The sequence below is a fragment of the Bacillus sp. FSL R7-0672 genome (genome assembly GCF_038601465.1).
Lineage (GTDB): Bacteria > Bacillota > Bacilli > Bacillales > Bacillaceae > Bacillus > Bacillus pumilus.
Genome location: NZ_CP152010.1, coordinates 3,511,312 through 3,568,982, shown reverse-complemented (window position 1 = coordinate 3,568,982; position 57,671 = coordinate 3,511,312). Strand labels below are relative to the sequence as shown.

Sequence of the window (57,671 nt, the reverse complement as noted above, 5' to 3'; positions counted from 1 at the left end):
TCCTTCAATGAGACTTCCGAAGATGATGTATATTGATCAGCCAGAACGTTTGGAAAAGACGATACAAGCCATTCCATCTGAAGTAAAAGACAAGTACATGATGGTGAAAAGTACAGATTTCTTCCTTGAGATCCTGCATCCTGAAGTCAGCAAAGGGAATGCCGTGAAGCTTCTAGCGAAAGAGCTGGGGATTGCTCGTGAAGAGGTCATGGCTATTGGTGACAATGGGAACGACGTATCGATGCTGGAATTTGCGGGCTGCGGCGTTGCCATGGGAAATGCCATTGATGATGTCAAAGCAGTAGCGGATGTTGTGACAAAATCCAATAATGAAGCCGGAGTAGCACATGTCCTGCATGAGTTAGTTTTAGGAAAATAAACAAAAAGCGGTCTACCACTGAGGTAGCCGCTTTTTTTATATGTGAGAGAAAAAGTAAACAAGCATCCGTCTGCTGCTCAAATTTGTCTTTTGCAGCATCGCCTTCACATGATCATGGACGGTATGGGTTGAAATAAATAAAGTACTGGCAATTTCCTTTGTAGACTGTCCTTTTAATAGGCAGTCGAGGACGTTCATCTCTCTTTCTGTCAGCTTGTATGTTTTTGCCGCATAAGGAAGAATATCATTGGTTTGGGCTCTCTTGATGTGAATCATGACAGCCTCTTCCTGACCGGCTGCCTGCGCTAATCGAAATGCTTGAAGAGAGAGGAACAGCCCCGTAGGCAATCTCGTCATGCTTGCCGCTGTTTGGTCGATGCCGCCGTATAAAAGTTTTGCCCCTAATGCTCTAAACGGGCGCGGCATAATCGCCCTGTCATGGATTTGTTCAAAGGCTTGAAACGTCTGAAGCCAATGAAGACCCGTCTCATTTCCATAAAGAAGGTTGTAATCGTGCGAGAGAATGAGGAAGCCTTGCTGCTCCGCCGCCGCGTCCTCTCCAGTATCTCTTTTCTTGAAAAGTTCATCTCTCAGCTTGGCTGCGAGTCTAGGCGTTTGTTCGATGACCGCTCTGATATCTTTTTCTTGAAAAGCTTCCTTGTCCTTTAGACGATAGAGGCTGGCAATACCCCAGCATTCTCCTTGAATCACAAGGGCTGCCCGCAATTCATCAGACCATCCTTTACGTAACAAAATGTCTTGGTAGCGCTCACTGTTGAGATATTCTCCGCTTTGGACCAGGCTCGCAGCATGAACAGGACCTTTGGCTAGAGACTCATGCTGATGCACGTCCTTTTTTAAGAACTCATTTTGAAACAGCTGGTCATGAATTTCTTCAATCGGTTCATCTGTGAAGGAACCTGTCGAGAGGAGAGTGGCTGGATCAATGGTCGTGATACAGGCGGCATCAAAATCAAGGACGGCAGCAAGCTCGTCCCGAATGTGTTGTCTCAGCTGCTGAAAATGAGTGGCTGGATTGGTCACATGATCTCCTCCTCAAAAATCCCCACTTTTAGGGATCGTGTTTTCTGGTGTCTCTTTTTACAATAAAGATGTCATACCGTTAGTGTACAGGAAACGATGTAAAGCGGAAAGGAACTGGAGGAGAAGGACATGAAAGGAAACAAGCATTGGCACGATCCCGTTGCTGAGTCATATGCAGCGACGATTGCCTATAAAGTACCCGGCTATCAGCTATTGCATGAGTTGACAATAGACGTATTAGAAACTGAATTAATGGGAACGGCTCCCCGCATCCTGACTGTTGGAGCGGGCGGGGGCGAAGAGATCATCAACATGCTTCAAAGAAAAGAAGACTGGCTCATCACAGGGATCGATCCGTCACCTTCTATGCTGGACATGGCGAAACGGCGAGTTACACAGCTTGAGATGGAGTCGCGTGTCACATGGCATGAGACCTCATTAGATAAGGTTTCTGCTGAACCTGTTTACGATGCAGGGGTGAGCTTGCTTGTCATTCATTTTATAGAAAAGCGCCAGCTCTTTTTAGAAGAGATTGCCCGCAGGCTTCAACCAGATGCGCCGTTTATTTTGGCATTTATACATGGAGAGATGAAGTCCCAAGCATTTCAACAGGAGCTTCACATGCTTTCTCTTTTCATGCAACGGCAAGGTCTAGAAAAAGAAGTGTTTACGTCCTTTAAAAACAGGCTGGGGAGCGCGACACACCCTGTTCCCGAGGAAGAGATAAAAGAGCATTTAATCAAAGCAGGATTTGAAGACATCAGACCTTATTTTCAGGCAGGAATGATTAAGGGGCTTGTTTGCAAGCGAGGCCGTAGAGAGGCGGATGAGAAATGAGATCACAGGTGATGGTGATAGGCGGCTATGGACATGTTGGACAGCAAATATGTCTTCAGTTAAGCGAAGTGTATCCAGGGCAAATTGTAGCGGCAGGCAGAAGCTATGAGAAGGCAGAGAAATTTTCACGCCAGACAAAAGGGAAAGTTCTTCCCTATCAATTAGATGTTAGTGAGCCGTTATTTTCGGACTGGATGGATCAAACAAAGCTGGTGATCATGTGCCTTGATCAAGAAGACCCGTCATTTGCTGAAACAGTTCTGCGGTCAGGTATTGATTATATCGATATCTCTGCGAAAGGGGCGTACATGGAACAGATGGCAAAGCTGGATCAGCAGTTCATCGGTGCAACGGCTTTACTCAGCGTTGGGCTTGCGCCTGGCCTTACGAATTTATTGGCAGCGAAAACAGTATCTATGCTCTCATCAGTGAATCAAATAGATATAGGGATTATGCTTGGATTGGGTGATCAGCATGGAAAAGCCGCCATTGAATGGACGCTTGACAATGTCCATACTGACTATGTGGTTACTGAGCATCATCAGCGTAAAAGAGTCAAAAGCTTTACTGGAGGCAAGCGTATAGATTTTGGTGTGCAACTTGGAAAGCGGCAAGCCTATCAGTTCCCCTTCTCTGATCAGCAGACATTGCCTTCGACGCTCAGCGTGCCTTCTGTGACAACAAGGCTTTGTTTTGATTCTCGCGCGGCAACGCGGGCGTTTGCCTTCACAAGGAGCCTTGGAATGACGTCCCTTCTCACTGTGCCGAAAATCAAGGAACGAGCCATTTCTATGATTCAATCTGCTCAAATGGGAACAGATCAATATGCAGTGAAAGTGGAGGCGACAGGAATGGAAGGGAACAAGATTCATCAAGCAGCGCTTGGAATAAAAGGGCATGATGAGTCTCAAGCAACAGCTCAAGTCGCCTCTGCTGCGGCACTGCTTTTATTGGGCAGGCGGTTTCAGACAGGTATGTTTCATATCGAACAATTATTTTCATTAGCATATGAGAATGGTGATTTTGCGTTGGTGGATCAAACAACGAAGGAAAAGCGTGTGTTAGCGCTGAAAGCCAGCCTTTTAACGGCATAAAAGAAGACTAGCAGGATGCTAGTCTTAGATTGTTGACAAAGTGCTAAAATGATGTTTATTTTAGCACTTTGTCTTCTTTTTTATGACGATGACACATCTCCTTTTTTCTTGATACTTGCTGTAATGAGCTGTGTCAATGTATCAGAGCCTTTTGTTGAAAGGTGAACACCATCAGGTTGAAAATAAGATGGCTGTCCGGTAGCGGCTGAATGCCAATCGACCAGGGTCACATTGGAATGTTGATCGGCCACTCGCTGAATGACTGCATTCACATCGCTTTCCCAAGACCTTGGGACTCTCGTGTTCACAAGGAAAATGTGCGCCTTTGAAAATTGCTGAATGAATGCTGTCAATGTGCCCTCAGTAAAATAGCCATTTGTGCCAAGTTCAATGATAACAGCGGCATCAGATTGATTAAATGAAGCATACTGAGGAGCGATGCTGACGGCTTCGTTCATTTGTCTGCCAACCTTTGCATCGATGGTGATTTGTGCATATGCCTTTTCAAGATTCGGTGCTATGTCCAGCATGACGGAATCACCAATAGCAAGAATTTGGTGGAACTGCTTCTGATCTGCTGCTTTCTTCTCGTGTTTTTCTTTCTTTTTTTTCGTTTTCGATTCCGTAGAGTCTCCTGCTTTTTTCGGTGCCGTCTTAATTTGTGTCACTTCCTTGGCATGTGGAGATGTATGGGATGAACTGGACATGCCAATGGTAAATAAGATTAAAAGAGCTGCAGTGATTCCAAGGAACACTTTATGAGACGTAGACCATTGTTTGAATCCCTTTTTCCAAATAGACCAAGAGGCAAAATATTGTGTGAAGCCAAGCCGGCGAATAGGCTGTTCGATGAAGCGGTAAGAGGCCTCTGCGATAAGTAAAATGGCAATGATCTGCAATGCGACACGCCCCATAGAAGGCTGTCCAATTTCAATGACAGGGGTGGTCAGCACGATGATGGGATAATGCCACAGGTAAATACCATAAGAACGCTTTCCAATCCAGACGAGCGGCTGATAGGAGAGCCATTTTCCCAATAGGCTTGCAGGGTGGCAGATGCATGCAATTAAAATCGCTGCATTAAGACAGAATAAAAGCATGCCGCCTTGATAGAGAAAGCCGTCAAATTCGTCCACTGCATAAACACATAGAAGAAAAACCGCAAAGGAACCAAAACCAGCGATATGTAAAATACGTCTGCCAACAGGAAGTAGTTTTTTGCTGGACAGTCTTTGCATGGGCCATACAAATGCTAGGCTGCACCCAATCAGAAGCGCAAATGCACGAGTATCTGTTCCATAATAAACCCTGCTTGGGTCCGTATCTGGTGAATAAAGAATTGCCATCCATAAGGCGGAGACAAGTGCAAGGCCAAAGGTGATCATTGGCAGATGGGATCTATTTTTCACCCATTTTAGCCCAGCAATCAATAGTACCGGCCAAATAATATAAAATTGCTCTTCTATCGCCAAAGACCACAAATTTTTCAGTGGAGATACAGCATTGAAGCTATCAAAATAAGAAAGCTGATGGAAAATGTACCACCAGTTACTGACATAAAAAAAGGACGATAAGGCATCGCCGCGAATGGACAATAGTGCATTCGAACCCGCAATCGCACACCAGCTGACGGTTAAGAAAATCATCACGTAAGCAGCTGGAAGAAGCCTTCTGATCCGGCCCATCCAAAATGGTAAAAGCTCTTGATAACCCAAATCCTGCTTATGTAACAAGATCGTCGTAATCAAGTAACCAGAGATCACAAAAAACAAATCAACGCCAAGAAACCCGCCGCTCGCAGGTCCAATATGTAAGTGATAAGCAATGACCGCCAATACAGCAACGGCTCTTAGCCCATCTAATCCTAATATATAACGTAAACGATTCTCCTTGCTGTTCATGAAAATGAATCCCCCATTTATGTCAAAACGCTTCTTTTTTGTTGTCACTCCAAAAGAACAACGATTCTTTTATTTTATATAAGATTAGACGAATCAGCATCACATTTTGTTGGCGAATTTCTGTCTTTTTTAAAAATTTTTATATAAAGAAAGAATTGAGGTCTGGAAGGCTGCCTTATTTTTATACTCAAAACCAAAATCCCTGTCATAATAAAAGAAGATGGAAAGGGGATGTGTGAAATGAGAACGATTGAAAATGATCAGTTATTGATTCAGATCAATGAGAGAGGTGCCGAGGTCAGAGAGGTGCTTCAAAAGGAAAGTGGACGTCAATATATGTGGTCTGGCGATCCTGCATACTGGGGCAGGGTGTCGCCTGTCTTATTCCCGATTGTTGGACGATTAAAGAATGACCAATACAAAATAGATGATCAGACCTATGAGCTCACGCAGCATGGATTCTTGCGTGATGTTGATTTTGATTTACATGAAGAAACGAAACATACAGTGACCTTTCAATATGAATCAAAAGGCCGCCACATCGAGCAGTATCCCTATGAATTTACCGCCCGTATTCGATACGAGCTGTCGGAAAATGGTCTGACGATTTCCTGGGAAATTGATTATGCCGGAGATGACACGATGTATTTCTCCATCGGAGGTCACCCCGCATTTCAAGTTCCGCTTGTTGAAGGAGAGCGCACAGCGGATTATACCCTGACATTGACGCCGTCTACTGAGCATCTTCCTGTCCAATATGAACTAAAAAATTCACTTATCAGGGAGAAAGAAAAAGGGATTCAGCTTGAAACGATTCAGCTTCGTCCAGAGCTTTTTCAGCATGATGCGATGATCTTTAGTCATATCAATCGAGTGTCATTGACGTCTCAGGCAGGTCACGGGGTTGAGGTTGATCTCACTGGTTTTCCGTTCGTTGGCATTTGGTCACCTTATCATCAAGAAAAAGGCACAATGGCCCCTTTTGTTTGTATTGAGCCTTGGTACGGTATTGCCGATGTTGAAGGGACGAATGGGCAGTACAAGGAAAAGTTTGGTATTCAAACTTTAGAGAAGAATGAGACCTTCCAAGCCGCCTATACGATTTTTTTCAAATGAACATTTGTGCATGATAAGTTGAACAATTTGTTATGATAGAAGAAAAAAGGAGGCGTACGAATGGATCGGGAGAAACAACAACTGAGTATTGAAGCGGCAAGGCTGTATTATTTATCGGATTACAGCCAGCAGGAAATTGCCAAACAGCTCGACCTGTCGAGACCAACTGTATCTCGGCTGCTTCAATATGCGAAGGAGAAGGGATACGTCCAGATAACGGTAATGGACCCGTTTGAAGACTTGAATGAGCTGTCTTCATTGCTCAAAGAAAAATATGACCTGCTCGAAGCTCATGTGGTGTTTTCGCCCAAAGATGATTATCCAACGATCACCGAATACTTGAGCCAATTTGGTGCCGAGTACTTGCAAGACACAGTGAAAGACGGTGATATTGTTGGTGTGAGCTGGGGAACCACCATGTATCAAATTGCTCAAAAGATGCAACCTAAACAGGTCAAAGGTGTAGAGGTTGTCCAGCTGAAGGGTGGGATTAGCCACTCCCATGTGAATACATATTCTGCGGAAACCATCCAGCTGTTTGCTGAGGCCTTTCAAACCGCACCACGCTATTTGCCGCTTCCTGTTGTGTTTGATAGTGCAGCTGTTAAAGAGATGGTCGAACAGGACAGACATATTCAGCGCATCATTGAAATGGGCAAACAGGCGAATATTGCTGTGTTCACTGTTGGAACGGTAAGAGATGAAGCCCTTTTGTTTAGACTTGGTTACTTCCGCGAAGAAGAAAAAGCACTGCTTAAGGCATCCAGTGTCGGAGACATCTGTTCGCGCTTTTATGATCAAGAAGGACGCATTTGCAGTGAAGCGATTAACAATCGCACAATCGGTGTGGAGCTTGATGATTTAAGAACAAAAGAACGCTCTATTCTTGTTGCTGGCGGACATCGCAAGGTTGCTTCTATCCACGGGGCACTTAGAGGGAAATATGCGAACGTATTGATCATTGATCAGCACACAGCAAGAGTTCTTTTAAATGTCACAAAATAAATGAACAAAATTTCATAACCATGTTTACAAATGTTCATCGGTCATATATGATGAAAGTATCATAATTAAAAGGAAGTGTGAAGCATGACGATAGCAAACCTTATTGATCATACAGCACTAAAACCAGATACAACTAAAGCTGCGATTTTGCAGTTACTTGAAGAAGCGAAGACTCATCAATTTGCATCCGTTTGTGTCAATCCAACATGGGTATCACTTGCAGCGAAAGAACTAGCAGGAACAGGCGTTGATGTATGTACTGTCATCGGTTTCCCGTTAGGCGCAAATACAACGGCGGTCAAGGCATTCGAAACAAAGAATGCGATTGAAAACGGAGCAACAGAAGTGGATACGGTCATCAATATTGCGGCACTGAAAGACGGCGAATTTGATGCAGTTGAGCAAGATATTCGTGCAGTTGTAGACGAAGCAAAAGGGAAGGCACTTGTGAAAGTCATTATTGAAGCGTGCTTACTCACAGATGAAGAGAAAGTCAAAGCTTGTGAGCTTTCAGTGAAAGCTGGCGCTGATTTTGTGAAAACATCGACTGGATTTAGCACAGGCGGTGCAACTGCTGAGGACATCGCATTAATGCGTAAAACAGTAGGACCTGACATCGGTGTGAAAGCATCAGGCGGAGTGAGAACAAAAGAAGATGTTGAGGCAATGCTAGCTGCAGGCGCTACCCGAATTGGTGCGAGTGCAGGGGTGTCTATTATCAAAGGGGATCAATCAGCTCCTTCGAAAGACTATTAATTCATACGATCCTATGGTAGGATAACATTCGTGACTCATAAATGGTGAAAAAGTCATATGCGGAAGGATCTCACTTTTGGGAATTTCTTCCGCACTTTGTTTACGAAATAGGGTTTGTTCCATACAATCGCATTAATGTAAACGAATTCATTCGAGGAGGAAAAACATGAAATACGTGATTGGTATCATCGGTTTGCTGGTGATTCTCGCCATTGCATGGCTGGCTAGTAACGGGAAAAAACGAGTAAAATTCCGTCCAGTAATTGTCATGATTGTACTGCAATTTATTTTAGGTTATATTCTGCTCAATACAGGTGTTGGGAACTTCCTAGTCGGAGGTTTTGCAAAAGGATTCCAAATGCTTCTAGGCTATGCCGGTGAAGGAATCAACTTCGTATTTGGCGGGTTAATGAATGATAAGGCGTCAACTTTCTTCATCAATGTCTTACTGCCGATCGTTTTTATTTCGGCATTGATCGGTATCTTGCAGCATTGGCGTATCCTCCCGCTTATCGTACGCGGAATCGGGTATTTGCTTAGTAAAGTAAATGGAATGGGGAAACTAGAATCCTACAACGCAGTAGCGTCTGCGATTTTAGGTCAATCAGAAGTCTTTATTTCCATTAAGAAACAGCTCGGATTACTACCTAAGCAACGTCTTTATACATTGTGTGCATCCGCGATGTCGACAGTATCAATGTCTATTGTCGGTGCGTACATGCAAATGATTAAACCAGAGTATGTTGTAACAGCACTCGTGTTGAACCTATTTGGTGGGTTTATTATTGCGTCTATCATCAACCCTTATGAAGTGGCTAAGGACGAAGACATGATTGAAATTGTAGAAGAAGAAAAGCAATCCTTCTTTGAAATGCTTGGCGAATATATTATGGATGGTTTCAAAGTAGCGATTGTTGTCGCTGCGATGTTGATTGGTTTCGTTGCATTAATTGCGATGATTAATGGAATCTTTACAGCTGTCATCGGTGTTTCTTTCCAAGATGTACTTGGTTATGTATTTGCCCCATTTGCTTTCCTTATCGGTGTACCTTGGAGCGAAGCTGTACAAGCAGGAAGCATTATGGCAACCAAAATGGTATCTAACGAATTTGTGGCAATGCTTGCTCTAACTGGAGAAGGTTTGCATTTCACTGCTCGTACAGAAGCGATCATTTCTGTATTCCTTGTATCATTTGCGAACTTCTCTTCTATCGGTATCATTGCTGGAGCAGTCAAAGGCTTAAACGAAAAACAAGGGAACGTTGTCGCACGCTTTGGATTAAAGCTTCTATTTGGTGCAACACTTGTCAGCTTCTTAACAGCAGGTATTGTCGGTTTGATTTACTAATTTAAAAAAAGGAATGGTGAAAACAATGAGAATGGTAGATATCATTGCAAAAAAACGTGACGGAAAAGAATTATCTTCAGAGGAAATTTCTTTCTTTGTCAAAGAATATACGGACGGAACAATTCCTGACTACCAAGCAAGTGCCTTGGCTATGGCAATTTTCTTCCAAGATATGACGGATCAAGAACGTGCAGACTTAACGCTCGCTATGGCGAACTCGGGAGACACGATTGACCTCTCTGCCATTGAGGGTATTAAAGTAGACAAGCACTCAACAGGCGGTGTAGGCGATACAACAACGCTTGTACTCGCTCCTCTTGTGGCTGCACTTGATGTACCTGTTGCGAAAATGTCTGGCCGCGGCCTTGGACATACAGGCGGTACAGTGGACAAGCTTGAAGCGGTAAAAGGCTTCCACGTAGAAATTACAAAAGACGAATTCATCGAGCTTGTGAACCGTCATAAAGTAGCGGTCATTGGTCAATCAGGCAACCTGACACCAGCGGATAAAAAGCTTTATGCCCTTCGTGATGTGACAGGAACCGTTAACTCCATCCCGCTCATTGCAAGCTCTATTATGAGTAAGAAAATTGCTGCTGGCGCAGATGCGATCGTATTAGATGTGAAAACAGGTGCAGGTGCTTTCATGAAAACACCTGAAGACTCTGAGAAGCTTGCAAAAGCCATGGTCCGCATCGGAAACAACGTTGGCAGACAAACGATGGCTGTCATCTCTGATATGTCTCAACCGTTAGGATTAGCGATTGGAAATTCCCTTGAAGTGAAAGAAGCGATTGATACGCTTAAAGGCGAAGGCCCTGAAGACTTAAACGAGCTTGTGCTCACTTTAGGAAGTCAAATGGTCGTTCTTGCGAAAAAAGCAGAAACGCTTGATGAAGCAAGAGAAAAGCTAATTGAAGTCATGAAAAACGGCAAAGCACTTGAGAAATTCAAAGAATTCTTAGAAAATCAAGGTGGAGACGGCTCGATTGTAGATCAGCCGGAAAAACTGCCGCAAGCCCCTTACCAAATCGACGTTCCTGCAAAAGAAGCAGGTGTGGTTGCTGAAATCGTCGCAGACGAGATCGGTGTTGCAGCGATGATTCTTGGAGCAGGACGTGCGACAAAAGAGGACGAGATCGACCTATCTGTCGGCATCATGCTGAACAAAAAAGTCGGCGATCGTGTTGAAAAAGGAGATTCACTCGTGACACTTCATGCAAATCGTGAAGACGTTGCAAATGTCGTGGAGAAAATTTATGATAACATCCGCATCGCAGATCATGCCGATGCACCAACTCTCATTCACACTGTGATCACAGAATAAAGAAAAAAGGACAAAAGTGCTTCGCCGCTTTTGTCCTTTTTTTGTTCATTTCTTTTTCTATTGAGATAAAAAATTTTACTTTATGAAACAAACCTCTTGCAATCATTAAATAATGGGTGTATATTAGTTGACGAGTCAATGATTGATATATCAACTAATTGATCTGAATAGAAAAGAGGGGATGGCATTGACTGCATTTTGCTCTGAAGAAGCAGAGGTATTATACCGTTTGCAGTGTGTGAACCGTATGATGGGCGTGAAGTTCGAAGCATGCACGGGCATCAGCCAATCAAGACTAGAGTTGCTATCACTGTTATTCCAAGCAGACGAAATCAGCCAGTCAGATTTGCAGAAAAAAGTAAATATTGATAGTGCGGCTGTGACGCGTCACTTAAAACAGTTAGAAACAAAAGGAATGGTCACGCGCAGAAGAAAGCCAGAAGATAATCGAGTCACACTTGTTCGTCTGACAGAAGAAGGCAGAATAAGAATCGAAGCTTCTAAAAAAGAAAAAGAACGATTTATCTCAGAAATGCTTGAAAACGTAAGTGACGAAGAACGAAAGCTTCTCACTGATGTGCTCAACCGAATACAACAAAACATCGAAAAGATTCAAACAACCTAAAGGAGTGTTTCAACATGGCTACAACATTAAAAACAAACGATTTTATGGAAATTATGAAAGGACGCCGCTCCATTCGTAACTATGACCCAGCTGTGAAAATCAGCAAAGAAGAAATGGCAGAGATTTTAGAAGAAGCAACAACTGCACCATCATCAGTGAATGCACAACCTTGGCGCTTCATGGTCATTGACAGCCCAGAAGGAAAAGAAAAGCTTGCACCACTTGCAAAATTCAACCAAACTCAAGTGTCAACATCAGCAGCTGTCATTGCTGTATTTGCAGATATGAAAAGCAATGAATACTTAGATGAAATTTATTCAAAAGCAGTGGAGCATGGCTACATGCCACAAGAAGTGAAAGAAAGACAAATTGCTGCACTAACTGCACACTTTGAGGTACTTCCAGAGCATGTCAACCGCGAAACAATCTTAATTGACGGTGGAATTGTGTCTATGCAGCTTATGCTTGCAGCACGTGCACACGGCTATGATACAAATCCAATTGGCGGATTTGATAAAGAAGTCATCGCTGAAACATTTGGCTGGGATAAAGAACGTTATGTACCAGTGATGCTGTTATCAATTGGGAAAGCTACTGACGAAGGTTATGCTTCTTACCGCTTACCGATTGAACGCATTACAGAGTGGAAATAATATCTTTTAAAAAGGAGACGATTAGATGATTATTATTCATGCAGGGATGACCATTCATCCAGAAAAAGAAATCGTATTTCTAGAAGAAATCAAAGCATTAATGAAAGCTTCACAAGCGGAAGAAGGCAATGTATCCTACAAGCTGTTCAAGGATACAGATAAGGAAAATACCTTCTTAATGGTAGAAGTGTGGAAAGATGACGCTGCGGTTCAGAGCCATAATGCGAGTGCACATTTCCAAGCTTTCGTAGCGAAGGCAAAAGAATTCTTAGCCGCTCCACTTGACGTTGTTGCCTTTCAAGGCCAGCAACTTTCATAGTAAAACAACAAACACCCTAGGCGTTCAGGACTGGACCCTATAAAGGGAGACAAATAAAAACACCTTTAAGTTGAAAATCGGGTATAGAATACCTGAAATCAATTTGGAGGTGTTTTTCTATGGGTTCAAGAGTTAGTTATTCGCTTGAAGTGAAGATGAAATCAATTAAGGAGGTAAAATAATCAAGTCAAAATATTTCATCTAATCATTCAGGTGCTCCCATCTAAAATGAGAACACACTGAATGGTCAATCATATTTATGACATCACGGCCACTGTTGTTCGCCTTTCATGACTTTAGCACTCAATTCTAAGTCTCCAGTGTTCGTAAAGTTCGGATACTCTTTCTTCATTTCAGCAATCAATTGAGCTGAATTGTCTGCCCTCTTAGCTGCTGCTTCAAATTTTGTAATATAGTCACGGGTAAACACAACTGCTGATGTATCTTCAGCACTCTTACCTAGATAATGACCTGGAATCACACGTTCCGGCTTCAGATCAAGAATATGATTTAGAATTTCACGCCATTGATCACGACTTTTTTGAGATTGATTGTCTGCTGTCCAAACATATTCATTCTCATAAACAGGTACTCCACCTAGAACTGTTTTTTTCGATGGAACCCAAAGAAAAGTGTGAGATGGGTCTGGTCCGTCAAGTCCAATGATGTTGATGTTTTTTCCATCAACGGTCAGTTTATCTCCCTTTAAAACATCTGGAATAATCTGTGCTGTTGGTGCATTTTTCTTCAATATTGGATTCCAGTAATCATTTTTGGCCTGAATCGTTTTTTTAATTCCCTTAACAGTTTCAGGCGTTGCCACAATTTTCACATCAGGGAATGCTTCACGAATGGCAGAGAGACCAAAGTAATAATCTGGGTCTTTATGACTGACATAAACAGTTGTCAGTTTCTTTCCTGTATCGCGAATCATTTTTACTAACTTCTCTGCATTATCCTTTTCAAACTGGGCATCGACAAGAATGACTTCTTTCGGTCCTTCAATCAAGCTAGAAGTGACAGCAAAAACTCCTTTATCACCAGGGTTGAATGTTGTGATTTTAAGATTTACAGCTTGTTTGTCCGCTGTGTTTTTGTTATCGGTTGCTGTATTTTTTGTATCTTCATTGCTAGCACATGCGCTTAGCAATAACACGAAACAAAGACCTAAAGTAAATCCTATGACTGATTTTAATTTAAACATTAGATGATTCTCCTTTTTCATTTTTTACGAAGACCCTATATGTTATTAATGACTAAAAACACAGGTCTTATGTATGAGTGTAGCCAACACATAAATAAATATTTCTTTAGCGAATTAATTGGATATTGTTCAATCATTAACCTCCCCGAAACAAAGTGAATATTTGATTCATGCTGGATAGCCTTAGAAAAAAGATGTAACGAACTCAGTTACACCCAGATGAGATGTAACCATTATAGTTACACCTTTTGGTTGATGTCAATAGAAAAAAATTTGAGAGTTTCAACAAAATTCACCCTAATCTGCCTTTTTAACGATCTGTTTTACATGTAGAAAATCAATTGAAACGGGATTCTTCTACGACAAATCCATAAAAAAGAGTGACCGATATTACGTATTTGCCATTTGGTCAAAAAATGTTTTATCTACCCACCATAAAAGATTTAGTCACTTATACGATTGGTTAATCAAGGAGCAGTCTCACTTCATATGCTGAACAAAACGACATTAAGGAAAAAGGCATTGTCATGAGCGTGTCCCATAAGGGTATGCCCGCTGATAATGCTCGATCGAATTCTTCCACTCCAGTTTGAAATTAGAAAGTCACCGAAAAAGTTTCGGCAACTGGCTGTTTCATTAAGGTGTTTTGATCCATGTATCAAAAACGGGTGTCAGTCCCCCGTTCATCACCCGGGGTTCTTTTATTTTCGACACCTTGTTCCGCCCCATTTCATTCCCGTATTGTGCATTTTCCACAAAGTTTCTGAAAATAAAATGTTTTTCGACTTAAGTATATTGGAATATGCTAGAATGAGATATTATTTATTACCAAATTAGGGAGGAACCAAAATGAAAAAAGGGAAATGGACGAGCATAGCACTAACAGCTGTCCTCGGTTTAGGCACATTGACAGCTTTCAGCACCCCTCTATCAGCCCACACTACAGAAAAGTCAACATCCTCAGACGGCGGTCATTATTCAGGTATTCCATTCGATGCAAGTGTTGTGAATGAAGACCGTCTCATCAAAGCCTTGAAAAAACAAGGAAAGATCAAAAAGAATGCCAATGAAGCAGAAACCCAAAAAGCATTAAAGAAATATCTAAAGAAAAAAGAAGAATCTGCTATGAAACAAAGTGCAAGCACCTTAACAGAAGAGCCTGAATTTCTGAAAGAATACAAACAAGAGGTACATAACAAATTAGCCAAAAAGAAAAAGTTAAAGAAGCATAAAGGAAAAGAAGGCAATCATGTAAAACCGGTCAAAAAGGAAAAGTATAAAGGCGATGTTCGCAATGATAAGGTATTGGTTTTATTAGTAGATTTTAAAGATTATAAGCATAATAGTATTAAAAAAGAAGAGACTGATATGTACTATGACAAGTACGATCAGCAGCACTATCAAGACATGCTTTTCGGAAAAAATGGCTACATCGGTCCAGATGGGAAACGAAAAGTATCCATGAAGCAATATTATGAGAAACAGTCTGGCGGCAGTTACACGATCAGTGGAACGGTTGCTGGCTGGTATACAGCGAAGCATGAAGCAGCCTATTATGGCGGGAACGTACCTGATGAATCAGGCAGTGACGGCAGACCGCGTGAATTGGTGAAAGAAGCACTCGAAGCAGCAGCAAAGGACCCGAACATTGATCTTGGTGAATATGATCAATGGGACCGCTATGATATGGATGGGGACGGCGTTTATAACGAACCAGACGGCATCATTGACCATTTGATGGTCGTTCATGCTGGCGTAGGTGAAGAAGCTGGCGGCGGACAGCTTGGCTCTAATGCAATTTGGTCGCACCGCTGGTCACTTGGTGATGTATTTGAAATTCCAAACACTGAATCTGAAGTCGGACAAGGCGGGAAATTAGGCGCGTTAGATTACACGATTGAGCCTGAAGATGGCGCGGCAGGCGTATTTACACATGAATTCGGACATGATCTCGGTCTTCCTGATGAGTACGATACACAGTACACAGGTGGAGGCGAGCCCGTATCCTACTGGTCCATCATGTCAAGCGGAAGCTGGGCAGGTAAAGTCCCTGGAACGGAACCAACAGGCTTTAGTCCATATGCGAAAGAAATGCTTCAAAACTTACATGGCGGTAACTGGCTTACTGGACAAACTATTGATGGTAAAACATTAAAGAAAAGCAAAACAGTGCTGATTGATGAAGCAGCAACAAAAGGAACGAACCATGATGCGGTTCGAGTGGATTTACCAGATAAAGAGATTGTGGTCACAAAACCTGCTCAAGGACAAAATGCGTACTTTAGCGGAACGGGTGACAATTTAAATGCGACCATGACGACAACAGGTATCGATTTGTCGAAAGGGAGCAAAGCAGAGCTGACATTTAAAGCATGGTACGATATCGAAGAGGATTATGATTATGCGTATGTAGAAGTTCGTGAAACAGGAACCGATCAGTGGAAGACCATTGCTGGTAACATCACGAACGATCGAAATGAAGCTGGAGCGAACGAAGGCAATGGAATTGACGGAAAATCAGACGGATGGGTAGATGCAGCCTTTGATCTTTCTGCTTATGCAGGGAAGAAAATTGACCTGCAATTCCGCTATACAACCGATGCAGGCTATTCACTGCCAGGCTTATTTGTAGATGATTTAAACATCACTGCAGATGGAACGAAAGTATGGTCAGATGATGCCGAGGGCACGTCTACTTTCACCTTTAACGGATTCTCGAAATCGAATGGAAAACAATATGCAGCACAATACTATTTACTAGAGTGGCGCTCATATGCTGACGTCGATAAAGGGTTAAAGCATATCAAACGCGGGGCAAGCCTCATGAGCTATAATAACGGTTTGGTCGTGTGGTATGTCGATCAATCCTACGGTGATAACTGGGTAGGAAAACACCCAGGGAACGGTTTCCTTGGGGTAGTAGATGCGGATCAGCAAGTATTGAAGTGGAGTGACGGCTCCATTGCAGCCACAGGTTTCCAAGTACATGATGCAGCATTTTCTTTGAATCCAAGTACGAAGCTCAATATTGATTATACAGCGACAACTGGCTTAACGTTGGTAGATCGCTATATTCGCCCGACTCGTACATTTAGTGATAAAAAGAATTATGTGAATCCAAATAATCCAGATGCAGGGCGTGATGTCCCAACATACGGTCTATCCTTTAAAGTTGTTGGACAAAGTAAGGATCGTTCTGTTGGAAAGGTATTAATTTCTAAAAGTAACTAAACAGAAAGCCGGATTCTACCATTGAATCCGGCTTTTTGATATGGTAATAAACTGTTTTTGATGAAAAGGACGGTTTTTTGGTCGAATGTCTGTTCTTTTTTATTTTGATATCCGAATGAAATCATTATATAATAGAGATTGGAAGGTTTTTCTTTCATACATGGTTCTTTTTAGCTGTTAAAACAAAGGAAAGGATGAGCGTTACCAATGAGTTGTGTCACTGCTAAGCAATTAAAGGTGATAAGAGGGACGATGCAGACTTTTTGCAGCCATTTCGAGTATGATGGTCACGGTAAGCTTCATATCAATACCATCATGGCTTTTATTAAAAAGGAGTTTGGTGTGAGAAAAATGAAAGACATTCCACAAAGCCGCTTTACTGAAGCGCTTGAATTAATACAAGACTTTGATTTATACACGGATAAAATAGAGATTCGTGATCGTCTATCAGAAAGGAATTAACTAAATTGAATATTTTAGCAATAATACTAGTAGGAATTGTCGCATTAGAACACCTTGTCATTATGTTATTAGAAATGTTTTTTATGGAATCAAAGATGGCAAAGAGATCCTTTAAGCTGCCAGAACACTTGCAAAAGGATCCAAATGTAAAAGTGATGTTTGCCAATCAAGGGCTTTATAACGGGTTTTTAGCTGCAGGACTGATTTGGGGGCTCATTCTTGGATCGAATACTGTTGGATATATGATTCAGCTATTTTTCATTCTTTGCGTGATCATCGCTGCGGTATTTGGCGGTGTGACCTCTAATAAATCAATCATCGTCAAGCAAGGAGTACCAGCGCTTCTTGCATTAATTGCGCTTATCCTGGCAATTTAACCGTAAATAAAGTCGCCCGAGTAAAGGGCGGCTTTTATCTTTTTCGAAGACCCATTAGACGAATAATGGATGTCAGACATAGTGCAACGGCAACAGCCAAAATAATTTTTCCATACATGACCCCTGTTAAGTTCATCAAAAAGACGGCCAATATGATACAGAGCGTGATGATGATCATCACAATCGAATAGGTTTTCATCTCTTTTCCACTCCTTTAAAAGTCCCCTCACATCCGTGAGGTCTATCCATCTTACCTCATATGATATCACTCAATGACAATTTTACATGAAATTCCCTACCAATAGAATGTCACATATTGATTAGATTTGATGACATGCCATATTTTTTAGAAAATCGGGTATACCATAAAGAGTTGCACCGAAGTTCAATTGCTTGATATTTAATTGCGCAAAATATAAAATGGAAACATGTTAAATCGAAAGGATGATCAAGATGAGTAAGAAAGTGTTATTAGTATCGACAAGCAGTTCAGAAATGAACGGACATCCAACAGGCTTATGGCTAGAAGAGTTGGCAGAGCCATTTCATATTTTTAAAGAAAATGAACTAGACGTTCAAATTGTCTCTATTCAAGGTGGAACTGTCCCTATTGATAAAAATTCAATTCCAGAAGGTGTTCCAGCGCAATATGAAGATGTATATGAATTACTTCAAGACACAAAGGCGCTTACAGATGTGAACCCAGCTGATTATGATGGCATCTTCTTTGCGGGAGGACACGGCCCAATGATCGATTTTGCGTCTAATCAACTGGTAGCCGATGCAATCTTAGCTATTTCAAACAAAAATGGTGCAGTCGGAGCTGTTTGTCACGGCGTTTCAGCATTCATTGATGTGAAGGATCAAGATGGCAAATCATTTATCGAAGGTAAAAAAATCACAGGCTTCACAAACGAAGAAGAGGAAGCTGTTCAGCTGACATCAAAAGTTCCATTTTTATTGGAAACAAAACTTCGTGAGCAAGGGGCAGCGTTTGAAAAAGGAGATGCCTTTGCACCATACGCTGTAGTTGACGGACAAATCATTACTGGACAAAACCCAGGTTCTAGTGCAGAAACAGCACGCCTGTTTGTTAAAACCATTTCATAAAGTGATCAAAAAACCAGCCGTAGCAAATACGGCTGGTTTTTTGTCATAAAGATTTCCTAAAAAAGACCATAACAACGAATGAAATAATGGTAAAATATTCACAGGGTATAAAACCCAATTGAGGAAAAAGGGGATGTTCCTGTGAGAGCATTTTATGGAAAAATCACTGCAGCGTTATTATCCATTCTACTCGTCACAACAGGTTTATTTTCACCAGTATTAAAAGCAGAAGAAGCACCGAAATCAGATGGGAAATTGTCACCACTGACGGAAAAAGCCATTCAGCAAGTGCAAGACTCGATTTTGAAACAGGATGAAGGAACCGCTATCCAAAAGAAGCAACTGAAAAAATCTTTTAAAGTAGATAAGAAAAATGGAATCAGTATCAAACGAAAAGCCGCTAAAGATGGTAAGATGCGTACATCTTCCGTTCGCTCCATTGATGGACTAGCCATCAACCAATCGGTTGTCTTATCAGAGGACGACCCAGTCGATTTATGGTTGTTAAGTACGACTTCACCTCAGGCACTCATCAGCCGAATTACCTCTTCAAATCCCGATTATTTCTTACAATTATTTGTTGTTGATTATGAAACTGGACAAGCTTATCCGACGGACTTGATTCAGCCAGCAGGCAGTCTCCTTGGTTTGACCAATTTACCAGCAGGTGACTACGCATTCGGTATCACAAGCGGTGGAAATTTCGGAGACTCTTACACGTTACAAGTGAATGCAAAAAACCCACCCAATTTCACAGGGGCTGTTTCCCTCTCTTCTACCCTGCAATACTTTGTAGCTGAGTATGCGAATGGGGATGTTTTCGCTAATGGTACAAAAGTGTATAACAAACAATCTAAGACCGCCGATTATAAATGGGAGCGTGTATTTTATTTCTCCTATGACGGAAAATATGATCAGAGAACCCATTCTGTTGAAAGTGTGAAAGTGAAAAGTATTTCGGCACCAGTATCGTACTCTTCTCCTTATGCGAGTTCATCTGAGGCCATTCTCGTCTACTTAGATGTGGAGACGTTATTTATGTATCATGAATCATCGTTTGCTAGCGGACAATACTACCATAGTAGCTTTGTTGATACACTTGGAAAGACAACGCCAAGGCGTTTAGATATTGATGATATGACAAATTACGGCGATCATATTTTAGCTGTTGATTTGAAAACAGGAAAACCAATTGATTTCTTCAGTGTCCTTAATTTTTACTATGCTGCAGGGATCGAAAAGCTGCCTACGATCAGAACGTTGAATTAAGAAAGGCGGTTGACAGCAAATCTACACATGTGTAGAGTAAAGATAATTAAATGACAAAAGTCCACTAGGGGAGTCATATATGACTGAGACAAGAGAAAATCTTGGACCCTTTGAACCTGATCTAGTTTGTACTAGCGGAGGGAAGTGGAGCTGGACCTCGTCTTATTCATGATTGAATCGATAAGAAGGCCGCTCCATTTGGGGTGGCTTTTTCATTTATTCTACTGAAGAAGAGGAGGCTTTTTTTATGACGTTTTCAGCGCAATTAAGAGAAGAAACAGAACCATTATTTGAAGCCATTTATCAGCATCCGTTTGTTAGAGGACTGGCAACAGGAAAGCTGGAAAAGGAACAGATCATTCATTACGTCAAACAAGATGCAGAATATTTACAAGCTTTTATTAAAATTTATGCAGCGGCTCTTAGCAGATGTACAGACAAAGAAGATATTGCCTTTTTCCATCAGCAGATTGCGTTTGTACTAGATAGTGAGACACACCCACATCAAAATCTTTGCCGAGTGGCAGGTGTATCATATGATGAGCTCCAAGGTGCCCTGCTTGCTCCGAGTGCTCATCACTATATTCATCACATGCTACAAGTCGCCAAGGAAGGTACGCTTGGAGAAATCATCGCTGTCCTGCTTCCATGCCCTTGGACATATTGGGAAATTGGGAAACGAATGCTCACAGATGTGCAGCCTGACCCGTCACATCCGTTTTATGAGTGGATCACATTTTATGGAGGGTTAACCGACTCTATTACAGTGGAGCTTTGCAAGCGGCTCGATCAGCTGGCGGAAGCAGCAAGTGAGAAGGAAAAGGAAAAAATGAAACAGCACTTTATCTTAAGCTGTCAGCTTGAGTACAAGTTTTGGGATATGGCGTTTACGGTGGAAGAGTGGCCAGTTCCATTGGAGGTGCATTCATCATGACATGGAAGATGAAAGAAGTTGTCCTTGCTGTCATTTTATCCGTTGCATGTGGTGTCATCTATTTAGGATGGTCCACACTTTACTTACCCATTACAGCACTTGTTGGCCCAGCAGGAGGCAACATCATGTTTGGTATTTGGGTGATTGCCAGTCCAATCGTCGCGTATATCATTCAAAAGCCGGGAGCTGCCCTGATTGCAGAAACAGCCGCTGCCGCTGTGGAATTACTGACAGGCAGCCACTTCGGTCTTTCAGCCCTGCTGATTGGTGTATGCCAAGGGCTTGGGGCAGAAATCGCCTTTGCTCTTTTTGGTTATAAACGGTATCGCATGTGGACACTGATGCTGTCAGGTGCCTTTGCAGCTGTTGGAGCAATGGCATACAGCCTCGTTGCGAATGGCTTTGGTTATTACACACCTCAAGTTTTACTCATCACACTGATGACTCAAATCATCAGCGGAATGATACTGGGCGGATGTTTAGCGAAAGTAGTGGTGGACGCATTATCTAAAACCGGTGTACTGAATCAATATGCCATCATGAAAGAAAAACGAAACAAAGGTGAACAGCATGAATTCATTTCTCGCGTGCAATAATCTCACTGTCCGTTTTTATGAACAGCCTCAGCCCGTTTTGCATCAAATCTCTCTTTCCATTCAAAAAGGAGAAAAGGTGCTTATTTTAGGACCAAGCGGTAGCGGTAAATCCACGCTCATCTCCGTTCTGGCTGGCATCATTCCAGAACATTTAGAAGCGGACATGCAGGGCGAAGTGATATTGCAAAGACATACAGGCGTCATGTTTCAGGACCCTGATTCCCAGTTTTGTATGCATCGCGTCAATGAAGAAATTGCCTTTAGCTTAGAGAACCGTTCTGTCCCTCGTGACGAGATGGATCGCATCATTCAGCAGCTCATGCAAAAAGTTCAACTTGATGTCGATCCGAATACAGACATCCACACATTATCTGGCGGCATGAAGCAGCGATTGGCGCTTGCTTGTTTACTAGCGTTAGAGCCAGATGTGCTGTTCTTTGATGAACCGACCGCACAGCTTGATCCAGCAGGCAGAATGGAGATATTTCAGCTTCTACAGCAGCTTGCAGCTGATCAGCGACAAACCATGATTTTTGTAGAGCATGTGCTAGATGGTGTCATTGAATGGATGGACCGGGTGATTTTATTAAATGATCAAGGCAGCATCTTAGCAGATGGGTCTCCAAAAGATGTGCTCACGACTTATGAAATAGAAATGAAAGAGGCAGGAATTTGGAGGCCGAAATTATTTCCCGAGAAATGGTCTACGATCCTTCAAGATCCATTTCATCCAATGAGTCACAAGCTTATGCAAACCTTTAAAGCAAGAAAGAAGCAGAATGAAAAAGTGCCGTCGACTAAGCGGGAGACCATCATTCGTTCAGAAGATCTTCAATTAAGCTACGGGAAAAAGAGGATTATGAGTGATCTTCAGCTTGATATCAAAGCAGGGGATTGGGTGGCGATCATTGGGGAAAATGGAAGCGGGAAAAGCACATGTCTCAAACATTTGGTTCGTTTAGAGCCAACGAAAAAAGGCCACATTTTTTTAAAAGAGACACTCCTTAAAAAGTGGTCAGACCGAGAACTATATGAAAAGGCAGGCTTTGTGTTTCAAAACCCGGAGCTTCAATTCATACAAGATACAGTGTTTGATGAAATTGCATTTGGTGGAAGGCAGCGTAATTGGCCAGAATCCGTTGTGCAAGAAAAAACAGTTCAGCTATTGAAAGAGTTCGGTTTAGAAAAGCATGCAAAAGCTCATCCTTTCACTTTAAGCCTAGGTCAAAAAAGAAGATTAAGTGTGGCTACAATGCTCCTTTTTGATCAGGATGTCCTATTGTTAGACGAGCCGACTTTCGGGCAGGATGAAAGAACAGCGAAGGAATTAATCAGGCGCTTAAAAGAGCGTCAACGCCAAGGCACCACTATTTTGATGGTCACACATGATATGGACCTTGTCGATGAGTGTGCCGATCAAGTGCTTCTTTTTCATCAAGGAAAGCATGTGTATGATGGCACGCCTTATGATTTGTTTTCAAATCAGGAACTTGTCGATGTTTATCAGCTGAGAGCCCCGTTGCATTATCGCTATGTGGCTGAAAGAAAGGACGTGCTGACGATTGCAAAGTAATCATTCCTTTCTTTCCACTGTGAATCCAGTCATCAAATTACTCACTCATCTACTTGCGATGTGTTGTCTCATGGCGATATCTGATCCTAAAACAACCTTCATCATCTGGCTGTTTGCACTTGGTATTGGACTTGTTTTAGGCGGATGGAATTTGAAGTATCTTTTCACAAGACTTGTCCCTTATCTGCTCTTTTTTATTCTCGTGTTTTGGATGATGGCGGCCTTTGGCAAGGGGGATCATACTGTTTGGAAATGGGCATGGTTCCATATGACAGAGGAGAGTTTAAGAAATGGACTCACCATCGCTCTCAGAATGCTTGGCTTTGTGACATTCGGTCTCCTGTTTACGTCCACAACAGATTTGACAGCATTTATGATGAGTCTCATTCATCAGTGCAAAATGTCGCCAAAATGGGCGTATGGGATGCTTGCTGGCTTCCGGTTTATTCCGTTATTTCAAAGTGAATTAAAGCAAATGAAGGCGGCACATAAAATTAGAGGCTATAAGCAAAAAAACAGTTGGAAAGCCTTTATGCGTTATGCACTTCCTCTTTTTACACAGGGCGTACGAAAATCAGAACGGTTGGCCATTGCGATGGAAGCAAGAGGCTTCACGGGTGAGAGAGAGCGGACGTATTATCATGTCATCAGCACTTCGTGGATCGACTATATGTATCTTTTGCTCATCGGTATCAGTATCTTGATATGCATGTCCTTTTTTTAAAAACACCCACATTCTCTTGATAGAATGTGGGCTTTTTATATGTCTTAGGTCATTTGATTGATATTAGTGCACATTACAGGCTGTAATAGACCTTATAACGAACCGATAAAGAGGATGTACTGAGAAAAAGAGAGGATGAACGTGAGCGAATGTCACAGAGAATTGATAACATAATAGACGCTTTACCAATCATTGGACTAGCTATGAGAGAGCAACTAACCTTTTCTGTTTTAGGGAAAGAGAAGGTTCTTTATTATCAGCAACATGGGAACATTGACTTAGGATTTAAAGCTGGTGATACAGTGGCTGATGGATTTCAAAACTTTTCGATGTTGAAAAATGGGAGAGAGCCATCGTTTATCCAAATTCCGAAAGAAGTATACGGAATTCCAATGGATATTGTAGCCGTTCCAATTAAAGATGAGACGGGTCAGGTAGTCGCTGCTTTCTGCGTGGCCTATGATCAGACCAATCAACAACGATTAGATGACATTATGACGGAGAGCAACGAAGCTTCCGAAAAACTAGTCGCAATGGTACAGCAAGTTGCTGCGCATTCAGAGGAACTTCAAGCGACAAGTGAACAAATTCTACAAAACACGAAAACCACTGTAGAAAATTCCTCTAAAATCAATCAAGTGTCCAATCTTATCAAAGGTATCTCTGATCAAACGAACTTACTTGGACTCAACGCATCAATTGAGGCTGCAAGAGTAGGTGAAGCAGGAGCAGGCTTCGGAGTGGTCGCAACGGAAGTGAGAAAGCTGTCAACTCATGCAAAACAAGCAACGACTGATATTGAAACCGCGCTAAAAGATGTGCAGGGATCGATTAAAGGAATGGAAGAAGAAATAGCACAAATTGTCGCTTCTTCTGAGCATCAAGCTGAGCTTGTAAGCACGTTCACAAAAGTTATTGAAGGTCTTCATGAAACAAATGAAACGATGAAAGCATTGGCAGAAGACTTAGTGAATTATCAAGTGAAATAAAAAATAGATCGACTAAAACCTCCAGATCAATCGGAGGTTTTTTTCGTTTTAAGGTGGGGAAGTTGTTAGGATATTGACCGATTGATCACTGACAGGCAGTGTACACTTCTGTATGATAGAAAAAGAGATACTACCCTGGTCAGTAGACCTATTCATAAGGAGGAAGACCATCGTGACACAATCAGCGAAGCTGCAAGAAATCATAGCACCTTACCGTAAAATGTTAGATCAAACTGAACAGCCAATGATTCAATTACAGATGAAACAAGGAAAAACAGGACCTTACGACAGCAAAATTGTAGGTGATCCTTACTTCCCCAAAAACGACGAATATCCAGTTGATGGCGCAGGACACCCTATGAAGCTTTTGGCACAAATTAATTTTGGCCAGCTACCGAAGCTGAAGGATTATCCAGAAACAGGACTTCTGCAAATTTTTATTTCTGTGCATGATGATCTTTATGGGATGAATATTGACCATAAAACAGAGCAAAAAGATTTTCGGATCAAATTTATTGAGGAACCTTTTTTGGCAGAAGAAGAGTTGTTGACTGATTTTTCTTTTGTGAAAATTCCTGATGATTTTTATTTTCCTGTGACGAAGGAAGGCGCCATTACAGGTGAACGATCAAGTGAAACGATTAGTGTAGAAGATTTCCGCTTTGAGAAAATCACAGGTAAGCGAAGCTGGGACCTATTCGAAGGTGTAGAAGGTATTGATGGAGATGAAGCGGATGCCTTGCTAGATGAATTTTATGAGACAGAGAGTGGTTTTGGTCACAAATTGGGTGGATATCCAGGCTTTACACAAGAGGATCCGCGTACCTATGAAGACCAAGAGCATACCGTTCTACTATTACAAATCGACTCAGATGATGAAGTGGATATGTTGTGGGGAGACTGCGGAATCGCCAACTTTTTTATCAAACCAGAAGACCTCAAACGAAAAAATTTCGAGAATGTCGTCTATAATTGGGATTGCTCCTGATTTTGTAAAAAACACTCTTTAAACACTCTTGATAGAGTGTTTTTGTGTATGTTTTTAGACTTTTTGCCCCTATTTCGTCATGTTTGAGAGGTAATATGTCATTCTTTCTAGTTGACCGTATCAAAAAAAAATGTAAAATCATCTTAAAGTCCTCTTTTTTGATAATAATAATAAAATGACATATCAATCAACAATAAATGCTCGAAAAAGCGGAATGTACTGGGGGGTATCAATTGATCATTTCGAAAGTAATCAATAATAATGTGGTCAGTGCGTATGATGACGAGCAGCATGAGCTGGTCATTATGGGCAGAGGGATCGCTTTTCAAAAGAAAAGTGGAGACCCGATTGACGAAGAACGTATTGAAAAAGTATTTTCCATTCAAAATAAAGATATATCAGAAAAATTCAAAACCCTGCTTTATGATATTCCAATCGAGTATATGCAAGTGTGTGAGGCGATTATTGATCATGCGAGAACAACCCTTAATAAAAATTTGAATGACAGCATCTATGTGACACTGACAGATCATATCACCTTTGCTATTGAACGTCATCAAAAAGGAATGGACATCAAAAATGCCTTGCTCTGGGAAATCAAGCGGTTGTACAAAGATGAGTTTATGTGTGGTGTAGAAGCGATTCGGATTATTCAGGACAAGCTCAACATTCATCTTCCTGAGGATGAAGCCGGTTTTATTGCGATGCACATTGTCAATGCAGAGCTCAATGAAGAAATGCCGAACGTGATTCAAATTACCAAACTCATTCAAGATATTTTAAATATCGTCAAGTATCACTTTCAAATTGATTTAGACGAGGAATCATTAAATTATTTCCGTTTTGTCACGCATTTAAAGTTTTTTGGGCAGCGTCTGTTTAACGAAACACAAATGGAAAATCAAAATGAATTTCTGTATGAAGTGGTAAAAGAAAAAAACACAGCAGCTTTCCAATGCGCCGAAAAAATTAATGATTATGTTCAAAAAGAATACAACCGAAGTCTCATAGAAGATGAGATGTTATACTTAACTTTGCATATCGACAGAGTGATAAAAAGAAAATAAATTTAAAAAGAAAGCGTTGACATTACTAAAATAACATGATAATTTATAACTATAAACTAAATAACCCACAATCTTTTAGGATTGTTACTGGTCAAGCAGGCAAAACCTAAATCATTGTCCCTATCTTTGATAAGGCATGATTTAGGTTTTTTTATATCTAAAGACATATAAAATTAAATAAAGATCAATCGCTATGAAGGATTGTTACTGGTTAAGCAGGCAAAACCTAAATATCGATTAATGTCTGAATCGCTATTTTTCGGACATTAATGGATGTTTAGGTTTTTTCTATATCAAGATGTAATCAACGATTGGAGGGTAATACAATGAACCACAAACAAACAGCAAAAGAAGTTTTAGAGCTTGTCGGCGGTGAAAAGAATGTTAAGCAAGTCACGCATTGTATGACAAGACTTCGCTTCAACTTATACGATGAAGGCAAAGCGGATAAGGAGAAGCTGCAATCAACAGACGGCGTCATGGGTGTGAATCAAAGCGGAGGTCAATATCATGTCATTATTGGCAATGATGTTTCAAATGTCTATCAAGCGATGATTGCTGACTCAGGACTGTCAACAGATGTAAAGTCAGGCGGTACAGAAGAAGCATCAAAACAAAATGTGATATCTAAGCTTTTCGATTTTATCTCTGGTGTCTTCACACCGATTCTTCCAGCCATTGCTGGTGCCGGTATGATCAAAGGGATCTTGGCACTCATGCTTACGTTCCAGTGGATATCGGATAAAAGCAGCACATATGCAATTTTAACAGCTATCGGCGACGGAGCCTTTTACTTCTTACCGATTCTGCTTGCTGTAAGCGTCGCTAAAAAAATTGGCACAAATCAGTATATCGCCGCTGCCATTGCAGCCGCCGCACTGCACCCGCAGTTAACGGCTTTACTAGGCGCAGGAAATACAGAATTTTTAGGCTTGCCAGTGGTTGCCGTTGTGTACTCTTCATCGGTGATTCCAATTCTACTTACCATCTGGCTCGGCTCATATGTTGAAAAATTCGCAGAAAAATACAGCCCGAAATCATTAAAGATCATCCTTGTTCCAACGGTCACACTTCTCGTCGTTGTACCAATTATGCTCATCGCGGTAGGACCGCTTGGTGGGATTATCGGAAATGGCCTTTCAGGTGGAATTGATTTATTGTTCAAACATGCAGGTATTTTGGCCGGACTCTTGATCGGCGGCTTCATGTCACCATTGATCATTACGGGCATGCACTATGCACTACTTCCAATCATGATCAACAATATTACATTAAACGGCTTTGACTTCATTATGCCAATGATGTTTGTTGCAAATATGGCACAAGCTGGTGCAGCATTCGGTGTCTTCTTAAGATCAAAAAACAAAACATTCAAATCGTTGGCGATGTCTACAAGTATCACTGCATTAATGGGTATTACTGAACCTGCTATGTATGGGGTGAACATGCGATTGAAAAAACCGTTCTTTGCAGCCCTCATTGGTGCAGCAGCAGGCGGCGTGTTCATGTCGATCTTTAAAGTAAAATCATATGTGGTGTCTGGATCAGCAGGTCTCCCAGGTCTCCCAACATTCATTGGTCCAACATTTGTCTACTCCATCATTGGATTAGTCATCGGCTTTGTTGTAGCAACCATCATGACACTTGTTCTAGGATTCAAAGATGTACCAGTGAAAGATGATACAAAAGCAGACAAACCAGAAGAAAAGAAAGACACAGTAGCACTTCAAAATGAAGTGGTACAAAGCCCGCTTGAAGGTGAACTAAAGCCGCTAAATCAAGTAAATGATGCAACATTCTCTAATGAAATCATGGGTAAAGGTGCAGCCATTGTTCCAACAGTTGGGCGTGTTGTAGCACCGTTCAACGGCAAGGTTGAAACCATTTTCCACACAAAACATGCTATTGGCTTGAAGAGTGAACAAGGTACAGAACTTCTCATTCATGTCGGGATTGACACGGTAAAACTTGACGGAAAGTATTTCACAAGTCATGTGCAGTCTGGTGATTTTGTTCAAGCAGGAGATGTGCTCGTTGAATTTGATATCGAGGGCATTCAGCAAGAAGGCTATGATGTCACCACACCAATTATCGTCACTAACACAAACGATTTTGCACAAGTTGATGCGAAAACAGAAGGCGCGATTTCAGTACAAGAGACACTGCTCACAGTCAGTGTAGAAGAAAAAGAGGAGGGCATTCAACATGAACAAGTTAGAAAAAACATTTCCTAAAGGTTTCTTATGGGGCGGCGCTGTTGCGGGCAACCAAATTGAAGGTGCTTATAATAAAGATGGAAAAGGCTTATCGACAGCTGATGTATCACCGCACGGTATTATGCATCCATTCGATGAATCAATGAAAGACTTGAACTTATATCATGATGCGATTGACTTCTATCATCGCTATAAAGAAGATATTGCACTCTTTGCAGAAATGGGATTCAAATGCTTCAGACTCTCTATTTCTTGGCCGCGTATTTTCCCAAATGGCGACGATGCGAAACCAAATGAAGCAGGCCTTGCTTTTTATGACAAAGTATTCGATGAACTGCATAAGCATGGAATTGAACCAGTTGTCACAATTTCTCATTATGAAATGCCGCTTGCACTTGTGAAAAACTACGGCGGTTGGAGAAACCGTAAGCTTGTCGATCTTTATGAAACATATGCGAAAACGTTGTTTACTCACTATAAAGACAAAGTGAAATATTGGATGACCTTTAATGAAATCAACGTCGTGTTACATGCGCCTTTCACTGGCGGCGGACTTGTATTTGAAGAGGGTGATGACGAGAAAAGCATTCAATATCAAGCAGCGCATCACCAATTTGTTGCAAGTGCTTTAGCTGTCAAAGCAGGACACGAAATCATTCCTGATGCGAAAATCGGCTGTATGATTGCAGCGATGACAACTTATCCGTACAGCTCAAGACCAGAAGATATGTTTGCTGCAATGGATCAGGACCGTAAAACATTGTTCTTCTCAGATGTACAGGCAAGAGGCTACTACCCAGGTTACATGAAACGATACTTCCGCGAAAATGGTATTCATATTGAGATCCAAGATGGTGATGAAGACATCCTAAGAAACCATACAGTGGACTATATTGGCTTCAGCTATTACATGAGCTTTGTGACAAGTACAGATCCAGAGGTTCTTGGACAAGTGACTGGTGGTAACCTATTTGAAGGCGTGAAAAACCCTTATCTAGAAGCAAGTGATTGGGGATGGCAAATTGATCCAAAAGGACTTCGTACAACACTAAACCAGCTATATGACCGCTACCAAAAACCATTGTTTATCGTAGAAAATGGACTAGGAGCTGTCGATCAAGTAGAAGAAGACGGGTCCATTCAAGACGATTACCGAATTGATTACCTCAGAAGCCATTTGCTAGAGGCGAGAGAAGCCATTGCAGACGGAGTAGACTTGATGGGTTATACAAGCTGGGGCCCAATTGACCTTGTCAGCGCATCAACAGCTGAAATGAAAAAACGATACGGCTTCATTTATGTCGACCGTGATAACGAAGGAAAAGGAACATTAGATAGAAAGAAAAAGAAAAGCTTCGATTGGTATAAACAAGTGATTGCGACAAATGGTAATCATTTAGATGCATAAAAGAAAAAAGACAAACCGTTCATACTGCGGTTTGTCTTTTTTTCGTCAAGGGGACTATGAAGTCCACACTTGATCTGCAATCTCAATCACATGACGAAGTTTTTCCCATTGCTGTTCTTCTGTTAACAGATTGCCTTCCTCCGTTGAGGCGAACCCGCATTGCGGACTCAAGCAAATCTGGTTAATGTCGACGTATTGAGCAGCTTCCTCGATTCGTTTTTTAATCTGTTCAGCCGGCTCAAGCTCACCATACTTTGAAGTCACAAGACCAAGTACGATTTGAAGATTTGGATTTTTCACATAGCGAAGGGGCTCAAATCCGCCAGAACGATCATCATCGAATTCTAAAAAGAGACCATCCAGATCTAAGCCGGCAAAAATCGTTTCTGCCGCTGCTTCATAACCGCCTTCAGCTGCCCACGTCGATTTAAAGTTACCACGGCAAATGTGCATAGTGATCACCAAATCCTCTGGACGATCGGCAACGGCTTCATTGATTGTTTTTGCAAACGACTCACGAAGTTCATCTTCCTCGCGGCCAAAGGCTTTGATTTGTTCCTGACCTTTTTCAGAAAAGAACACTGCCCATGCGGTATCATCTAGCTGTAAGTAGCGACAGCCTGCATCATAAAAAGCTCGGATGGCTTTCTTATAGGCCTGTGCCACATCATGGTGGAAATCATCTAAGCTGTCATACACACCTTCATCAAGCTTTCCACGGAAAAAGAGCATATTCGGACTTGGGATCGTCATTTTAGCCGTATGCTCACCAGCGATGCTGTGAAGGAATCGATAATCCTCCAGCATTGGATGATCTGTAAAATCGATTTTACCTGTGACCTTGATGCCCCGTGCTTTTGTCGTCGTATTGTGGAATTGAATACCTTGATCTGCTTCAAATCCTTCGACCCCATCTAATCCCTCAAGAAAGTCAAAATGCCACCAAGCACGTCTGAACTCTCCATCTGTGACAACCTCTAATCCAATTTCCTTTTGCTTCTCCACAATACGAGTGATTTCTTCATTCTCAATTTGTCGGAGCTGCTCTGCTGTCAGTGTGCCGTCTGCTTTTTGCTTGCGTGCTTCCTTGATACGTTCTGAACGAAGTAAACTGCCTACTTGATCTGCGCGAAATGGCGGTTTCGTTGTTTTCTTTCCAATGGTTTGTACTTGTGTCATGCTGAATCCCTTCTTTCTACAGGTTAAAAATCAAATAAAAAAGCTCTTCCTTGGATAAGGAAGAGCATCATATACTGAGAGAACTCTGCCTTATCTTCAAACAAGCATCTGCTTGCTTAAGGAATTAGCACCATTCTGTTCCGAGGAACAGCGGTTGCCGGGTTTCACAGGGCCAGTCCCTCCACCACTCTTAATAAGGTTACCTTTTGATTCAATTTTCTTAATAAACATAATTATTCAACTTTTCCGAGAGAAAGTCAATGGTTTTTACAGTTAATTTTCTACATGAACAAATCAGCGACGAGAACACCCGCTAGTCCGACAAGTGAAAGAACGGTCACCATCAATGTCCACGTTTTAAAGGTTTGGGCCATGGACAGGTTAAAGTATTCTTTGTAAATCCAGAAACCCGCATCATTCACGTGAGAGAACGTAATACTGCCGGCACCTGTTGCGATCACCATTAATTCTGGGCTCACACCTGTCAGTCCAATCAAAGGAGCAGAAATGCCAGCCGCTGTGAGACCGGCGACGGTGGCTGATCCTAAAGATACACGAAGGACCGCAGCAATCAACCAAGTGAGAAGCAGAGGAGAAAGTGTGCTTCCTTGCATGATTCCTGCAATGTATTGATCAACCCCGCTATCAATGAGCACCTGTTTAAAGGCGCCGCCACCTGCAATAATTAATAAAATCATTGCAATAGAACCGATAGAATCTGTGATTGATTTCATCACATCCTGCATGCTCTTGCCTCTGCCAAGTCCAAACGTGTAGATAGCAAGAAGCACGGAGATTAACAGTGCAATCGCCGGTTCGCCTAAAAACTCAGCGGTTGGCAGTAATGGGGAGGATGGGAAGAAAATTTCTAAAACTGCTCTGAATGTCATGAGCAATACAGGCAAAACAGCGGTGAAAATGCTAATGCCGAAGCTTGGCATTTCCTCTTCTGTAAATTCCTTTGGATTAAATAAGTTCTTTGGAATATGTGCGTGTAACTGATCTTTTTTAAATAGTTTCGTAAAGAGAAGTCCACCTACTAAAACTGCAGGAATCGCTAAAATAATCCCAACTAATAAGGTTTGTCCCATGTTTGCTTGAAAGACATTTGCAATGGCAGTCGGCCCTGGGTGAGGAGGGAGGAAGCCATGTGTGGTGATAAGTGCAGCGACGAGCGGCATACCCACATAAAGCACAGGAAGTCTTGCAGCTTGTGCGATCGTAAAAACTAGTGGAATCAAGATAATGAATCCGGTTTCATAAAATAGAGCAATTCCGATCACAAATCCAGTCAGCATCGTTGCCCATTGAATTTTTCCAATACCGAATCGGTCAATGAGTGTCATCGCAATACGCTGAGCTCCGCCAGAATCAGCCATCAATTTACCAAGCATCGCCCCAAAACCGAGAACGAGTGCGAGGTGACCGAGCGTACTGCCGAGTCCTTTTTCGACGGAAGCAATCGCTTCAAGTGGTGACATTCCTTCTAAAACAGCAACAATTAAAGAAACAATAATCAAAGATATGAAAGCGTTTAACTTAAAGACAACCATGAGTAAAAGCAATAATAAAACGCCAAGTCCGATAAACACTAACGACATGATCTTTCCTCCTTTGTGGTGCATAAGGGAGTGCAAAACACCCCCTATGCTTTATCCTTCAAGTATGTCTACAGCTTCTTTTAACGTATCCCTTGAACCAACATTTCCCGGGAAAATCACATAAGACATGAAAGGGAATTTACTATCTTCACCTGTTTGCCAAACGGGAATGCCTGGTCTGATCTGCCCTGCCACAGTTGCGCGTTTCACGTGAAGTCCTCTAGTTCCAATATCGCTGGAGGTAATGCCACCTTTGGCAATGAGATACTTAGGGCGAATTGTGAGACGCTGGACAATGCTTGTCACAGCATCACTAATTTTTACAGAGAGCTTTAATTCTTCCTCCTGACGATCATCCCCAAGGTCAAGCCGTTCTCTTCTTGTATAAACAGCCACAGATTGACCAGATGCTAATAATGCCTCAGTTTGCTGAATCACGCGGTCAATTTCTTGTTGAAATGCTTCAGGCGCCAGCACGAGATGTGTATTAAACTCAATAAAAGCTACCTCTTTATTCTGTTGAAGCGCTTTTAATTGATCTGTTGTCTTCTTCACATGAGAACCAATCATAATGAGACCACCGTGCGGGCTTTGTTCTTGTATCAAGTCATGTCTTGTTAATAAGGCACGATCCCCTATACCGCCAAGAACTTTTGTAAGTGCCGCCGCACTTCTGAACATGAGTTGCTTTCCTGCTTGAATGGCCTCAATGAGAGCGGTGACAAAGACTTTGACATCGTCATAGTCCATAGCGTTTACAACCACCTTTTTAAAATCGGTCACACTCATGAGCTGTTTTTTTATTTGATCAATCCGTAAAGCCCGTAGATCATCTAACGAAATGTAGGTGGTGTTCTCTTTCGTGAACGATCCGTTTGACTTTTCTTCAATCCATTCTCCGAGATGAGATGACTGAAAGCCGAATGTGCGATCTCGTGCAAATTCTGTGTCACCAGCAGGAATTAATTCGTGTCCATCTTGGACGTAATGAATATTGTTGATCGTCAAGCGTCCACCTTCTTGGAAAAAAGGAAGAAGGATTTCTCCATTGAATTGGCGGGAGCTTTGCTGTTCAATCGTGGTTCTGAGTACGTCAGTTTCCAGCGGAAAGTGTCCACGAAGAGTGGAATCTCCTCGGCTGACAATAATGAAATCCTGATCAACCCGTTCCGCTACCTTCACAATTATTGAAGCGATTGTTTCATGCACAGCAGCCGTTTCCTTCTCTGTCATACTGCGAGAATTGGTCAAAATAAAGAACATTCGGCTGTCTTCAAGAAAACCGGCTTCAATGCTTTCTTCTGACCAATCGGTGAAGACAGAGACGCCATGTACGGTTTGAATCCCTGTTGGATCATCATCTAATACAATGACTTTATGATGAAAGCTGTTCAGTGCTTGTTCGTATGCTGATTGAATGATCTTTGAATCCGCTTTCGGAAGGGCATTCAGTATGTCAGTGCTTTTCTTCATGACCATTTCATCCTTTCTTCACTTCGACATGAGCCATTTTTTCGTAATATTGAACGATGCCGCCATGGTCAAGTCCAGATTTTCCGTCCGCTTTGAGAGCGTGGAAGATTTCGAGCAGTTGGCTAGAGAGCGGGAGAGGAACGCCGATATCATGAGCAGTTTCCATCACATTGGTTAAATCTTTTAAGTTGATGTCGATCCGTCCGCCTGGTTCAAAGTTTCGTTCTAAGATGAGAGGGACCTTTGCATCGAGAACAGCACTTCCTGCCAGCCCGCCGCGAATGGCTTCATACATTTTGTCAATGGCAATGCCTGATTTAGCGGCAAGAACGAGCGCCTCGGACATAGCGGCAATATTTAAGTTGACGATGATTTGATTGGCGAGCTTCGCTGTTGTTCCGCTTCCATTTGTCCCAACTAATACAACCTCTGTGCCCATCGCAAGCAGGACATCCCTCACTTGCTCAAAGATGACTTCTTCGCCGCCAGCCATGATGGCAAGTGTTCCGTCTATTGCCTTCGGTTCTCCGCCGCTGACAGGTGCGTCGATAAATTCCACCTGATGCTGTTTTGTAAGAGCAGCTAAAGCTCTAGAAGTAACAGGGGAAATTGAGCTCATATCTACGACAACAGTGCCAGGTTTAGCTGTAGTTAAAATGCCATGATCACCTGAAACAACTGCCTCTACATGCTCTCCTTTAGGAAGCATTGTGATGATGATATCGCTTTTAGAAGCGGCATCAGCTGCTGAAACAGCACCTTTTGCTCCAGCTTCTTGTAACGCTCGAATCGCTTCCTCATTTAGATCGAAAACAGTCACAGTATGACCGGCTTTTAATAGATTGAGTGCCATAGGTTTTCCCATAATACCTAATCCAATGAATCCAATTTTCTTTGTCACATTGAACGCCTCCTATATAGAAAACCCTTACAAAAAGCGCTTTCTTTTTCTTTTGTTAGTATATATACTATCTATTTGTTTTAATAGTAGAAAATAAACTATTGTTCATTTAATGTACATGACGTGATAGGAACATGTCAACGGAAAATATGAGAAAAGTCACAAAAAAAGACCGGAATCAGCTCCGGCCTTTTGCGTTCATGTTTTATTTTTAGCTACGGCTAATCGAGATCGTTTCACGTTTTCAATGGCATTTGACCCTAGTTCTAAAACAGCTGCAACGTATAGTACATCAATGATCACAAGCTGGTTAATACGGGAGATCATGGAGTCAGATCGATAGGTTGTCTCCCTAGAAGAACTGAGCAGATGAAAGTCAGATCGCTTTGCGAGCTCTGATTTCGGATAGCTCGTGATAGAGGCAACCTTTGCTCCCTTTTCTTTAGCAAATTGCACGGCATCAAGAATTTCTCTACTCTCTCCTGAATGGGAGATCGCAACGATAAAATCGTGTTCCGTGGCGTGAGTAGCAATCATGTTCATCATATGCGGATCACTGCATAGACTCACTTCAAAACCAAGCTGGAGGAACTTATGATAAGCATCTCCTGCAATAAAACTGGACGCACCTGCTCCAAAGAAGACGGTTTTATGTGCCTGTTTCATTTGTTCGATAAATTGTGTCACGGCTTGATCTTCTAAAATATGCTTCATATCCTGAATCGAGTTTGTTGTTAACTCTATGACCTTATGTTTAATGTCAGCTACACTATCGGATGCCTCGATCTCACCGTAAATGGATTGAGGCGTATTGGTCGCAATATCCTGTGCGACATGGACACGAAACACTTGGTACGATTCATAGCCAATTTTTCGTAAAAACCGAAAGATCGTCGTTTCACTAGTATTGCATTCAGCAGCGAGTGCACTAATGGAATGAAGCACAACTTTCTGAGGATTTTCTAAAATGTAATTGGCAATCTTTTTTTGGGTCGGAGACAAACTATGAAACGTTGTCCGAATGTGACTAAAAATATTCTCTTCTATGATAAACACCACACTTCATCTAGCATTCTACATTAAGCATACAGGAACTTATGAAAACGGTAAACAAACCCGATATGGAAAAAGGAAGAATAATATGGAAATAATGCTTTTTTTGGTTCTTTTGTCATGGTATACTCAATTGGTAATAGACAAAAATGGGGGTTTTTACTATGACGATGAAAAAAGGTCTAACAATCAGCCTGCTCATTTTCTCACTGATTGTTTCGTTGTTTGCGCCAGTTGGATCTGCGGATGCCAAACAAGCAAAAAAAGCGAAAGTAAGCACACACTATTATAAAAAGAAAAAAACATTCAAATATGCACAGGTGAAAAACCTAAGCAAGGCGCATATGAAAACCATCAATCGTGATTTAAAAGAAGACATCGCCTTCTCTTATTCTACTTACTTATTCTTAAAGGACGAAGCGAAAAAGGAAGGCTATGGGAAAATCACGTACGAAAGATCGTTTAAAACGAAATTTAACAATGGGAAGAAGCTCAGTATCTTAAACTATGATTACATGAATGATGGTGGAATGCATGGGGATACGATGGTTTCCAGCATGAACTATGTGTTAACGAAGAAAAAGACAAAGCAGCTGTTCTTGACAGACGTTGTGAAAACAAAGAAAAAGCGTACGAAAGTAAGAGATTATATTTATAACTACACAAAGAAACATAAAAGCAAATTCTATGCGAACCTGAAAAAAAGAGACATTGAAATCAACTACAACACGCAGTATTACTTCACGAAAAAGGGAATTGCTGTTGTTTTTCAGCCATATGAGATTTCACCTTACTATGTAGGAATTCCGATGATTCAAGTTCCTGCGAAGGTATATAAATAAAAAGAAAAACGACCACTGAGTCTGGTCGTTTTTTGTTATGTACTCACACAAAAGAGCCCCATATGAGGCTCTTTTTCAGATTTATACTTGTTTAGGTGCATCGTTTAGTGGATGACGGCGTTTTCCGTTGTAGTGGCGGCGCATACGAAAGATTTCAAACTCCGAAAGCTCTGCGCTTTTTCGTTTTGGTGTGCGGTTATCTTTTTTGAAAGAGAATAGTAAGTAGCAGCAAAGTGAAGCGATAATCAATAAAATCATCATATGACATTCCTCCAATTCATCCTATTCTTTAAGTGTAGACAGGGTGAGTGATGTTTATAACTGAAAATAAGCAGCAGAATCGGTTTAGTTCTTAATGTCTAGATGATCTGCTAATTTAGGTCTAAAATACTGGTTGTTTGTAACTATTATATTTCCAGTTATTGCACTCGTCAAGAAGAATTTTTCAGGGTTGTCTCTATTAGTACGAATAAGTGTCATAAAAGTTTCAGAAAATTGTAAACTTTTATTAAAAAACCGTTCCCGAACAGGAACGGTTGTAAACATATCTATGCTTTTTCTTCAAATAAACGGGCGATTTCAACGATGACTTCTGTTGCTTTCACCATGTTCTCGACAGAAATAAATTCATATTTACCGTGGAAGTTTTCCCCGCCAGTAAAGATGTTTGGTGTTGGAAGACCTTTATATGAAAGCTGGGAGCCATCTGTACCGCCGCGGATCGGTTCGATCACAGGTGTCACTGAGCGGTTTTCCATTGCTTCATGGGCAATATCCACAATATGTTTCACCGGCTCAATTTTTTCTCTCATATTATAATATTGATCTTGAATTTTGAGATTGATGCTGTTTTCTCCGTAAATGGCTTTTAAGTCATTTGCTATTTTTTCAAATAGTGCTTTGCGTTCGTTAAATTTGTCTTTATCAAAATCACGAATAATATATTGCAGCTCTGCTTCTTCGACTTCTCCTACAAACTTCGTGAGATGGAAAAATCCTTCGTAGCCTTCTGTGTATTCCGGAGATTCATCAGAAGGAAGCTTGTTGTGGAAGAGCATCCCAATCTTCGCAGCGCTGACCATTTTGTCCTTTGCTGTCCCAGGGTGGACGTTGTTTCCTTTAATGGATACTTTCGCACCTGCTGCGTTGAAGCTTTCATATTGCAGCTCCCCGAGCGGTCCTCCGTCAATTGTATACGCATAGGAAGCGCCAAAGGCATCAACATCAAATTTGTGCGGCCCTCTGCCAATCTCTTCATCTGGTGTAAAGGCGACGCGAATTTTTCCATGCTTGATTTCTGGATTTTCAATTAAGTAATGCATAGCGGTCATAATTTCTGCGATACCTGCTTTGTTATCTGCACCAAGCAAGGTTGTGCCATCTGTTGTGATCAGCGTATGTCCTTGATATTTTTGTAAATTTGGAAACTGTGATGGAGATAAAACGATATGTAGATCTTCATTTAAGGTGATGTCGCCGCCTTGATAGTCTTCATGAAGCTGCGGTTTCACATTCTTGCCGGTGAAGTCAGTAGCTGTGTCGATGTGAGCCAGGAAGCCAATGGTCGGGACGTCTTTGTCTGTGTTAGATGGGATCGTTCCCATGACATAGCCGTTTTCATCCATTGTTACTTCTTGAATCCCGATGGATTTCATTTCTTCAACTAGCTGTCTCGCTAAGTTCAACTGTCCTTCAGTCGATGGGCAGCTTTCCTTATCTGCATCCGACTGCGTATCTACCTTCACATAACTTGTGAATCGCTGAATCATTTCTTCTTTCATGTATACGTCACTCCTTTTGTAGAATACGTTCATTTTATCACGTCTTGAATGCGCTTCATAACAAGAAAGGTTTTCTCTGGTAATTAGAGAGGAAAAAGACCTACTTTCATTTGGTGATGTGTTGAATGGTTCTTTAGGGTGATTTTTTCGGGTGTCTTTTTATTTATAATGAGGACATATAAAATCATCCATTTGTACGTTAAATTGGGAGAAAGGGGTGCGAAAGTTGGATTCTAGTCAAACGCTGGCACTCGCTCAAAAGTTTCAGGAAGCAGCTGTTGAGATTCGGCAGTCAAAGCAGCTGCTGGAGAATCGGCTCAAGGCAGTAGGATCAGGCTGGCAGGGAGAAGCAAGGAATAAATTTGATCAAAGCTTTGAGGAAACAACGGCACGCTATGATCAATTCGAAAAGGACTTGCTTGAAACAAGTCAGGAACTGCGCGATGCAGCGGTCAAAATCGAGGAACGGAAAGCTGAAATAGCCAGAATGGAAGAGCTTGAGCGAAAGAGACGAGAAGAACGGAGAGAAAGAAACCGAGAAGGGAGATGATGTGATGGCACGTGACATAGTGGTTGATCCAGATCAGCTGACAGGGCTTGCGAATGATGTTGTAGGCGAACTTTCTGTCATTGAAACGAAGCACCGCGATTTACATAGTGAACTGGATGGTCTCATTTTAGGCTGTGATCCTCGGTATAGAAGCTGTTTTTCAGGCGTTGGGGATGCATGGGGAGCAGGACAAGCATTGATCAGTAAATTGAGCAGTGATGATATTGCGATTCGTCATGCAACAGATAAGATGGTCGAAGCAGACGATATTTTACGGAAAATGTACAGCATTTATGATCAATATGGGACGCTCACGAGCTTAGCTGGTATTGTGATGATGCAGGCGAAATACTACGGGCTTGGGATGACGACCTTCATTAAAGACAATGGCCGGTATGCCGCGCAGCATTCAAAGCTTCTGCTTGATCTGACCAGCCGGGTAGAAGGAACGAGATTTGACCGGCTAGCAAGGATTTGGCTGAGTAAAAAAGAATTATTAAAACGATCGAACTGGTCGATGGCTGATCTGGTCCATAAGAAATTCACAAAATTTTATCCTGATGATACGGTTGCATTCACGAACAGTGTCCGTGATTTTACAAAAGGAAGTATCAATTGGAAGGACACGGCTGGAATCAAGTCTGTTCTGAAAAATGGGGCAAGATTTGCGAAAGGAAATGCCATCATTGCAACGGTAGTCACTGGTGCAACGGAAACAGTCGGCTGTGGATTGAAAATTGCCGAGAACTATGCAGAATTCGGTGATCAGCCAGAAGTCCTTAAGCGTGAAAATGCTAAGGCTGTTGGAAATGCAGTGAACAATACGGTCTTTATCGCTGGCGGGTCTGTCGCAGGTGCCGTTGTCGGAGGAGCTCTTGGAAGCTTTGCAGGACCGATTGGAACCGTCGTTGGAGGAGCCATTGGTTCCGCAGTCGGTGGATTTATAGGAGAAAAAGTCGCCAAGCTGACATCAGGCTTTGCTGAGCAGGTTGCAGTGAAATTAAAGGACCCAATTCATGCGGTTGTGGATAAAGGGAAACAAGTATTCGAGCTGGCGGGTCAAGGTTTGAAAGCAGTTAATGACACCATTGATCAGGCAAATCAGGTGATACATAAAGGGATAGAAAAAACAAAAGAAACCGCAGATTCGCTCATAAAAGGTGCAGGCGATTTCTTTAAGGGTGCATTTTCTTTTGGATAAGGAGAGATCAAGTTGGATCAGCTAAGTCTAAGTATTGAGGAACTCATCTTTAGTTTTTACAGTGAAGGCTATTTTGAACAAGGTATGTCCTTAAAGGAAGCCTATTATCCTGATGTAGAGGACGAGCGTCTAGGGTTTTTATTTGAAATTGCATGCCGCTCTTTGCTCGCAAAAGGTGTACTTGAATTTCGAAACAGACAATATCGATATAAAGCGGAATACCGTCATTTCATCCAGGCGATGAATGATGCATCTCACACCGTCAAGGCATCTCGATTTGGGGATGAAGATGAAGAAGTCAGTACCTCCTTTCACACGACACAGATGGGCGTATATGCGCACCATACGCTGTATGATCAACAAGTCCATCAGATTCAAAAACTGAAAGATGACCAGCAGGCAGAGGAGCAAGTGACTGCCTTTTTCAACATACAAATGAGTGATCACCCTGCACCTGTCGTCACCCTGCAAGCAGAGGAATTTGAAAAGCTATTAGAGCAAGCAAGTGAGGCGAAGAATGAGTGGCCTTCCTTCCTTCATCGAGCAGAGAACGAAGAACTCGTGCAGGCATTTGTTTCTGATGTACAGACGAGAAAAGGAAAGATGGACTCCCTGATGAAGGTCGTCTACGATAAAAATAATACGCCTGATGTGGAATCCATGTTATTTATTATTCCGGGTGAGAAACAGTCGTGGCTTGTGTCGGGAATAAAAGAAAATGAATTTCGCGTGGAGACGGCTCATAGAGACGGATTACGTTCTATATTCTAATGGAGAAAAGGAGAATGACGCTTGAATCCAAGTGAAGTAATAGAAGTGAGAAGCAGGACCTTTTTAAGGGTATGGGCATTCTTAGCAACGGGCGGCTTCGGTATCATCGGTATTTGGTTGTTTTCAGAAGCTCTTACATTTGAATCGAATTATACATTGTTTTTATTTTTAGGCGGACTATTAGGCATTGTCTATGGCTTGATCTCTTTTTTGATGATTCTGCCGGCTTTTACGAAGAGGGGAAATGTGATTTTTTGCATTCAGCGCGGGGAGAATGGTGCTGTGCTGTATCGAGAGCGGACGATCCCTTTTCAAGACATTCAATCCATTGATATGCGCAGGCATCGGTACAGTGTAAGGGGATTTCTCTTCATGGATGTGCTTATTCGGAAAATGGATGGGAAATTGTTCAAGATTCCAGCGTACAGTATTTTAGATGAAGAAGTATTCGAGCAAACCGTCAAACAAGAGATCTATCCATATTTAAATCAAGCAGCCCAAGAGAACTGGAGACAGCAGCATGGTCAGGTCGAAGAGCAGATCGACTAGGAGACATTTTCCATAATTCCGAAGGATGAGGCGCTACTTTTTCGGAAAAATCGTGTATGATGTCAGTAAAGACTGAACACTCGGAGAGGTGATGAGAGATGGATAAAGAGATGGTAATCGACCTCGTCACAGAACAAATGGCACGAATTCGAAAAGAAAAGAATTATACGCAGGACCGCATGACTGAGGTACTTGGTCTATCGAAACGGCATTTGCAGCAGGTTGAAAAAAATAGGCTGCGCCTCAACTGGACGCAAACTGCGGCCGTATGTGCATTATTCAGGGATAGTGACATTTTAAAAGGGACACTTGGGGATGATCCGCTTGAGATTCTGGAAGTCGTGGCACATGATGAATTGCATCTATCGGTGGAACGTACGATCGGCGGAAAGATTTGGTGGCGGACGTCTATCAAAAAAGGCACATTTCGTCTTCAGCAAAATGTGCTCAGTCAGCATTACCGCATCTTAGATGATGAGAATTATCGCTATTATAGTTCGTTTAATAAAGAAGAAGCGAAGCGGCGCTTAGAGGAATTAAGTCAGCTGTCTTCTCCTTATTCATAAGCAGCTGAAAAAGAAAAGAGAGGCACCCAATTGATAGGGGCCTCTCTTTTCTTTGTTTTATACTTTTAGGGTGTTTTTCGCCCGAATAAAGGCAACAAGCTGTTTGATTTCTTCATCATTTAGGGGAACACCGTCTACAAGAATGGTTCCTACTTTTGCTTCCGTCAGTTCAATTTTGATATCAGAGATTTTACGTTGTATCTCTGGCTCGTCCGTTCTACCAAGTAAAAAATCAATGGACGTATCATACAAATCAGCCAGGCGCTTCACTGCTTCAAGCGAAGGTCGTCGGTACCCAGATTCGTAACCGGCATAGGTGCTTTTGGCGATACCTAGGCGATCTGCCGTATGCTGGAGAGACCATTTTTTCTTTTTTCTAAGAGTGGTTAAACGATCGAGTATCATTACATGAACGCTCCTTTATATACAACAACAGTATATCATATTTTGTGATGGAATGTACGCGTTATGCGTAATAATTTCTTGATTAATTCGCGTTATGTGACTATAATGGCAATGAAGGTACGCGTAAAGCGTATATTATAGAATAGCACAAGCTGGCTTATAATATGTGTGACAAACGAAGTAATTTTACTGAAAGAGGTGGACCTGTTGAAGAAATTATTGCTTTTAACCACTGGTGGGACGATTGCATCTGTAGAGAGTGAAAATGGTTTGGCTCCAGGTGTTAAAGCTGAGGACCTTTTAAGCTATTTAAACGAAATTAATGCAGAGTACACAATGGACACAAAGTCCCTAATGAGTATAGATAGTACAAATATGCAGCCTGAATACTGGGTGGATATCGCAACAGCCATTTATGAAAATTATGATCAATATGACGGCTTTGTCGTCACGCATGGAACCGATACAATGGCCTATACATCAGCAGCTCTGTCTTATATGCTGCAAAATCCGGATAAGCCGATCGTGATTACAGGTTCACAAATTCCGATTACGTTTAAGAAAACAGATGCGAAGAAAAACATCACCGATGCCATTCGCTTTGCATGTGACGGCGTAGGCGGCGTGTATGTTGTCTTTGATGGCAGAGTCATTCAAGGAACACGTGCAATCAAACTAAGAACGAAAAGCTACGATGCATTTGAAAGTATTAACTATCCATATATTGCATCGATTGAAAACCATCAAATTGAATACAATAGCAAAGTAAAAAGATCGTCAATGAAACCGCTTAAATTAGATGCATCCTTAAACACTGACGTTTGTCTCTTGAAATTGCACCCAGGTCTAAAGCCTGAATTCTTAGATGCAATCAAAGGTGTATACAAAGGAGTCGTCATCGAAAGCTACGGTAGCGGCGGAATTCCTTTCGAAGGAAGAAACCTATTAGAGAAAATCAACGAATTGCTCGAAGAAGGCATTTCAGTTGTCATCACAACTCAGTGTCTTGAAGAAGGAGAAGACATGAGCGTGTATGAAGTAGGACGCAAAATCAATCAAGAACTAGTGGCACGTTCACGAAACATGAACACAGAGGCCATCGTGCCGAAACTCATGTGGGCACTAGGTAAAACAACAGACCCAAGAGAAGTGAAAAAGATTATGGAAACGCCAATCGCAGAAGATTTAGTGATTTAACTATTCTATAGAAAGCAGGTCATATCAGATGGTTCAAGCAACTTATCGCTATGAGAAGGATTTTCTTGGAGAAAAAGAAATTCCGGCAGACGTGTATTATGGGGTTCAAACCCTTCGTGCAAAAGAAAACTTCCCGATTACTGGATATCGCATGCACGAGGAACTGATTAGAGCCTTTGCCATCGTGAAAAAAGCAGCTGCTCAAGCCAATATGGAAGTTGGACGTTTATATGAAGGAATTGGAAATGCCATCATACAAGCCTCTGATGAAGTCATTGAAGGCAAGCTGCATGAGTACTTTATTGTAGACCCAATTCAAGGCGGCGCAGGAACGTCGATGAATATGAATGCCAATGAAGTGATTGGAAACAGAGCGCTAGAAATCATGGGACATCAAAAGGGTGAATACATCCATTTAAGCCCAAACACACATGTAAACATGTCACAATCAACGAATGACTCGTTTCCAACAGCTATCCATATTGCTGTATTGAAGCAGTTAGACATTCTGCTTGAGACAATGCAAACGATGCAGGACGTATTCAAAAAGAAAGCGAAAGAATTTGATCATGTGATCAAAATGGGACGTACGCACCTACAGGATGCGGTTCCAATTCGTTTAGGACAGGAATTTGAGGCTTACAGCCGCGTGCTCAGCCGTGATATTAAGCGGATCAACCAATCAAAGCAGCATTTATATGAAGTCAATATGGGTGCAACAGCTGTTGGGACAGGCCTAAATGCAGATCCTCGTTATATTGAGATCGTCGTGAAGAAGCTAGCCGATATTTCAGGTCTTCCGCTTGTAGGCGCAGAGCATCTCGTGGATGCAACGCAAAATACAGATGCTTACACAGAAGTGTCTGCTGCATTAAAAGTATGCATGATGAACATGTCTAAGATTGCCAATGACCTTCGCCTAATGGCTTCTGGTCCGCGTGCAGGTCTTGCTGAAATTGCATTGCCAGCTCGTCAGCCAGGATCATCCATTATGCCTGGGAAAGTCAATCCAGTCATGGCAGAGCTCATTAACCAAATCGCATTCCAGGTCATTGGGAATGACCACACCATCTGTCTTGCCTCTGAAGCAGGTCAGCTTGAGTTAAATGTGATGGAGCCTGTTTTGGTCTTTAACTTGCTTCAATCTATTAGTATAATGAATAACGGATTCCGTTCATTCACAGATCATTGCTTAGTGGACATTGAAGCAAATGAAATACGTTTGAAAGAATATGTCGAAAAAAGTGCAGGCGTGATCACTGCCGTGAACCCTCACTTAGGCTATGAAGCCGCGGCTAGAATCGCAAGGGAAGCCATTTTAACAGGACAATCGATCAGAGATCTTTGCTTGCAAAATGATGTGTTAACAGAAGAAGAACTTGATATTATTTTGAATCCTTTCGAGATGACAAAGCCTGGCATTGCGGGTGCAGAGCTCCTAGAGCGATAATAATATCAAAAATTTTATTTTATTAATATGTAGAATTGCCTGTGAAATAGAGAAAAACAGGCAATTCACTTTCTTTCGAATTGACACACTTTTTTCACAATATTTTGAAAACGCTTAACGCACGCACAAAGGGAGGAAACAACATTGAAATCGGTTCGCTTGCCATCTATGGTGGAGATCATCGCTGTACTAGGTTTATTTTTGGCGATTGTCTTATCATTTACTATTTATTTTAACTTAGATATTCAACTGGCTTTATTTATTTCATGGTTTCTAGCAATTGGGCTTGGTCTTCATTTAGGACACGCTTATAAGGATTTACAAAGTGCTATTACAAAGGGGATATCAAATGGATTAGAAGCCGTTTTGATTTTACTTGCTGTAGGTGCTTTAATTGGAACCTGGATCGCTGGCGGAGTAGTACCGACACTGATCTATTATGGACTTGAATTTATTCATCCAAATATCTTCTTATTGGCCACACTCATTATTTGTGCGATTATGTCTGTCGCTACAGGTACATCATGGGGAACAGTTGGTACAGCTGGTATTGCTATGATTGCCATTGGTGAAGGTTTAGGAATTCCGCTACCAATCGTTGCAGGTGCCGTATTGTCAGGTGCTTATTTTGGGGACAAGCTTTCTCCACTGTCAGATAGTACAGTTCTCGCCTCGTCCTTATCAAAGGTTGAAGTTCTGGCTCATGTAAGAGCGATGATGGTCTTATCTATACCTGCTTTTGTTATTACAGCTATCATGTTTACGGTCACTGGCTTTATCTATGGAGGACGTAATATTGATCAAGAGAAGGTTGAATACTTAAAGAATGCGTTGCTTGATACATTCAACATTAATGTATGGATGCTTATTCCAGCTCTAATTGTTGTGGTTTTACTTGTAATGAAAAAGCCTGCTCTACCGGTTATTGCAATTGGTGCTTTGTTTGGGGCAATCTGGGCCTTTGCTTTTCAGGGTGCGAATCCTAGTGATGCAATCGGTGCAGCATACAATGGATTTTCAATTCAATCAGATGTAGACTTCTTGAACCAACTACTTAATCGTGGTGGAATGGTCAATATGCTTGGCTCTTTGGTAGTGATTATCCTTGGGCTTGGTTTTGGGGGAGTATTGGAACATCTGGGTGTATTGAAAGTCATTGTCTCAACCTTTGAGAAAAAGCTTCACAATGCGGGAAATGTTACTCTTTCCACTATTCTTGTTGCATTCTTTGCCAACGTTTTTGGATGTGCAATGTATGTATCAATTATCCTTACACCGAAAATTATGGAAAAGAGCTATGATAAATTAAAGTTAGACAGACGAGTTTTATCCAGAAACTCAGAGGTCGGTGGTACGCTGACGTCAGGAATGGTTCCTTGGTCAGATAACGGGATTTACATGGCGGGAATTCTAGGCGTATCGACATTCTCTTATTTACCATTTATGTGGTTGAGCTTTGTTGCCATTGCTCTTGCTATTATTTACGGATATACAGGCAAATTCATCTGGTACGTTAAGAATCCACAAGAATCAGAAGAATCAGCTTCATAAGCCGTTTACAAAAGCCGCTCCTCAACCGGGCGGCTTTTGTTTGTCCTAGGTCTGTATGACTATATGTGACATATAGCCAAGAATCATGAATTAAGACCCCTTATAAAAGAGGTCTTAAGGGGTAATGTGAAGCAGAGTGAAAGCATATTTATCCCATAAAAAGGGCACAAATCCCTATTCAAACATGAGTCTTTGAACCTTATAATAACAATATTGGAAAAAGTGCTATTCACCTTACGCTCGTTTAGAGGAACTCTAAGCAGCGTTTTTATTTTTTGTCAGGAGGAGGAACCCATAATGAGCTTATCAAATATGCTGTCTGCCCTAAACGGTGGCATTACAAGTAAAAAAGCAGAAATCGAAGAGAAAATCGCTCGACTGAAAAAGGCGAAAAGTAAGGTCGAACGTGAACAAGATGCGGCAGAGACAGACCTGAAGCAAATCAAGCAGCCAAAGCTTGGGACCTCTTGGAAAGGTGAGCGAAGCCAGGATTTCAAATCAGAGCGGAATGAAGCACATGATGCGCTGCAAACGATTGTGAACGACAAGTACCCACGCTACGTGAGCCGCATCGAATTCAAAATCAGTACGTTAGAAGCCGAACAAGCTGCGTTATCCTTTGCCAGTTCCTTAGCTGGAGACGCCGCACGTCTTGCTGAAAAAGGAGAAGACGCAGTAGAGGACGCCAAACGCTTGATCTCAAAAGCATGGAGCAGCTTATAAGCTTGAACAAATCTGGAGGATATCACGATGGGACAAATTAAGTTAAACTACCAAACAGTTATGGATCAACTAGATGAAGTCTCCCAAGCAGTCGAAGCATTAACGATGAAAAAAGCAGCAGATAAAGCAGGTGAAAACAGCCTTGAATTTGTGACCAAGTGGACGACACGCGAAGCAGAGGTTAACGAAATGGTTTCAAGTTTTAAAGAAGCCTTAACTAAAAATGTCCAAGACACACGCTCGAATGTGAATACCTTAAAAGAACAGGATGAAGCGATTGCCGCAAAATAATGGCAATCGTTTTCTTATGGATTTCACAGAAATATATATATATCTAAAGACTCATATATAATTCAGGATGTACGACCTTGTATTATTCCGTTTTTCTTCCAAACACGTCACTAAAAGGACACCTTTTCCCTATTTAAGACTGAGGCTTTTCACCTTATACTATACTTAATGAAAGCAAAACGATAGAAATGTCAGGTTTGGAGAAATCAAGTGAGTTGATCGTTTCCAAGGCTCTGATGCTGTGCTTTCGTATGAGGTCCGATAGAGGTGGATGACATGAGTTTATCCGAGATGCTACACCATCTGCATATGGGAATTGAAAACAGACGTGCAGAATTTGATGACATGATCTCTCGGTTAAAGACAGCCAAAAGCAATATTCGAACAGAACAAGATCTTGCGCAGTCAGACATAAAGGAAATCAAGAAACCTGCTCTAGATTCGTCATGGAAAGGTGAGAGAGGAACCGACTTTCATCGCCACCGAAAAGATGCCTATCATGTAATGCATGACATCGTGAACAATGAGTATGAAAAATATATCACAGAGATTGATCAAAAAATCTTGCACTTTGAATTAAAAAAAATGGAGCTGGCTGTTGCCAGTAACTTTGCCGGAAGAGCCCAGGACGTGATGGAAAAGGGTGAGGATTTTGCACTCGATGTTAAACATCTGATTGAACGGGGCTGGAAGGCTCTTTAAAATAATAAAAACAGCCGTCTCATCAGTGAGCGGCTGTTTTTTTATTTAGTCACATCCACCGCCACTATCCCCGGAATCTCCCCCGCAGGAGGCATCAGAAGCGTGATGAGTATAAGAATCAGTATATGTACTTGTTGTTGAACTGTGATGTGAAGAACGCTTAGCAGAAATACGCTTATCCTTTGATGTGAATAAATGGGCAATGATTGCTCCTAAAGAAGCCAATATGATCATAACAACAAACATAAAAGAACCCATGATGCATCCCTCCTCTTGTTTCCTATTCATACGAATGAGCCATATCGTGGTTCCCGATTTGAAAGAAAAACTGGGCAAAGAGTTCTATTTTCGTTTATGATGATAGGCAAAAGTAAATGCCAAGGGAGGAGAGCCTATGCTATCTCTACGTCAGGAGGAGCTGCTGAAACGACTGATGCAAGCGGAACAGGAACTGACTAGTGAAGAAATTGCCCGCATGATTGGCGTCACATCAAGAACCATCCGAACAGATATGAAAGCGCTTAAATATATTTTGGATGAACATGGAGCCGTACTACATATCAAACGCGGGGCAGGGTATACATTGACCGTAGAGGATTATGGGTCTTTTCGTACATTTTTGAAAAAGTCATTGGGAGAAAGAAACGAAAAAAAGGAACAGACCATACCCAATCAGCCTGAGGACCGTGTAGCCTATCTATTGAAAAGGCTGCTTCTGTCAGAAGACTATATCAAGTTAGAAGCGCTGGCAGAGGAATTATTTGTAAGTGAATCGACAGTGAAAAATGATTTGAAAGCGGTCAGACATTTGTTTTCATTACATGGACTTTCTGTGTCACATCGTCCTAAATATGGACTGCGGCTGACAGGGGATGAAATGAAATTAAGATATTGTATGGCTGAGCATGTGTTTCAGCAAGCGCATGCGAACCCTGCGCTGTTACCTGAAGAAACGTATCAATTGATTCAGGATATCGTGCGTTCACGTACAAAAGCTAGCGGACTTCATCTATCAGAAATCGGTTTAAGTAACTTAGTCACCCACATCGCCATTGCATGCAAACGAATTGAAGAGAAAAAACTGGTCATGATGCCAGAAACGGAATTAAAAGAGATTCAAGTGCAGCCTGTTTTCCAAGTAGCTCAACAAATGGCAGAGGATATTCGGCATGTTCTAGCGATTGATTTTCCATTATCTGAAATGGCGTATATTGCGATTCACTTGATGGGAGCGAAGATGATGGCATACGGAGATACCGGTCATATGCTATTTCATCTTCTAGACGAAGATCACTTTCGCTTCATCCACCAACTGCTTGCTTATGTAGAGGAGCACATGTCACTTGATATTCAATTTGATAAAGAGTTAATCGTTGGATTAAGTCTTCATTTACGTTCCGCTATTCATCGTTTTAGGTACGGTATGAACATTCGTAACCCTTATTTAACGGACATTAAAAGGCATTATCCCATTGCATTTGAAGCTGGCATCTATATGGGGAGATGGATGAGAGAAAAAGAGGGGATTGAGATTCATGAGGATGAGATTGGGTATTTGGCGCTTCATATCGGAGCCGCAATCGAGCGGACAAAATCACAGCATGTGAGAAAGAGATGTCTTATTGTATGTGCGACGGGTGTCGCAAGCAGTCAGCTCCTTCTTCATAAGCTGACAGCGGCTTTTAGCGAAAGGCTGGAGATCGCTGGCACTGCAAGTGTTGTGGAAATTCTTTCATATGATTTGAGAAGCATTGATTTTATTATTAGTACCATTCCGCTTCAGAACACGTTGCCGGTGCCAGTGATTGATGTACATACCATTCTAAGTGACGATGATATTGTGCGGCTGAAACGGTTTGTGCAGGGCGCGCAGGATACAGGGGTTTTGCGGTATGTGAGTCCGGCGCTGACATTTTTTCAGCAAGACCTTCAATCAAGGGAAGAGGTACTGCAATTTTTCGTAAACGTGCTCAAGGAACAGGATCGCATCCCGGAAGAGTTTGAACAATTATTGCTTGAAAGAGAGCAAGTGTCACCGACATCGTTCGGTCATTTGGTTGCGATTCCCCATCCGATGAAGCCGGCAACAGATGACACGTTTTGTGCGATCTGTACGTTGAAAAAACCGGTGCTGTGGGGTGAAAATCGGGTACAATTCGTTTGTTTGTTGAGTATCCAGAAGACGTATCAAAAAGAATTACAGTCACTTTATCAATTTCTTGTACGGCTGACAGAGCGCAAGGAAGTGGTGGAGCAACTCATCAAGGCCGCTTCATTTGAGGAACTGACGGCGGCGCTTCAAGTATTGGAGCATCCGAATGAAAAAACGGGACACCCATTTCCGCATCTGTGAGGAAAAAGATTAGATGTTAATGAAAGCGCTTTTAAAATAACATCAAAAAGGAGGATGATCACGAGTTTTTGCAAAGGGGGAGACAGATCATGAGCTTCAAGGAGAAAGCGGCAGACGTCATGGGGAATGTGGCTTATCGCATCACGAATCAGAAGTATATTATGGCGATTAAACAGGCATTTGTCACACTGATGCCAATCATCATTACAGGGGCTTTTGCTGTATTGGTGGCAAATATGATCATGAGCCCGGAAACAGGGCTTGCTCATTTTGAGATGTTCAGATTTTTAGCGGCGCTTCAACCAATTATGAAGGCAATCAATTATGCGACGCTGAACTTTTTAACGATTGGGGCTGTGTTCCTCATCGGGATAGAGCTTGGGAAAATCAACGGGCACAAGTCCCTGTTCCCAGGGTTGATGGCATTGATTTCATTTATATCTGTTATTCCAACGACACTTCTTCTTGAAGTGGATGGATCGATGCGTGAAGTTGTAGATGTAATGGCAAGGCAATTTTCCGATCCAAAAAGTTTATTTTTAGGGATGATCATTGCGATCGTATCTGTGGAAATCTTTTGTAAGCTGACCGAGGTGAAATGGCTGCAAATCAAGATGCCAGATTCTGTTCCATCGAATGTGGCAACATCTTTTTCATCACTTTTTCCTTCGATTATTACGATTACGATCATTAGTTCATTCGGCTTTGCATTTCATCGTTTGACAGGCATTTATTTGCATGAAGCAGTGTATAACGTGGTGCAACGCCCGCTAGAAAGTGTTGTACAGGGTCTACCAGGGATTTTAACGTTGATGTTTGTGGCACAATTCTTCTGGGTGATCGGCATCCATGGCAACCAGATGATCAAACCGATCCGGGAGCCGCTCTTATTAGGATCGATTGCAGTGAATATGACAGCATTTCAAGAAGGAAAAGAGATTCCGAATATCATCACGATGCCATTTTGGGATGTGTATATGAGCATCGGTGGTTCAGGTGTGACCATTGGGCTTTTGATTGCGATTTTTATTGCTGGAAGAAGGGAAGAGATGCGAAGTATTGCCAAGCTCTCATCTGGTCCGGGTCTCTTCAACATCAATGAACCCGTTATTTTTGGCTTACCTGTCATGTTAAACCCTGTGATGGCAATTCCATTTATCGTCACACCACTTGTGACAGGAACGATTGGTTACATTGCGACGGCTACAGGGTTTGCTGGAAAAGCCGTCGTGATGGTGCCGTGGACGACACCACCGATTGTGAATGCATGGCTGTCCACCGCTGGCAGCATGGGGGCTGTCATCACACAGCTCATCTGTATTGTGGTCGCAGTCTTCATCTATTTGCCATTTGTTCTCTTGTCTAACCGTAAACCAGAAGTGGCACCAGATTCAGAATAAAAGGAGAGGCATGAATGAACATGCAATTCAGGTGGTACGGGGAGGATGATCCCATTTCACTTGACCGTAAATATACGAAAAAAAGGCAGAAAGTCTCAATATGGGGACAATTGTGAAGGCTTTGTATGAAGAGGGCTTTGCTGGCTATGGTTTATATGATCGGGCGCTTGGGGCTATGTATTTGCAAGGAATTTGGGAAGGACTTCACGTTCAAACGAGGAAAGGGAAGGTGGCGACATGAACAGAATCGAGATTCCAAGAGATTTTATCCTAGGTGCTGCGGCCTCTGCTTGGCAAACGGAGGGATGGAAGGGAAAGCAAGCGCATCAGGACTCGTACATCGATTTATGGTATAAGAATGGGTATCACGTTTGGCACCAAGGATATGGCCCGGCTGGTGCGACGAACTTTTACGAGCGCTATCCAGAAGATGTAGCCCTTATGAAAGAAATCGGTCTGACTCATTATAGGACATCGATCAATTGGTCGAGGTTTCTCATCGATTACGAGAAGGGGATTGTGGATGAGGCATATGCCCGTTACATTGATGATTTGATCAATGAATTAATCGCAGCAGGTGTAGAGCCGATGTTTTGCTTAGAACATTATGAGCTTCCAGCCGTGCTGCTTGAAAAGTACGGCGGATGGTCATCAAAGCATGTCGTCGAACTGTTTGTTCTCTATGCGGAAAAGGTGTTTGAGCGATATGGAGACAGGGTCAAACATTGGTTTAGCTTTAATGAACCGATTGTTGTCCAAACACGCGTTTATCTTGATGCTATCCGGTATCCCTTTGAGCAAAATACGAAGAAATGGATGCAGTGGAACTATCATAAAGCGCTGGCAACAGCAAAAGTGGTGAAGCTGTTTCGGGAGATGGGATTGAAGGAATCAACAGGTGCAAAGATTGGGGTGATTCTCAATCCAGAAGTGACGTATGCAAGATCCTCTGCTCCGCATGATCAAGAAGCGGCACGGATGTATGATTTGTTTTTCAATCGAGTGTTCTTAGATCCCTCCATCAAAGGGGAGTATCCAGAGGAATTGCTCGATGTGTTGAAAAAGCATGAGATTCATTTCGATGCGACAGAGGAAGAGCTTCAGGTCATCAAGAATCATACGGTTGATGTCGTTGGGCTCAACTTATACTATCCGCATCGTGTCAAAGCACCGAGTAAGGCGTGGAATGAGATGACGCCATTTCATCCGTCTTATTATTACGATATGTTTGAGCTTCCAGGAAGAAGAATGAATCCATTCAGAGGCTGGGAAATCTACCCGGACATTGTCTATGATATGGGCATGAGAATAAAAGAAGAATACGGAAATGTTGAGTGGTTTGTGGCCGAAAACGGCATGGGCGTAGAAAAGGAAGAACGGTTTAAAAAAGAAGACGGTATCATTGATGACCAGTATCGCATTTCCTTTATCAGCCAGCATCTGAAACGGGCACTTCAAGCGAAAGCAGAAGGCTCAAATTGCACGGGCTATATGCTGTGGGCTTTTACGGATAATGTATCGCCGATGAATGCCTTTAAAAACCGCTACGGATTAGTCGAAATTCAGCTGGAAAATGAACGGAATCGCCAGTTGAAGGCATCAGCGTATTGGTACCAGACATTAATTAAAACAAGGGAACTGAAGGCCCAAACAGAAGTCAACTATCGATAGGAGTGTTGGGATATGAAACGAATCATTCTCGCTTGTGCCGCAGGAATGTCGACATCCATTGTAGTGTCCAAGATGAAGGCAGCCGCAGAAGCGAAGGGGCTGGATTATGATATATACGCCATACCTGAAGGGGCTATTGCGGATGAATTAGAAGAGCATGGAGAAGATGTGCAGGTGATTTTACTTGGACCGCAAGTAAGCTTTATGAAAAAGGCAGCAGAAAAAACAGCGGCACCTTACCAAATACCTGTTGATGTCATCAATGTGAGATTATACGGAACAGCGAACGGAGAAAAAATACTAGAGCATGCTCTGAAACTAGCAAATGAATCTTAAGTAATTGGAGGAGAAGCAGATGACGGTATTAGAGGAAATGCAGGGAGCAGCCTTTCAAATTATTGCTCATGCAGGCGAGGCAAGAAGTCATTATGTTGAAGCCATTCGTCTAGCAAGAGCTGATGATTTTGAAAAAGCACAGCAGTTGATTGAAAAAGGGGAGGAAGCGTTTCGAAGCATCCACAACCTGCACTTGTCGCTGATCCAAAAAGAGGCAGCAGGAGAGCAGCTTCCCTTTTCTTTACTGCTGATACACGCAGAAGATCAAATGCTCACAACAGAGACCATTCATCTGCTTGCCATTGAAATGATTGAAATGTGTAAAAAAATGAACACCCTGTCAAAATAGATATCAGCTAGTAACCAATTTCTGTTATAATCATTCGATAGATAGAGAGAAAGCAGGATTGGTGAATGAAAAAAACATGTATGTGGATGACGGTTGGTCTTTTGGCGCTGCTCATTTCGGGCTGTATGGGAACGAAGGAGCAAACGGAAGGAAACCAGCAAGTGGTCAAAGAGGAAAAGGGTCCATTACGATTAAAAGAAACAGAAGAGATTCAGCAGACAGAAGCGGAAGTGATTGATACACAAAGCTGGATTGAGCAAAAGGAGCCGGTAGAGCTTCCGATTTTGATGTATCACAGCATCTCCAGCGGTAACTCGCTTCGTGTACCAAAGAGCGAGTTTGCGGCTCATATGAAATGGCTGAAGGACAACGACTATGTCACGCTGTCGCCAGAAGAAGCGTACCGCGTCTTCACAACAAATACGAAGCCAAGTGAAAAGTGTGTCCTCATTACATTCGATGATGGATATACCGATAACTATACAAAGGCATTTCCGATTTTAAAGCAGTATGGAATGAAAGCAACGATTTTCATGATTGAGCAATCCATTGGGCGCCCGAACCACTTAACGGATGAACAAATGGATGAAATGATTGCAAATGGGCTATCGATTGAGAGTCATACCATTCATCATTTAGAGCTTAATCGTTTATCAAGAGAGCAGCAGAAAGAGGAATTAAAAGGGTCAAAGGCATTCTTTGATCAACGTTTTTCTCAGCGTACGAGAATGGTCAGCTATCCTGTCGGGCGCTATAACGAAGACACGCTAAAGCTGGCGAAGCAAGCCGGTTATCAAATGGCTGTCACCACTGAACCAGGACATGCGAAGAAGGAACAGGGCATGATGTCCTTGCACCGTGTTCGCGTGTCACCGGGACTTTCACCCGAAAGCTTTGGCAGGCTGGTAGAAGGGAATTAACGATAAATGTTTCACATGAAACATTTTACGACAAGTTTCACCAAAATGAATCACTACACATGATATGTCTTGGTTTCAAATGTCATTACAAGAGACACTTAGATGGACAGAACTTTCATTACAATGGGAGTTCTGTTTTTGAAAAAAATTTTGCACTGTCATTTAGATGAAATCAATCAAACTCTACATCGTATGAAACACCTCACTGGAAGACTCCAAGTATCAAGCCCACCAATGAAGCAAAGAACAAAAATACCCAAGCGAATTTGCTCAGTATCACAAAAACTTAAGAAACACTTCATAGAAAAACCAATTGAGAAAAGAAAGGAAGAGAGGATTATGTCAAATTTTGTTGGAATCGATCATGTTCAATTAGCTGCCCCAAAAGGTAGTGAAGAGAAAGCACGTTTGTTTTTTGGCGGAATTTTAGGAATGGAGGAAATACCCAAGCCTAGTAATCTAGCTAAACGTGGAGGTGTCTGGTTTCAATGCGGTCATCATCAGCTTCACATTGGAATTCAGGATCATTTCCAAGCTGCAAAGAAAGCCCATCCAGCTTTTCTTGTAAAGAGTCTATCGGAATTAAAAAAGGCATTATTGAAGCACCACATTAGCATCAGAGAAGATGAGCCATTGGAAGGAGCCAGCCGGTTCTATGTAGAAGATCCCTTTGGGAATCGAATTGAATTTTTAGAGAGAACAGACTAAAAAAACTAGATTTTTAAAAACAAAAGGCGGCTTCTAAACAGCCGCCTTGTTTTTGTTATTGATAAACGGGATAGCCCGTTATTTTGATATCTTTCCCTAGTGTTTCTACTGAGAGTTGATCCAGTTCAATGGCATCACTCATGAGACGTATGCCTTCGCCTCCAAAAAAGGAAGGAGACAGCCTTCCGCCAATGAGTTTAGGTGCCATATAAATGACCAATTTATCTACAAGCTGCTGTTCTAAAAATGAAGCATTGATCTGGCCGCCGCCTTCAATCATGAGGGAGGAGACATTTCTTTCTCCCAGCATTTGAAGCACTTCTTGCAGGGGCACCCGCGTCTCGCTGTCTGTTACAAAGACGCTGACGCCGGCTGCTTCTAAAGCGGCTCGTTTTTCCTCATCGGCTTGCTTTGTTGTAAAGATCCATGTTGGTGCCATCTGATCAGTGACGATCTTTGCTGTCAGCGGTGTTGAGAGCTTAGAGTCTAAAACAATTCGAATCGGATGATGCCCATTTGGAATCCGTGCAGTTAGTGAAGGGTCGTCATGAATAACAGTTTGAGCACCGACCAAAATCGCATCATTGATACTGCGG

Annotated in this window: 59 protein-coding genes and 2 riboswitches (2 of these 61 only partly in view); of the genes, 45 read left to right on the top strand and 14 right to left on the bottom strand. The window is 42.0% G+C overall.

Annotation, left to right across the window (positions count from 1 at the left end):
- Positions 1 to 379, top strand: partial view of a sugar-phosphatase gene (gene yidA, locus MKY18_RS18215; RefSeq protein ID WP_003215147.1) — the 3' end only. The gene continues 434 nt to the left of window position 1, outside the view; only the last 379 of its 813 coding nucleotides appear in the window; its start codon lies beyond the left edge, outside the window; it ends in the stop codon at positions 377 to 379.
- A gap of 36 nt (positions 380 to 415) precedes the next feature.
- Here the strand turns inward: yidA and MKY18_RS18210 are convergent, their stop codons facing one another.
- Positions 416 to 1,423, bottom strand: coding sequence for a helix-turn-helix transcriptional regulator (locus MKY18_RS18210; protein WP_126741006.1), 1,008 nt, complete (start codon positions 1,421 to 1,423; stop codon positions 416 to 418).
- 129 nt (positions 1,424 to 1,552) lie between these two features.
- On the opposite strand from MKY18_RS18210, the gene MKY18_RS18205 reads away from it, so the two are divergent.
- A complete protein-coding gene (locus MKY18_RS18205) occupies positions 1,553 to 2,260 on the top strand; it encodes a class I SAM-dependent methyltransferase (RefSeq protein WP_126741005.1) in 708 nt (235 codons plus the stop codon).
- Positions 2,257 to 3,354 (top strand): saccharopine dehydrogenase NADP-binding domain-containing protein, encoded by a 1,098-nt coding sequence (locus MKY18_RS18200; protein ID WP_113767914.1) that lies wholly within the window; start codon positions 2,257 to 2,259, stop codon positions 3,352 to 3,354. Before MKY18_RS18205 ends, MKY18_RS18200 begins: the two co-directional genes overlap by 4 nt.
- Before the next feature lie 80 nt (positions 3,355 to 3,434).
- Here the strand turns inward: MKY18_RS18200 and MKY18_RS18195 are convergent, their stop codons facing one another.
- The gene (locus MKY18_RS18195; RefSeq protein ID WP_065099226.1) at positions 3,435 to 5,255 is read right to left on the bottom strand and encodes an acyltransferase family protein; all 1,821 of its coding nucleotides are present in this window, start codon (positions 5,253 to 5,255) and stop codon (positions 3,435 to 3,437) included.
- Positions 5,256 to 5,495: 240 nt separating this feature from the next.
- Between MKY18_RS18195 and MKY18_RS18190 the strand changes: the two genes are divergently transcribed.
- From MKY18_RS18190 to MKY18_RS18155, 8 genes are all read left to right on the top strand, one after another.
- Entirely contained in the window at positions 5,496 to 6,371 is an 876-nt protein-coding gene (locus MKY18_RS18190; protein ID WP_185108134.1) for an aldose 1-epimerase family protein, read from the top strand.
- Between the two features lie 60 nt (positions 6,372 to 6,431).
- A complete protein-coding gene (locus tag MKY18_RS18185) occupies positions 6,432 to 7,376 on the top strand; it encodes a sugar-binding transcriptional regulator (RefSeq protein WP_113767912.1) in 945 nt (314 codons plus the stop codon).
- A gap of 84 nt (positions 7,377 to 7,460) precedes the next feature.
- On the top strand, positions 7,461 to 8,132 hold the full coding sequence (deoC, locus tag MKY18_RS18180) for a deoxyribose-phosphate aldolase (protein ID WP_342497630.1): 672 nt from the start codon (positions 7,461 to 7,463) through the stop codon (positions 8,130 to 8,132).
- 166 nt (positions 8,133 to 8,298) lie between these two features.
- Positions 8,299 to 9,480, top strand: coding sequence for a NupC/NupG family nucleoside CNT transporter (locus tag MKY18_RS18175; protein WP_113767910.1), 1,182 nt, complete (start codon positions 8,299 to 8,301; stop codon positions 9,478 to 9,480).
- Positions 9,481 to 9,505: 25 nt separating this feature from the next.
- Positions 9,506 to 10,807, top strand: coding sequence for a pyrimidine-nucleoside phosphorylase (locus MKY18_RS18170; RefSeq protein WP_106065954.1), 1,302 nt, complete (start codon positions 9,506 to 9,508; stop codon positions 10,805 to 10,807).
- A gap of 181 nt (positions 10,808 to 10,988) precedes the next feature.
- Positions 10,989 to 11,432, top strand: coding sequence for a MarR family transcriptional regulator (locus MKY18_RS18165; RefSeq protein ID WP_044140342.1), 444 nt, complete (start codon positions 10,989 to 10,991; stop codon positions 11,430 to 11,432).
- 14 nt (positions 11,433 to 11,446) lie between these two features.
- Positions 11,447 to 12,085, top strand: coding sequence for a nitroreductase family protein (locus MKY18_RS18160; protein ID WP_113767909.1), 639 nt, complete (start codon positions 11,447 to 11,449; stop codon positions 12,083 to 12,085).
- Positions 12,086 to 12,110: 25 nt separating this feature from the next.
- Positions 12,111 to 12,404, top strand: coding sequence for a putative quinol monooxygenase (locus tag MKY18_RS18155; RefSeq protein ID WP_044140340.1), 294 nt, complete (start codon positions 12,111 to 12,113; stop codon positions 12,402 to 12,404).
- Positions 12,405 to 12,669: 265 nt separating this feature from the next.
- On the opposite strand, the gene MKY18_RS18150 is transcribed toward MKY18_RS18155, so the two are convergent.
- Positions 12,670 to 13,608 (bottom strand): MBL fold metallo-hydrolase, encoded by a 939-nt coding sequence (locus MKY18_RS18150; RefSeq protein ID WP_113767908.1) that lies wholly within the window; start codon positions 13,606 to 13,608, stop codon positions 12,670 to 12,672.
- Positions 13,609 to 14,457: 849 nt separating this feature from the next.
- Between MKY18_RS18150 and MKY18_RS18145 the strand changes: the two genes are divergently transcribed.
- The 3 genes from MKY18_RS18145 (at position 14,458) to MKY18_RS18135 (ending at position 17,678) form a co-directional block, all read left to right on the top strand.
- Positions 14,458 to 16,839: an immune inhibitor A domain-containing protein gene (locus MKY18_RS18145; protein ID WP_185108126.1), complete on the top strand. Its 2,382-nt coding sequence runs from the start codon at positions 14,458 to 14,460 to the stop codon at positions 16,837 to 16,839.
- A 207-nt stretch (positions 16,840 to 17,046) separates the two neighbouring features.
- The gene (locus MKY18_RS18140; protein WP_034620285.1) at positions 17,047 to 17,301 is read left to right on the top strand and encodes an ORF6C domain-containing protein; all 255 of its coding nucleotides are present in this window, start codon (positions 17,047 to 17,049) and stop codon (positions 17,299 to 17,301) included.
- Positions 17,302 to 17,306: 5 nt separating this feature from the next.
- Complete coding sequence (locus MKY18_RS18135; RefSeq protein ID WP_003215243.1) at positions 17,307 to 17,678, top strand: DUF1304 domain-containing protein; 372 nt, start codon at positions 17,307 to 17,309, stop codon at positions 17,676 to 17,678.
- Between the two features lie 34 nt (positions 17,679 to 17,712).
- Here MKY18_RS18135 and MKY18_RS18130 read toward each other — a convergent pair whose 3' ends face one another.
- Positions 17,713 to 17,877: a hypothetical protein gene (locus MKY18_RS18130; RefSeq protein WP_003214630.1), complete on the bottom strand. Its 165-nt coding sequence runs from the start codon at positions 17,875 to 17,877 to the stop codon at positions 17,713 to 17,715.
- Between the two features lie 254 nt (positions 17,878 to 18,131).
- Between MKY18_RS18130 and MKY18_RS18125 the strand changes: the two genes are divergently transcribed.
- The 11 genes from MKY18_RS18125 (at position 18,132) to MKY18_RS18075 (ending at position 30,552) form a co-directional block, all read left to right on the top strand.
- A complete protein-coding gene (locus tag MKY18_RS18125; RefSeq protein WP_003215149.1) occupies positions 18,132 to 18,788 on the top strand; it encodes a type 1 glutamine amidotransferase domain-containing protein in 657 nt (218 codons plus the stop codon).
- A gap of 141 nt (positions 18,789 to 18,929) precedes the next feature.
- Positions 18,930 to 20,057 carry a hypothetical protein gene (locus MKY18_RS18120; RefSeq protein WP_113767906.1) on the top strand — a complete coding sequence of 376 codons (1,128 nt, stop codon included), beginning with the start codon at positions 18,930 to 18,932 and terminating at the stop codon, positions 20,055 to 20,057.
- A gap of 56 nt (positions 20,058 to 20,113) precedes the next feature.
- Positions 20,114 to 20,217: riboswitch (TPP riboswitch) on the top strand.
- Between the two features lie 87 nt (positions 20,218 to 20,304).
- Positions 20,305 to 20,991, top strand: a complete 687-nt coding sequence (gene tenA, locus MKY18_RS18115; RefSeq protein WP_283924047.1) for a thiaminase II — start codon at positions 20,305 to 20,307, stop codon at positions 20,989 to 20,991.
- Entirely contained in the window at positions 20,988 to 21,587 is a 600-nt protein-coding gene (locus MKY18_RS18110) for an ECF transporter S component (RefSeq protein ID WP_106065962.1), read from the top strand. The genes tenA and MKY18_RS18110 overlap by 4 nt, the downstream gene beginning before the upstream one ends.
- A complete protein-coding gene (locus tag MKY18_RS18105) occupies positions 21,562 to 23,160 on the top strand; it encodes an energy-coupling factor transporter ATPase (RefSeq protein ID WP_342497629.1) in 1,599 nt (532 codons plus the stop codon). The genes MKY18_RS18110 and MKY18_RS18105 overlap by 26 nt, the downstream gene beginning before the upstream one ends.
- Positions 23,150 to 23,884: an energy-coupling factor transporter transmembrane component T gene (locus MKY18_RS18100; protein WP_034620284.1), complete on the top strand. Its 735-nt coding sequence runs from the start codon at positions 23,150 to 23,152 to the stop codon at positions 23,882 to 23,884. Before MKY18_RS18105 ends, MKY18_RS18100 begins: the two co-directional genes overlap by 11 nt.
- Before the next feature lie 149 nt (positions 23,885 to 24,033).
- Positions 24,034 to 24,873 carry a methyl-accepting chemotaxis protein gene (locus MKY18_RS18095; protein ID WP_106065964.1) on the top strand — a complete coding sequence of 280 codons (840 nt, stop codon included), beginning with the start codon at positions 24,034 to 24,036 and terminating at the stop codon, positions 24,871 to 24,873.
- A gap of 172 nt (positions 24,874 to 25,045) precedes the next feature.
- A complete protein-coding gene (locus tag MKY18_RS18090) occupies positions 25,046 to 25,861 on the top strand; it encodes a YwqG family protein (protein WP_283924045.1) in 816 nt (271 codons plus the stop codon).
- A 233-nt stretch (positions 25,862 to 26,094) separates the two neighbouring features.
- A complete protein-coding gene (locus MKY18_RS18085; protein ID WP_044140329.1) occupies positions 26,095 to 26,928 on the top strand; it encodes a PRD domain-containing protein in 834 nt (277 codons plus the stop codon).
- A gap of 326 nt (positions 26,929 to 27,254) precedes the next feature.
- Positions 27,255 to 29,162 (top strand): beta-glucoside-specific PTS transporter subunit IIABC, encoded by a 1,908-nt coding sequence (locus MKY18_RS18080; protein ID WP_278177182.1) that lies wholly within the window; start codon positions 27,255 to 27,257, stop codon positions 29,160 to 29,162.
- Complete coding sequence (locus MKY18_RS18075; protein WP_265208693.1) at positions 29,134 to 30,552, top strand: glycoside hydrolase family 1 protein; 1,419 nt, start codon at positions 29,134 to 29,136, stop codon at positions 30,550 to 30,552. Before MKY18_RS18080 ends, MKY18_RS18075 begins: the two co-directional genes overlap by 29 nt.
- Positions 30,553 to 30,606: 54 nt before the next feature.
- On the opposite strand, the gene MKY18_RS18070 is transcribed toward MKY18_RS18075, so the two are convergent.
- The 5 genes from MKY18_RS18070 to MKY18_RS18050 form a co-directional block, all read right to left on the bottom strand.
- Positions 30,607 to 31,731 (bottom strand): 5-methyltetrahydropteroyltriglutamate--homocysteine S-methyltransferase, encoded by a 1,125-nt coding sequence (locus MKY18_RS18070; RefSeq protein WP_265208694.1) that lies wholly within the window; start codon positions 31,729 to 31,731, stop codon positions 30,607 to 30,609.
- Between the two features lie 87 nt (positions 31,732 to 31,818).
- Positions 31,819 to 31,931: riboswitch (SAM riboswitch) on the bottom strand.
- A gap of 81 nt (positions 31,932 to 32,012) precedes the next feature.
- Positions 32,013 to 33,332 carry a gluconate:H+ symporter gene (locus MKY18_RS18065; protein WP_065099236.1) on the bottom strand — a complete coding sequence of 440 codons (1,320 nt, stop codon included), beginning with the start codon at positions 33,330 to 33,332 and terminating at the stop codon, positions 32,013 to 32,015.
- 51 nt (positions 33,333 to 33,383) lie between these two features.
- Positions 33,384 to 34,805 (bottom strand): four-carbon acid sugar kinase family protein, encoded by a 1,422-nt coding sequence (locus MKY18_RS18060; RefSeq protein ID WP_217012556.1) that lies wholly within the window; start codon positions 34,803 to 34,805, stop codon positions 33,384 to 33,386.
- 7 nt (positions 34,806 to 34,812) lie between these two features.
- A complete protein-coding gene (garR, locus tag MKY18_RS18055; RefSeq protein WP_065099237.1) occupies positions 34,813 to 35,706 on the bottom strand; it encodes a 2-hydroxy-3-oxopropionate reductase in 894 nt (297 codons plus the stop codon).
- A 198-nt stretch (positions 35,707 to 35,904) separates the two neighbouring features.
- Positions 35,905 to 36,762, bottom strand: a complete 858-nt coding sequence (locus tag MKY18_RS18050; RefSeq protein ID WP_185108113.1) for a MurR/RpiR family transcriptional regulator — start codon at positions 36,760 to 36,762, stop codon at positions 35,905 to 35,907.
- Between the two features lie 161 nt (positions 36,763 to 36,923).
- Between MKY18_RS18050 and MKY18_RS18045 the strand changes: the two genes are divergently transcribed.
- Positions 36,924 to 37,601, top strand: coding sequence for a DUF3298 and DUF4163 domain-containing protein (locus MKY18_RS18045; RefSeq protein WP_044140323.1), 678 nt, complete (start codon positions 36,924 to 36,926; stop codon positions 37,599 to 37,601).
- 81 nt (positions 37,602 to 37,682) lie between these two features.
- On the opposite strand, the gene MKY18_RS18040 is transcribed toward MKY18_RS18045, so the two are convergent.
- Positions 37,683 to 37,862 carry a hypothetical protein gene (locus MKY18_RS18040; protein ID WP_003215411.1) on the bottom strand — a complete coding sequence of 60 codons (180 nt, stop codon included), beginning with the start codon at positions 37,860 to 37,862 and terminating at the stop codon, positions 37,683 to 37,685.
- 287 nt (positions 37,863 to 38,149) lie between these two features.
- A complete protein-coding gene (gene pepT, locus MKY18_RS18035) occupies positions 38,150 to 39,382 on the bottom strand; it encodes a peptidase T (protein ID WP_265208696.1) in 1,233 nt (410 codons plus the stop codon).
- Positions 39,383 to 39,608: 226 nt separating this feature from the next.
- Between pepT and MKY18_RS18030 the strand changes: the two genes are divergently transcribed.
- The 5 genes from MKY18_RS18030 (at position 39,609) to MKY18_RS18010 (ending at position 43,019) form a co-directional block, all read left to right on the top strand.
- Entirely contained in the window at positions 39,609 to 39,932 is a 324-nt protein-coding gene (locus MKY18_RS18030; RefSeq protein WP_044140321.1) for a WXG100 family type VII secretion target, read from the top strand.
- Positions 39,933 to 39,936: 4 nt separating this feature from the next.
- Positions 39,937 to 41,133, top strand: a complete 1,197-nt coding sequence (locus MKY18_RS18025) for a glycine zipper domain-containing protein (protein ID WP_217012555.1) — start codon at positions 39,937 to 39,939, stop codon at positions 41,131 to 41,133.
- 12 nt (positions 41,134 to 41,145) lie between these two features.
- Complete coding sequence (locus MKY18_RS18020; RefSeq protein WP_106066949.1) at positions 41,146 to 41,904, top strand: hypothetical protein; 759 nt, start codon at positions 41,146 to 41,148, stop codon at positions 41,902 to 41,904.
- Positions 41,905 to 41,925: 21 nt separating this feature from the next.
- Positions 41,926 to 42,453, top strand: a complete 528-nt coding sequence (locus MKY18_RS18015; RefSeq protein WP_278177170.1) for a YfjD family protein — start codon at positions 41,926 to 41,928, stop codon at positions 42,451 to 42,453.
- Positions 42,454 to 42,551: 98 nt separating this feature from the next.
- Positions 42,552 to 43,019 (top strand): transcriptional regulator, encoded by a 468-nt coding sequence (locus MKY18_RS18010; protein WP_342497628.1) that lies wholly within the window; start codon positions 42,552 to 42,554, stop codon positions 43,017 to 43,019.
- 57 nt (positions 43,020 to 43,076) lie between these two features.
- Here the strand turns inward: MKY18_RS18010 and MKY18_RS18005 are convergent, their stop codons facing one another.
- A complete protein-coding gene (locus MKY18_RS18005; RefSeq protein WP_044140316.1) occupies positions 43,077 to 43,424 on the bottom strand; it encodes a helix-turn-helix transcriptional regulator in 348 nt (115 codons plus the stop codon).
- Positions 43,425 to 43,631: 207 nt separating this feature from the next.
- Between MKY18_RS18005 and MKY18_RS18000 the strand changes: the two genes are divergently transcribed.
- The 6 genes from MKY18_RS18000 (at position 43,632) to MKY18_RS17975 (ending at position 49,338) form a co-directional block, all read left to right on the top strand.
- Positions 43,632 to 44,621, top strand: coding sequence for an asparaginase (locus MKY18_RS18000; protein ID WP_003215391.1), 990 nt, complete (start codon positions 43,632 to 43,634; stop codon positions 44,619 to 44,621).
- Between the two features lie 28 nt (positions 44,622 to 44,649).
- Positions 44,650 to 46,071 carry an aspartate ammonia-lyase gene (gene aspA / locus MKY18_RS17995; RefSeq protein ID WP_342497627.1) on the top strand — a complete coding sequence of 474 codons (1,422 nt, stop codon included), beginning with the start codon at positions 44,650 to 44,652 and terminating at the stop codon, positions 46,069 to 46,071.
- A gap of 144 nt (positions 46,072 to 46,215) precedes the next feature.
- Positions 46,216 to 47,622 carry a Na+/H+ antiporter NhaC gene (gene nhaC, locus MKY18_RS17990; protein WP_342497626.1) on the top strand — a complete coding sequence of 469 codons (1,407 nt, stop codon included), beginning with the start codon at positions 46,216 to 46,218 and terminating at the stop codon, positions 47,620 to 47,622.
- 297 nt (positions 47,623 to 47,919) lie between these two features.
- The gene (locus MKY18_RS17985; RefSeq protein WP_003215112.1) at positions 47,920 to 48,345 is read left to right on the top strand and encodes a DUF5082 family protein; all 426 of its coding nucleotides are present in this window, start codon (positions 47,920 to 47,922) and stop codon (positions 48,343 to 48,345) included.
- Positions 48,346 to 48,372: 27 nt separating this feature from the next.
- Entirely contained in the window at positions 48,373 to 48,636 is a 264-nt protein-coding gene (locus MKY18_RS17980; protein WP_065099246.1) for a YwqI/YxiC family protein, read from the top strand.
- A 276-nt stretch (positions 48,637 to 48,912) separates the two neighbouring features.
- Positions 48,913 to 49,338 carry a DUF5082 family protein gene (locus MKY18_RS17975; RefSeq protein WP_065099247.1) on the top strand — a complete coding sequence of 142 codons (426 nt, stop codon included), beginning with the start codon at positions 48,913 to 48,915 and terminating at the stop codon, positions 49,336 to 49,338.
- A gap of 45 nt (positions 49,339 to 49,383) precedes the next feature.
- Here MKY18_RS17975 and MKY18_RS17970 read toward each other — a convergent pair whose 3' ends face one another.
- Positions 49,384 to 49,596, bottom strand: coding sequence for a hypothetical protein (locus tag MKY18_RS17970; protein ID WP_342497625.1), 213 nt, complete (start codon positions 49,594 to 49,596; stop codon positions 49,384 to 49,386).
- Between the two features lie 136 nt (positions 49,597 to 49,732).
- On the opposite strand from MKY18_RS17970, the gene MKY18_RS17965 reads away from it, so the two are divergent.
- The 8 genes from MKY18_RS17965 to MKY18_RS17930 all read left to right on the top strand — a co-directional run bounded on the left by MKY18_RS17965 (position 49,733) and on the right by MKY18_RS17930 (position 57,075).
- Entirely contained in the window at positions 49,733 to 51,691 is a 1,959-nt protein-coding gene (locus tag MKY18_RS17965) for a BglG family transcription antiterminator (RefSeq protein WP_342497624.1), read from the top strand.
- Positions 51,692 to 51,780: 89 nt separating this feature from the next.
- A complete protein-coding gene (locus MKY18_RS17960) occupies positions 51,781 to 53,091 on the top strand; it encodes a PTS transporter subunit EIIC (protein ID WP_342497623.1) in 1,311 nt (436 codons plus the stop codon).
- A gap of 100 nt (positions 53,092 to 53,191) precedes the next feature.
- Positions 53,192 to 53,332 (top strand): mannonate dehydratase, encoded by a 141-nt coding sequence (locus MKY18_RS17955; protein ID WP_342497622.1) that lies wholly within the window; start codon positions 53,192 to 53,194, stop codon positions 53,330 to 53,332.
- Positions 53,329 to 54,762 (top strand): glycoside hydrolase family 1 protein, encoded by a 1,434-nt coding sequence (locus MKY18_RS17950; RefSeq protein WP_342497621.1) that lies wholly within the window; start codon positions 53,329 to 53,331, stop codon positions 54,760 to 54,762. Before MKY18_RS17955 ends, MKY18_RS17950 begins: the two co-directional genes overlap by 4 nt.
- A 12-nt stretch (positions 54,763 to 54,774) precedes the next feature.
- Positions 54,775 to 55,098 carry a PTS sugar transporter subunit IIB gene (locus tag MKY18_RS17945; RefSeq protein WP_044140307.1) on the top strand — a complete coding sequence of 108 codons (324 nt, stop codon included), beginning with the start codon at positions 54,775 to 54,777 and terminating at the stop codon, positions 55,096 to 55,098.
- Positions 55,099 to 55,117: 19 nt separating this feature from the next.
- The gene (locus MKY18_RS17940) at positions 55,118 to 55,447 is read left to right on the top strand and encodes a PTS lactose/cellobiose transporter subunit IIA (protein WP_024423898.1); all 330 of its coding nucleotides are present in this window, start codon (positions 55,118 to 55,120) and stop codon (positions 55,445 to 55,447) included.
- A 65-nt stretch (positions 55,448 to 55,512) separates the two neighbouring features.
- Positions 55,513 to 56,367: a polysaccharide deacetylase family protein gene (locus MKY18_RS17935; RefSeq protein WP_113767889.1), complete on the top strand. Its 855-nt coding sequence runs from the start codon at positions 55,513 to 55,515 to the stop codon at positions 56,365 to 56,367.
- Between the two features lie 339 nt (positions 56,368 to 56,706).
- A complete protein-coding gene (locus MKY18_RS17930; protein WP_106066370.1) occupies positions 56,707 to 57,075 on the top strand; it encodes a VOC family protein in 369 nt (122 codons plus the stop codon).
- Positions 57,076 to 57,130: 55 nt separating this feature from the next.
- Here the strand turns inward: MKY18_RS17930 and ribD are convergent, their stop codons facing one another.
- Positions 57,131 to 57,671 carry the final stretch of a bifunctional diaminohydroxyphosphoribosylaminopyrimidine deaminase/5-amino-6-(5-phosphoribosylamino)uracil reductase RibD gene (ribD, locus tag MKY18_RS17925; protein WP_044140304.1) on the bottom strand. Its footprint extends 551 nt past the window's final position, so only the last 541 of its 1,092 coding nucleotides appear in the window; its start codon lies beyond the right edge, outside the window; its stop codon occupies positions 57,131 to 57,133.

Coding starts and splice junctions, on each gene's coding strand:
- MKY18_RS17970 (WP_342497625.1), bottom strand. CDS start 49,596: ATGGGTTCTTTTATGTTTGTTGTTATGATCATATTGGCTTCTTTAGGA.
- deoC (WP_342497630.1), top strand. CDS start 7,461: ATGACGATAGCAAACCTTATTGATCATACAGCACTAAAACCAGATACA.
- aspA (WP_342497627.1), top strand. CDS start 44,650: ATGGTTCAAGCAACTTATCGCTATGAGAAGGATTTTCTTGGAGAAAAA.
- MKY18_RS17935 (WP_113767889.1), top strand. CDS start 55,513: ATGAAAAAAACATGTATGTGGATGACGGTTGGTCTTTTGGCGCTGCTC.
- MKY18_RS18175 (WP_113767910.1), top strand. CDS start 8,299: ATGAAATACGTGATTGGTATCATCGGTTTGCTGGTGATTCTCGCCATT.
- MKY18_RS18145 (WP_185108126.1), top strand. CDS start 14,458: ATGAAAAAAGGGAAATGGACGAGCATAGCACTAACAGCTGTCCTCGGT.
- MKY18_RS18170 (WP_106065954.1), top strand. CDS start 9,506: ATGAGAATGGTAGATATCATTGCAAAAAAACGTGACGGAAAAGAATTA.
- MKY18_RS17955 (WP_342497622.1), top strand. CDS start 53,192: ATGGGGACAATTGTGAAGGCTTTGTATGAAGAGGGCTTTGCTGGCTAT.
- tenA (WP_283924047.1), top strand. CDS start 20,305: ATGACGTTTTCAGCGCAATTAAGAGAAGAAACAGAACCATTATTTGAA.
- MKY18_RS18005 (WP_044140316.1), bottom strand. CDS start 43,424: ATGATACTCGATCGTTTAACCACTCTTAGAAAAAAGAAAAAATGGTCT.
- MKY18_RS18140 (WP_034620285.1), top strand. CDS start 17,047: ATGAGTTGTGTCACTGCTAAGCAATTAAAGGTGATAAGAGGGACGATG.
- MKY18_RS18045 (WP_044140323.1), top strand. CDS start 36,924: ATGACGATGAAAAAAGGTCTAACAATCAGCCTGCTCATTTTCTCACTG.
- MKY18_RS18060 (WP_217012556.1), bottom strand. CDS start 34,805: ATGAAGAAAAGCACTGACATACTGAATGCCCTTCCGAAAGCGGATTCA.
- MKY18_RS17950 (WP_342497621.1), top strand. CDS start 53,329: ATGAACAGAATCGAGATTCCAAGAGATTTTATCCTAGGTGCTGCGGCC.
- MKY18_RS18105 (WP_342497629.1), top strand. CDS start 21,562: ATGAATTCATTTCTCGCGTGCAATAATCTCACTGTCCGTTTTTATGAA.
- MKY18_RS18200 (WP_113767914.1), top strand. CDS start 2,257: ATGAGATCACAGGTGATGGTGATAGGCGGCTATGGACATGTTGGACAG.
- MKY18_RS18155 (WP_044140340.1), top strand. CDS start 12,111: ATGATTATTATTCATGCAGGGATGACCATTCATCCAGAAAAAGAAATC.
- MKY18_RS17940 (WP_024423898.1), top strand. CDS start 55,118: ATGACGGTATTAGAGGAAATGCAGGGAGCAGCCTTTCAAATTATTGCT.
- MKY18_RS18075 (WP_265208693.1), top strand. CDS start 29,134: ATGAACAAGTTAGAAAAAACATTTCCTAAAGGTTTCTTATGGGGCGGC.
- MKY18_RS17930 (WP_106066370.1), top strand. CDS start 56,707: ATGTCAAATTTTGTTGGAATCGATCATGTTCAATTAGCTGCCCCAAAA.
- MKY18_RS18185 (WP_113767912.1), top strand. CDS start 6,432: ATGGATCGGGAGAAACAACAACTGAGTATTGAAGCGGCAAGGCTGTAT.
- MKY18_RS18160 (WP_113767909.1), top strand. CDS start 11,447: ATGGCTACAACATTAAAAACAAACGATTTTATGGAAATTATGAAAGGA.
- MKY18_RS17980 (WP_065099246.1), top strand. CDS start 48,373: ATGGGACAAATTAAGTTAAACTACCAAACAGTTATGGATCAACTAGAT.
- pepT (WP_265208696.1), bottom strand. CDS start 39,382: ATGAAAGAAGAAATGATTCAGCGATTCACAAGTTATGTGAAGGTAGAT.
- MKY18_RS17975 (WP_065099247.1), top strand. CDS start 48,913: ATGAGTTTATCCGAGATGCTACACCATCTGCATATGGGAATTGAAAAC.
- MKY18_RS18110 (WP_106065962.1), top strand. CDS start 20,988: ATGACATGGAAGATGAAAGAAGTTGTCCTTGCTGTCATTTTATCCGTT.
- MKY18_RS17985 (WP_003215112.1), top strand. CDS start 47,920: ATGAGCTTATCAAATATGCTGTCTGCCCTAAACGGTGGCATTACAAGT.
- MKY18_RS17945 (WP_044140307.1), top strand. CDS start 54,775: ATGAAACGAATCATTCTCGCTTGTGCCGCAGGAATGTCGACATCCATT.
- MKY18_RS18070 (WP_265208694.1), bottom strand. CDS start 31,731: ATGACACAAGTACAAACCATTGGAAAGAAAACAACGAAACCGCCATTT.
- MKY18_RS18150 (WP_113767908.1), bottom strand. CDS start 13,608: ATGTTTAAATTAAAATCAGTCATAGGATTTACTTTAGGTCTTTGTTTC.
- MKY18_RS18125 (WP_003215149.1), top strand. CDS start 18,132: ATGAGTAAGAAAGTGTTATTAGTATCGACAAGCAGTTCAGAAATGAAC.
- MKY18_RS17965 (WP_342497624.1), top strand. CDS start 49,733: ATGCTATCTCTACGTCAGGAGGAGCTGCTGAAACGACTGATGCAAGCG.
- MKY18_RS18010 (WP_342497628.1), top strand. CDS start 42,552: ATGGATAAAGAGATGGTAATCGACCTCGTCACAGAACAAATGGCACGA.
- MKY18_RS18205 (WP_126741005.1), top strand. CDS start 1,553: ATGAAAGGAAACAAGCATTGGCACGATCCCGTTGCTGAGTCATATGCA.
- MKY18_RS18190 (WP_185108134.1), top strand. CDS start 5,496: ATGAGAACGATTGAAAATGATCAGTTATTGATTCAGATCAATGAGAGA.
- MKY18_RS18080 (WP_278177182.1), top strand. CDS start 27,255: ATGAACCACAAACAAACAGCAAAAGAAGTTTTAGAGCTTGTCGGCGGT.
- MKY18_RS17960 (WP_342497623.1), top strand. CDS start 51,781: ATGAGCTTCAAGGAGAAAGCGGCAGACGTCATGGGGAATGTGGCTTAT.
- MKY18_RS18065 (WP_065099236.1), bottom strand. CDS start 33,332: ATGTCGTTAGTGTTTATCGGACTTGGCGTTTTATTATTGCTTTTACTC.
- MKY18_RS18025 (WP_217012555.1), top strand. CDS start 39,937: ATGGCACGTGACATAGTGGTTGATCCAGATCAGCTGACAGGGCTTGCG.
- MKY18_RS18040 (WP_003215411.1), bottom strand. CDS start 37,862: ATGATGATTTTATTGATTATCGCTTCACTTTGCTGCTACTTACTATTC.
- MKY18_RS18195 (WP_065099226.1), bottom strand. CDS start 5,255: ATGAACAGCAAGGAGAATCGTTTACGTTATATATTAGGATTAGATGGG.
- MKY18_RS18130 (WP_003214630.1), bottom strand. CDS start 17,877: ATGAAAACCTATTCGATTGTGATGATCATCATCACGCTCTGTATCATA.
- MKY18_RS18165 (WP_044140342.1), top strand. CDS start 10,989: ATGGCATTGACTGCATTTTGCTCTGAAGAAGCAGAGGTATTATACCGT.
- MKY18_RS18095 (WP_106065964.1), top strand. CDS start 24,034: ATGTCACAGAGAATTGATAACATAATAGACGCTTTACCAATCATTGGA.